The sequence below is a fragment of the Cupriavidus sp. AU9028 genome, from assembly GCF_019795295.1.
In the GTDB taxonomy this organism is placed as follows: domain Bacteria; phylum Pseudomonadota; class Gammaproteobacteria; order Burkholderiales; family Burkholderiaceae; genus Cupriavidus.
Window position 1 is genome coordinate 1 of the sequence record NZ_JAIMCG010000027.1, and the last position, 41,621, is coordinate 41,621.

The window sequence follows — 41,621 nt, forward strand, 5'->3', positions numbered from 1 at the left end:
CGTCACCGCCTGCATGCGCAAGCTGCTCACCGTGCTGAACGCCATGATGAAATCCGGGCAGCCATGGCAGGACAACACGCCCGCTTGACACGGTTGCTCTCCCGCAAGCGGGCGAGGGGAGCAAACCGGGAGGGATTCAAACGCTAAAGGTGTGCTCCCCTCTCCTGCGAGCGGGCGAGGGGAGCAAACCGGGAGGGGTGCAAACGCTGAAGGTGTGCTCCCCTCTCCCGCCCGGCGGGAGAGGGGCCGGGGGAGAGGGCAATGAACCCGAAACGCCCCTTCAGGCGAACGCCGGCTGCAGCTGCGGCAGGAACGCCGAGGGCGCCTCTTCCTGCCGTTCGAAGGTGACGAACTCGTAAGCTTCCTGATCCGCCAGCAGCGCCCGCAGCAACTGATTGTTCAGGCCGTGCCCGGACTTGTGCGCGGTATAGGCGGCGATCAGCGGATGGCCGATCACGTACAGGTCGCCGATGGCGTCGAGGATCTTGTGCCGGACGAACTCGTCGCCGTAGCGCAATTCCTCGTTGTTCAGCATGCGGTGCTCGTCCAGCACGATGGCGTTGTCCAGGCTGCCGCCGCGCGCCAGCCCCATCTCGCGCAGCGCCTCGACCTCATGGGCGAAGCCGAAGGTGCGGGCGCGGGCGATCTCGCGGACATAGCTGGTGTCGGCGAAGTCGATCTCGAAGGTCTGTCCCGTCTTGTCCACCGCCGGATGCCGGAAGTCGATGGTGAAGGCCAGCTTGAAGCCGAAATACGGCTCCAGGCGCGCCAGCTTGTCGCCGTCGCGCACTTCCACCGGCTTGCGCACGCGGATGAATTTCTTCGCCGCCGGCTGCTCCTCGATGCCCGCCGATTGCAGCAGGAACACGAAGGACGCCGAGCTGCCGTCCATGATGGGGATTTCCTCGGCGTCGACATCGACGTACAGGTTGTCGATCCCCAGGCCCGCGCAGGCCGACATCAGATGCTCGACCGTGGAGACGCGCGCGCCGTTCTTCTGCAGCACGGACGCCAGCCGCGTGTCGCCGATCGCGCCGGCGGCAGCAGGGATCTCGACCGGTTCGGGCAGGTCGACCCGGGTAAAGACAATGCCGTTGCCGGCCGGTGCCGGCCTCAACGTCAGCGTCACTTTCCGACCCGAGTGCAAGCCAATGCCGACCGTCTTGACCAGGGATTTGATGGTGCGCTGTTTGAGCATAACGGCCTCTACTAATTATTAAAATCTATCAGGCTTGAAACTTGATAAACCGTAGCTTACCACTGACCGGCTTGTTGCGCTGCACACCGTTTTGTTTCGACGTGTTAAGAACATGTCAAAGCGTTGATTTCGAGGCGTCGACAGCCGGAAACCAGCGCTCTTCGTGTCACGCGCGCAACAGATCCAGCACCGCTTCGGCGCTGCTGACCCGGAATTCCCCCGGTGCCTCGATGGCCAGCCTGGTTACCACGCCGTCCTCGAGCACCATCGCGTAGCGCTGCGAGCGGATACCCAGCCCGCGCTTGCCCAGGTCCTGTGACAGTCCGAGCGCCTGCGTCCACTCGGCACTGCCGTCGCCAAGCATGCGGATCTTGCCTTCGGTGCCCTGCTCGCGTGCCCAGGCGCCCATTACATAGGCATCGTTGACCGACACACACCAGATTTCGTCGATACCGGCGGCACGAAGTTCGTCCGCATGGCGCAAATAACCTGGAACATGCTGCGCCGAGCACGTGCGGGTGAACGCCCCTGGCAAGCCAAAGACCACGATGCGCCGGCCCTTGACAAGGTCGCTCACCTGGAACGCGTTCGGGCCAACCGGACAGCCGTCGGTTTCGGCGTCGAAGTACTCATAAAGCGTGGCATCGGGCACGCGTGCACCAACAGCGATCATGACGGGCATCCTTGCCGGACCCGCCGAGGGCGAATCCAGTCTGCATCATAGTGCTCGCCCCGAGCCCTCCCAAGTACGAGGGTTCGACAGATGGCGTCGGACATTGCCCACAAGAGCTGGACGCGAGCGGTAGTCAAAATGCGTCCGCGAGACGCCGGCTTTCGCTGGCGTCTCGCGGACGGCGGCACATCCCGGCCGGGAGGCGGGAGACCAGTCCGGGGAGGCGGCCGGTGGCACGCCTTTCCCGGCAACGGGATGCGGACGGACCGAGACGGTCCGATGCGGCAGGCGCACGAAGAGCCAGGCTGCCGGTCTGCCGGGCCGCTACGCGATGCGGCGATGCACTGGCGGATAGGGAGCGCCGGTGTGCAACCGCCTGCGGTCGCGCGCGTTGCCTGTCAGGCCGCGCTCATGCCCTTCGCGAACCGCTCGGCATCAGTCCGCCTGCTTGCGCAGGAAGGCCGGGATGTCGTAGGTATCGACGCCCTTTTCCTGCAGCGCGGCCACATGCGCCGATGCCGACTCGCGTGAGCTGCGCCATACCGCCGGCGTGTCCAGACCGCTGTAGTCCGGCGCGCTGTGCACGGCGGCGCCGTTCTGCAGACCGGCCATCATTTGCAGCGGCATGTTGTCGGTGCCGGTCTTGAGCAGCGTCATCGGCTGCTGCTTCTTGGCATTGCGGCCCAGGCCGGTGGCGACGACGGTCACGCGCAGCGCATCCCCCATCGAGTCGTCGTAGACGGTACCGAAGATCACGGTGGCATCTTCCGCGGCATAGCTGCGGATGGTGTTCATGACTTCCTTGGTCTCCGACAGCTTCAGCGAACGGCTGGCGGTGATGTTGACCAGCACGCCGCGCGCACCGGACAGATCCACGCCTTCCAGCAGCGGGCTGGCGACGGCCTGCTCGGCGGCCAGGCGGGCACGGTCGACGCCGGACACGGTGGCCGTACCCATCATCGCCTTGCCCTGCTCGCCCATCACGGTCTTCACGTCTTCGAAGTCGACGTTGACCAGACCATCGACATTGATGATCTCGGCGATGCCGGCCACCGCGTTGTGCAGCACGTCGTCGGCGCACTGGAAGCACTTGTCCATCTCGGCGTCGTCGCCCATCACCTCGAACAGCTTCTCGTTGAGCACGACGATCAGCGAATCGACGCTGTTCTCGAGCTCGCCCGAGCCCGCCTCGGCGACCTTGGCGCGGCGCGCGCCTTCGAAGTCGAACGGCTTGCTGACCACGCCCACGGTCAGGATGCCCATTTCCTTGGCAACCTGCGCCACGATCGGCGCGGCGCCGGTACCGGTGCCGCCGCCCATGCCGGCAGTGATGAAGACCATATGCGCGCCGCGCAGCGCGTCGGCGATCTGTTCGCGAGCCGATTCGGCGCAGGTGCGGCCGACTTCCGGCTTGGCACCGGCGCCCAGGCCGGTATTGCCCAGCTGCAGCACGCGTGCCGCGGTGGAGCGCTTCAGCGCCTGGGCATCGGTGTTCATGCAGATGAATTCGACGCCCTGCACCCCGCGGCTGATCATGTGCTGCACGGCGTTACCGCCCGCGCCACCCACGCCAACCACCTTGATGATGGTGCCGTCCTGCACTTCCGATTCGATCATGTCAAAGTCCATCACTGCCTCCAAGGTAAATCAGTCGCCAAACGCTGCAGCCTCCCCGCCGCAACCCTTGGTTCCTGAACAAAGAACCAACAAATAAAAAAAGAAAACTGCTCGGACAACGCGCGACGCCGTGTTTGGTGCACCGTCGCGTTGCATCTTCATCGCCGGCGATCAGAAATTGCCGACGAACCATTCCTTCATGCGGGTCCAGATCTGCTTGACGGAGCCGCTCTGCACGGCGACCTTGCGCCCGCGCATCCGTTGCACGCGGCCTTCCAGCAGCAGGCCCATCACCGTCGAGTAGCGCGGGCTCTTGACCACCTCGTGCAGGTTGCCGCGGTACTCGGGTACGCCAACCCGAACCGGTTTGAGGAAGATGTCCTCTCCCAGTTCCACCATTCCGGGCATCATTGCCGTGCCACCCGTGATGACGATGCCCGAGGACAGCAATTCCTCGTAGCCGGACTCGCGCACGACCTGATGGACCAGCGAATACAGCTCCTCGATTCGGGGCTCGATCACCGCGGCCAGGGCCTGGCGCGACAGCGTGCGCGTGCCGCGATCGCCCACGCCCGGCACCTCGATCATTTCCTCCGGATCGGCGATTGCCTGCTTGGCGATGCCGTACTGGATCTTCACGTCCTCGGCATCGGGCGTCGGCGTGCGCAGTGCCATCGCGATGTCGTTGGTGATCTGGTCGCCGGCGATGGGAATCACCGCCGTATGGCGGATCGCGCCTTCGCTGAAGATGGCGATATCGGTGGTGCCGCTGCCGATATCGACCAGCACCACGCCCAGTTCCTTCTCGTCCTCGGTCAGCACCGCCAGGCTCGACGCCAGCGGCTGCAGGATCAGGTCGTGCACTTCGAGGCCGCAGCGGCGCACGCACTTGACGATGTTCTGCGCGGCGCTGACCGCGCCGGTGACGATATGGACCTTGACCTCCAGGCGGATGCCGCTCATGCCGATGGGCTCGCGCACGTCCTCCTGCCCGTCGATGATGAATTCCTGGGTCAGGATATGCAGGATCTGCTGGTCGGTCGGAATGTTGACCGCCTTGGCGGTCTCGATCACCCGCGCGACATCGGTCTGCGTGACCTCCTTGTCCTTGATCGCCACCATGCCGCTCGAGTTGAACGAGCGGATATGGCTGCCTGCGATGCCGGTGAACACCTCCGCGATCTTGCAGTCGGCCATCAGCTCGGCTTCTTCCAGCGCCTTCTGGATGGACTGCACGGTGGCCTCGATATTGACCACGACCCCTTTCTTCAGCCCCTTGGACTCGGATTGGCCCATCCCGATCACTTCGTAGCTGCCGTCGGGGCGCAATTCCGCAACCACCGCCGCCACCTTCGAGGTGCCGATGTCCAGACCAACCAACAGGTCCTTGTATTCCTTGCTCATCGGGTTTTCTCCGCGTTCTCTCTTTTCAGTCGCGTCGGATTGTTGTTGGATGCCGCACCGCGGGTTGCGGCCCTTGCTACGCTCTTCTCTGCGCCCTTCTGCGCCGCCTTCTCCGCGGCCTTGGCCGCTGCCGCCGCTTCCGCTTCCGTGAGGAAGCGCACGTTGGCCGCGCGGATGGCGAACCCGTTCGGATAGCGCAGATCGGCGAACTCAATCTGCTTGCCCCACCGTTCGGTCACCTGCGGCCAGGCGATCACGAAGCGCTTGACGCGCTCGTCCATCGCGACACGGTCCTGCTCGGTCTGCTCCCGTCCAAGCTCGACCTCCATGCCGTTCGACAGTCTTGCGCGCCAGGCATAGCGCCCGGATAGCGCCACCGCGAGCGGCTCGGCCTTCAGGGGCCGGAACCACTCGCGCATGGTCTGCAGTTTCTCGACGACCTCGCCCTGGCTGCCGGGCGGTCCGTCCAGCGCCAGCAGCTGCGCGTCCTCTTCCGCCTCCGCGGTATTGGCCACGAACAGCTCGCCATACGTATTGATTAGGCGCCCGGTGTCGCTCGGGCCCCAGGTGCCCAGCGGCTCGTGCTCCTCGACGTGGACCAGCAACCCGCTGGGCCATTCCCGCCGCACGCTCGCCTTGCGCACCCACGGCACCGATTCGAACGCCTCGCGCGCCGCGTCCAGGTCCAGCGTGAAGAAGTTGCCGGACAGCTTGGACAGGGCATTGGCACGCAAGGACGGCGCATTGACGTGCCGCAGCGGCAGGTCGTACATCGGCGCCACCTGGACATGCGTGATGGCGAACACCGGCCGCTGCGCCAGCCACATCAGGCCGGTGCCGAGCGCGATCAGCACCACCACGGCGTACAGCGTGGTAGCGATCAGGTTCAGCAGGCGAGCGTTATGCCACATGTCGTTCGGGTTGTTGTGCAGGCGGCCGGACAGCTTGTCCGGCCGCGGTCTTGTCCAGTTGCTTGATGGGTTGCTGGGTGGCCTTGCGGCGGCCGGCCTTGCTACTCGGGCTTCCAGTGTTCGTTAGGACGCAGATCGAGGGATGCCGTGGCGATAAGCTGCATCACGAAGTCCTCATAACTGATGCCCGCGGCACGGGCCGACATCGGCACCAGCGAATGGCCAGTCATACCAGGCGAGGTATTCATTTCGAGCAGATAGGGTTGGCCATCGGCGGTGAGCATCACGTCCGCCCGTCCCCAGCCCCGGCAGCCCAGCACGCGGAACGCCTCCACCGCGAGCCGGCGCACCTGCTGCTCGATCTCGTCGGTCAGGCCGGCCGGACACAGGTACTGGGTGACGTCGGTGAAGTACTTGTTCTGGTAGTCGTAGTTCGCATCCGGCGCGACGATGCGGATCACCGGCAGCGCGGTTGCCCCTTCGCCCTCCCCGACGACGGGGCACGTCAGTTCCGCGCCATCGATGAACGCTTCGGCCAGGACATCGGTATCGAGTACCGCCGCCTTTTCATAGGCGGCGCGCATCTGCGCGACCTCGGTCACCTTGGTCAGCCCGATCGAGGAGCCTTCGCGCGCCGGCTTGACGATCAGCGGCAGGCCGAGCTCGCCAGCGATGCGGGCGAAGTCGGCGTCCGTGCTCGACGCGGTCAGCATCGCGAACGGCGGCGTCGACAAGCCGTGCGTGGACCACAGCCGCTTGGTGGCCTGCTTGTCCATCGCCAGCGCGGATGCCAGCACGCCGCTGCCGGTGTAGGGAATGCCCAGTTGCTCCAGCAGGCCCTGCATGGTGCCGTCCTCGCCGAAGCGGCCGTGCAGCGCGATGAAGACGCGATCAAAGCCCGCCGCGGCCAGTTCGGTCACGCCCTGGCGGCCCGGGTCGAACGCGTGGGCGTCCACGCCGCGGGACCGCAGCGCGGCCAGCACGCCCTGGCCGGACAGTAGCGAGATCTCCCGTTCGGCGGAGCGGCCGCCCATCAGCACGCCTACCTTGCCAAGCGAGCGGGGATCGATATTCGGTTGTGCGACGAAACTCATGCGTGGTCTCCGGAAGAGGCCGATGCTTGCAGCGAGGCTTGCGTAGGGGTCTGCGCGGCGCCGGGGGCGATGCCCACGGCGGCGGAAGCGGGGCTGGCGGCGCGCTCCAGCGCCGCCGCGGCGGACGGCGTGGCAGCCGGCTCGCCGGCACCGCGGCCCGACTGCATGCCGGCCTGGTTCTGCACCAGTTGCCCCGGCACGGCGCCAATGGTGCCGGCGCCCATGGTGATCACCACATCGCCGGGCCGGGCGGCGTCCAGGATGGCCTGCGGCATCTCCTCGATGCGCTCGACGAAGACCGGCTCTACCTTGCCCGCCACCCGCAGGGCACGCGTCAGCGCGCGGCCGTCGGCGGCGACGATGGGCGTCTCGCCAGCGGCGTAGACCTCGGCCAGCAGCAGCGCATCGACGCTGCCCAGCACCTTGACGAAGTCCTCGAAGCAGTCCCGGGTACGGGTGTAGCGGTGCGGCTGGAACGCCAGCACCAGCCGACGCCCCGGGAAGGCGCCGCGTGCGGCCGCCAGGGTCGCCGTCATCTCCACCGGGTGGTGGCCATAGTCGTCGACCAGCGTGAAGGTGCCCGCGCCGTCGGCGGTCGCCACCTCGCCGTAGCGCTGGAAGCGCCGGCCCACGCCGTGGAATTCGCGCAGCGCCTTGACGATGGCGGCGTCGGGCACTTCCAGCTCGGTAGCGATGGCGATGGCCGCCAGCGCGTTCTGCACGTTGTGCAGCCCGGGCAGGTTCAGCACCACGTCCAGCGGCGGCTCGGCGCTGCCATTGAGCTGGCGCAGCACGGTGAAGTGCATCTGGCCGTCGATCGCGCGCGCGTTCACCGCGCGCACCTGGGCGTCCTCGGCGAAGCCGTAGCGCACCACCGGCTTGGAAACGAACGGCAGGATCTCGCGCACGTTCGGGTCATCCACGCACAACACGGCGATGCCGTAGAACGGCAGGCGCTGGGTGAACTCGACGAAGGCCTGCTTCAGACGGGCGAAATCGTGCCCGTAGGTGTCCATGTGGTCCGCGTCGATGTTGGTGATCACCTCGATCACCGGATACAGGTTCAGGAACGACGCATCGGACTCGTCCGCCTCGGCGACGATGAAGTCGCCCGTGCCCAGCCGCGCATTGGCGCCGGCCGAGTTCAGCCGGCCGCCGATCACGAAGGTCGGATCGAGGCCGCCTTCCGCCAGCACCGACGCCACCAGGCTGGTGGTAGTGGTCTTTCCATGCGTGCCGGCGATGGCCACGCCCTGCTTCAGCCGCATCAGCTCGGCCAGCATCACCGCGCGCGGCACCACCGGAATGCGCTTCGCACGGGCGGCCAGCACCTCGGGGTTGTCGTTGCTCACCGCGGTGGACACCACCACCGCGTTGGCGCCGGTGACATTCGCCGCGTCGTGGCCGTGCATCACCGTCGCCCCCAGCGAGGCGAGGCGGCGCGTGGCGGCGTTGCTGCCCATGTCGGAACCGGACACCCGGTAGCCGAGATTGAGCAGCACCTCGGCGATGCCGCTCATGCCGGCCCCGCCGATGCCGACGAAGTGAATGTTCTTGACGATATGCTTCATGAATTCGTTGTCTCTGGCGCCTGCCTCAGTCCTTCGCCTCAGTCCTTCGCCATCTCGCCGCAGATCTGCGCCACGCGGCGCGTCGCATCCGGCTTGGCCAGTTCACGGGCCCGCCGCGCCATGTCCTTCAAGCTCTCCCGCGACAGGCCGGCCAGCGTGCGGGCCAGGCCCTCGGCAGTCAGTTCGCGCTGCTGCACCAGCAGCGCCGCGCCGGGTTCGGCGAGGAAACGCGCATTGGTGGTCTGGTGGTCGTCGACCGCATGTGGAAACGGCACGAACAGCGCCGCGACGCCGGCCGCCGCCACTTCCGACACCGTCATCGCGCCGGCGCGGCAGATCACCAGATCGGCCTCCCCATACGCGCCCGCCATGTCGTCGATAAAAGGCACCGCCTCGGCTTCGACCCCGGCGGCGGCGTAGTTGGCGCGCAGCGCATCGATCTGCTTGACCCCGGCCTGGTGGCGCACCAGCGGCCGCTCGCCCGGCGGCAGCAAGGCCAGCGCCTTGGGCACGACCTCGTTCAGCGCCTGGGCGCCAAGGCTGCCGCCGACCACCAGCACGCGCAGCGCGCCGGTGCGGCTGTCGTAGCGCGCGCCCGGCTCGGGCAACGCCGCCAGTTCCTCGCGCACCGGGTTGCCGGTCCATTCCGCACCGGGCAGCGCCTGCGGGAAGGCGCACAACACGCGGTCGGCGACCCTGGCCAGCACCTTGTTGGCCAGGCCGGCGATCGAATTCTGTTCGTGCAGCACCAGCGGCCGGCCCAGCAGCGACGCCATCATGCCGGCCGGGAAGGTGATATAGCCGCCCATGCCCAGCACCACGTCCGGGCGCACCCGGCGCAGCGCGCCGATGCTCTGCGCGAAGGCGCGCAGCAGGTTCAGCGGCAGCAGCAGCTTGGTCACCAGGCCCTTGCCGCGCAGGCCACCGAACTGGATGGTCTCCATCGGGATGCCGTGCTTCGGCACCAGCGTCGCTTCCATGCCGGTGCGATTACCCAGCCAGACCACGCGCCAGCCCTGTTCGCGCAGCGCGTTGGCCACGGCGAGGCCCGGGAACACGTGGCCGCCGGTGCCGCCTGCCATGACCATCAGGGTCCGTTGCGGATGCGCAGCGGTCATACCTTCCCTCCGCGCATCAGAACTCGATTCTCATAATCGACCCGCAGCAGCAACGCTAGCGCCACGCAATTCATCAGGATGCCCGAGCCGCCGTAACTGACCATCGGCAGCGTCAGCCCCTTGGTCGGCAGCAGGCCCAGGTTCACGCCCATGTTGATGAACGCCTGCCAGCCGATCCAGATGCCGATGCCCTTGGCAACCAGGCCAGCAAAGGTACGGTCCAGCTGCAGCGCGGTGCGGCCGATCTCGAAGGCGCGGCGCACGAGCCAGTAGAACAGCACGATGGCGGTCAGCACGCCGATGAAACCCAGCTCCTCGCCGATCACGGCGAGGATGAAATCGGTGTGCGCCTCGGGCAGGTAGTGCAGCTTCTCGATACTGCCGCCCAGCCCCACGCCGGTCCATTCGCCGCGTCCGAAGGCGATCAGCGAATGTGTCAGCTGGTAGGCCTTGCCCAGCGCGTATTCCTCGCGCCACGGGTCCAGATAGGCGAAGATCCGCTCGCGCCGCCATGGCGAGACGGCGATCAGCAGCGTGAAGGTGCCGACCGCGATGGCGACCAGCGCACCGAACAGCTTGCCGTTGACGCCGCCCAGGAACAGGATGCCCATCGCAATGGCGGCAATCACCAGGAAGGCGCCCATATCCGGTTCGAGCAGCAACAGCATGCCGACCACCGCCACCGCGATGCCCATCGGCGCGAAGCCCTTGCGCAGGCTCTGCATCCATTCCTGCTTGCGCACCGTGTAGTTGGCCGCGTACAGCACCACCGCCAGCTTCATCAGCTCGGACGGCTGGAAGTTCATCACGCCCAGCGGGATCCAGCGGCGGGCGCCATTGACGCCCTTGCCGATGAACGGCACCAGCACCAGGACCAGCAGGATCAGCGCCAGCACGAACAGCTTGGGTGCATAGCGGTCCCAGAACTTGACCGGAATCTGGAACGACAGCAGCCCGATGCCCAGGCCAATGGCGAGCGCGAAGGCATGGCGCATCAGGAAATGGCTCTCGCGGTAGTTGGCGAAGCGCGGCGAATCGGGCAGGGCGATGCTGGCCGAATAGACCATCACCAGACCGAGCGACAGCAGCACGATGGCCACCCACAGCAGCGGCTGGTCGTACTCCATCATGCGCGAGCGGGTCGGCTTGACGCCGGACACGGCATCGCGCAGCCCTTCCCAGGCGTTGCCCAGCGTGGCGCCAACAAAGCCGGAGCGCTTGGACTGGCGTTCGGTGTGCATCTCGCTCATGGCATGATCCCCCGGGACAGCGCCAGTTCTTCCACCGCCGCGCGGAACACTTCGGCGCGATGGACGTAGTTGCGGAACATGTCCAGGCTGGCGCAGGCCGGCGACAGCAGCACGGCATCGCCCGGCTGCGCGTGCGCGGCCGCCTGCGTCACCGCGTCCTCCAGCGTCGCGGCATCCGCCAGCGGCACGCCGGTCTGCTCCAGCGCGGCGCGCAACTCGCCCGCGGCCTTGCCGATCAGCACCACCGCGCGGGCGTACTGCGCGACCGGCGCCTGCAGCGGCGAGAAGTCCTGCCCCTTGCCCTCGCCGCCGGCGATCAGCACCACCCGCTTGTCCAGGCCCGACAACGCGGCAACCGTGGCGCCCACGTTGGTGCCCTTGCTGTCGTCGAAATACTCGACGTCATCGATGGTGGCGATCCACTCGACACGATGCGGCTCGCCGCGGTATTCGCGCAGGCCGTGCAGCAGTGCGTTCAGCGGCAGGTCGATGGCACGGCACAGCGCCAGCGCGGCCATCGCGTTGGTGGCGTTGTGCATGCCGCGGATATGCAGCGCATCGGCGGGCATCAGCCGCTTGTGGCGCACCGGCACCGGTGCCGCGTCGCTGTCGGCGGCGGCCTTGCGGCGGCGCGGCTTCGCCTCCTCGGCGTCAGGGTCGGCCTCCGCCAGCACCAGCCACGGCATGCCGCCTTCGCGCAGGATGCCGAAGCAGCCCGGCGTGTCCGGCAGGTCCGTGCCGAAGGTCACCGGCTTGCTGCCCGCGCGCGCCATGTCCATGGTCAGGCGGTCGTCGCGATTGAGTACCTGCACCGGCGCCGCCCGGTCGTCGGCGGCCAGCGTGCCTGGTGCGGCAGGGGCGGCGCCGAAGATGCGGGCCTTGGCGGCGGCATAGCGTTGCATCGAGCCGTGCCAGTCCAGATGGTCCTGGGTAACGTTCAGCACCGTGGCGGCGTCGGGCGCCAGCGTCGAGGTGGTCTCCAGCTGGAAGCTGGACAGCTCCAGCACCCATACATCGGGCAGCGTCGCCGAGGCGATGCAGGCGGACAGCTTGTCCAGTGCCGAGGGGCTGATATTGCCGGCCACTGCCACGCTGCGCCCGGCCCGCTCGACCAGCCGGCCGGTCAGGGCGGTGGTGGTGGTCTTGCCATTGGTGCCGGTGATGGCCAGCAGCTTCGGCGCGTAACCCGATTCCGCACGCAGGTGCGCCAGCGCGCGCGCGAAGAATTCGATCTCGCCCCATACCGGGATCGCACGCTCGGCCGCGGCGGCCAGCAGCGCGGCAGTGTCGGCTTCCGCTGGCGACAGCCCAGGGCTGATCGCGACCAGCGCGATGCCGTCGAGCAGCGCCGGCGTGAACGGCGCGCCGACGAACTCGGCGCCGGTCAGCTCGGCCTGCAGGAAGGCGAGATTGGCGGGCGCCTCGCGCGTGTCGGCCACGCGCACGGCGCAGCCGAACCGGCCGCACCAGCGCGCCATCGCCAGCCCCGATTCACCGAGGCCCAGCACCAGCACATGAGGGGTCTGCAACTCGCCAAACACGTCGTTTCCTGCCTTGACTACCTTTCGTTGAAAAAACCAATCCTGCGAGAACCGTTGTCCGCCGCGCTCAGCGCAGCTTCAGCGTCGACAGGCCGATCAGCACCAGCATCAGCGTGATGACCCAGAAGCGCACCGTCACCTGGGTTTCCTTCCAGCCGCCAAGCTCGAAGTGGTGATGCAGCGGCGCCATCCGGAACAGCCGCCTGCCCTCGCCGTAGCGGCGCTTGGTGAATTTGAACCAGGTGACCTGCAGCATCACCGAAACCGTCTCGGCGACGAACACGCCGCCCATCACGAACAGCACGATTTCCTGGCGCACGATCACCGCGATGGTGCCCAGTGCGCCGCCCAGCGCCAGCGCGCCGACGTCGCCCATGAACACCTGCGCCGGATGCGCGTTGAACCACAGGAACGCCAGTCCCGCCCCGGCCATCGCCGAGCAGAAGATCAGCAGCTCGCCCGCGCCCGGGATATGGGGAAACAGCAGGTACTTGCTGTAGACCGCGCTGCCCATCACGTAGGCGAACACGCCCAGCGCGCTGCCGACCAGCACCACCGGCATGATCACCAGCCCGTCCAGCCCGTCGGTCAGGTTGACGGCATTGCTGGAGCCGACGATGACGAAGTAGGTCAGCACGATGAAGCCGGCCACGCCCAGCGGATAGCTGACTTCCTTGAAGAAGGGCACCAGCAGGTTGGACTTGTACGGCATGTCCAGCGACAGGCCGCCCTCGACCCAGTTGACGAACAGCTCCCAGACCTTGACGTTGCTCGCTTCCGAGATCGAGAAGGCCAGATAGACGGCGGCAACGATGCCGATCAGCGTCTGCCAGAAGTACTTCTCGCCGCTGGACATGCCGCGCGGGTCGCGATAGACCACCTTGCGGTAGTCGTCGACCCAGCCGATCGCGCCATAGCCGAAGGTCACCACCATCACCACCCAGATGAAGCGGTTGCTCCAGTCGCACCAGAGCACCGTCGACACGAAGATCGACAGCAGCACCAGCACGCCGCCCATGGTCGGCGTGCCGGCCTTGACCAGGTGCGTCTGCGGACCGACCGTGCGCACGGCCTGGCCGATCTTCAGCTCGGTGAGCTTGCGGATCACCCAGGGGCCGAAGGCGAGGCCGATCACCAGCGCCGTGAGGTTGGCCATCACGGCACGGAAGGTCAGGTAGTTGAAGACCCGCAAAAAGCTGTAGTCGTCCTGCAGCCACTGGGCCAGAGCCAATAACATCTTGTCTAGATTTCCTTGTTGCTGCCGTGCATGGCGCTACCGTTGCGGGCAGCCGGCCACGGCCGTTTCCTCATCATCGTTGCGGCAATGACTGCTCAACTGGAGCGGTTCGCCGCGTCGGCCGGGGCCAGCAGCACATCCACCATCCGCTCCATCCTCATGAAACGCGATCCCTTCACCAGGATCGCGCTCGCTTGCGCCAACTCGCGACCCGCGCTGTCGCCGCCATGGATGGCGGCAAGCGCGCCGGCCAGATCCTGCGCCGAGGCGAAATGCCGGCCGCCCTGCCCGAAGGCATCGACGGCATCGCCCGTCGCCTCGCCGGTCGCCCACAGCGTCTCGATGCCGCGCTCGCGCGCATAGGCGCCGATCTCGCGGTGGAAGGCCGGTCCCTGATCGCCCACCTCGCCCATGTCGCCCAGCACCAGCACGCGCGGCGCGGCAAAGCCGGCCAGCACATCGATCGCCGCGCGCACCGAATCCGGGTTCGCGTTGTAGGTGTCGTCGATCACCACCGGTGCGCGCAGCGGCTCGCCCTCGGCCGTCGCGATCCGCTTGACCTGCAGCCGGCCCTTGACCGGCTCGAAGGCGGCGAGGCCCCGCTGGATCGCCTCGACCTCGACGCCGGCCGCCAGCGCGCAGGCAGTCGCCGCCAGCGCATTGCGCACGTTGTGCTGTCCCAGCAGGCCAAGCCGGACCTCGAACTGTCCCTGCGGCGCCTGCACCTGAAGACATTGCACGCCGTCCTGCAGGCGGATATCGGCGCGGATGTCGGCAAGTTCAGTGTTGTTTGCGCTGCCGTCGGCAAGACCGAAGGTCAGCACGCGCCGCGCGCCTGCCGCTTCCCGCCAGATCGCCGCATGCGCGCCGCCGCTGGCGCCATCCACCGGGAACACCGCGGTGCCGCCCTCGGGCAGCGCGCGCAGGATGTCGGCATGCTCGCGCGCCACCGCCTCGACGCTGACCATGAACTCCTGGTGCTCACGCTGCGCGTTGGTGATCACCGCCACCGTGGGCTGGGCGATGGCCGCCAGCAGCGCGGTTTCGCCGGGGTGGTTCATCCCCAGTTCGAGCACGGCCAGCCGGTGCGAGGCGCGCAGGCGCAGCACGGTCAGCGGCAGGCCGATGTCATTGTTCAGGTTGCCGCCGGTGGCCAGCCGGCCTTCCTCGCCGGCGGCCGCGGCGAAGATCGCCGCGATCATTTCCTTGACAGTGGTCTTGCCGTTGCTGCCCGTCACCGCCACGGTCGGGATGGCGAACTGCGCGCGCCAGCCGGCGGCAAGCTGCCCCAGCCCCACGCGGGTATCGGGCACGACCAGCGCCGGCAGCCCCTGGGCGGCCTCGCCCGGTTCGCGCTCCACCATCACCGCCGCCGCGCCGCGCGCAGCCACATCGGCGAGGAAATCGTGCGCGTCGAACCGCTCGCCACGCAGCGCGACGAACAGGTCGCCGGGCTGCACGGTACGGCTGTCGGTATGGACGCGGGTGAACGCGCGGGCGGCGTCGCCGGACACGCGCGCGCCGGCGATCCAGCCCGCGGCCTGCTGCAGATCGGTCATCGTCTGATTCGGTACGGGCCGCGTCACGCCGATACTCCTCGTGTACCGAGCGTCAGGCGGACATGCTCGCGGTCGGAGAACGGCCGCTTGCGGCCCTGGATTTCCTGGGTGGCCTCGTGGCCCTTGCCGGCCACCAGCACCACATCGGCGGCCGCCGCATGGCGCACCGCATAGAGAATGGCGGCGGCACGGTCCTCGACGCGGCGTGCCGCGCCCGGATCGGCCATGCCGTCGGCAATCATGTCGAGGATCGCGTGCGGGTCCTCGCTGCGCGGGTTGTCGCTGGTCAGCACCACGTCGTCAGCCAGCCGCTGCGCCACCTCGCCCATCAACGGACGCTTGCCCGGGTCGCGATCGCCGCCGCAGCCGAACACGCACCACAGCCGTCCGCCGCGCGCCTGGGCCACCGGCCGCAGCGCCTGCAGGGTCTTTTCCAGTGCGTCCGGCGTATGCGCGTAGTCGACCACCGCCAGCGGGCCGTCGTGGCCGCCGAACAGCTCCATGCGGCCATCCACCGGGCGCAGGTTGCGCAGCCCCGTCAGCGCCGTGCTGGCGGCGATGCCATTGGCCAGCGCCGCGCCCAGTACGGCCAGCAGGTTGCTGACGTTGAAGTCGCCGATCAGCGGGGTCTGGATCTCCTCGGCAAGCGCGACGCCGCCGACGCTGCCATCGAGCCGGAAGCGGGTGCCGGCCGGCGTGGCGGCGATCGCGCTCGCGCGCAACCAGTCGCTGCCCGCTCGCGTGGCCCCGGCGGGACCGCCGATGCCGTATTCGATCACCTGCGGCGCGGCCAGCGTGCCGGCCAGCAGCCGTTGGCCCATCGCGTCATCGCGGTTGATCACCACCGTCCGCAAGCCCGGCCAGCGGAACAGCAACGCCTTGGCCGCTTCGTACTCGGCCATGGTGCCGTGATAGTCCAGATGGTCCTGGGTCAGGTTGGTCAGCACCGCGACGGCAAACCCGGTACCCGCCACGCGGCCCTGTTCCAGGCCGTGGGAGGACACTTCCATGGCAATGGCGCGGGCGCCCGCCGCGTGCAGATCGGCAAGGCTGCCCTGCAGCTGCACGGCATCCGGCGTGGTAAAGCCGGTGTGTACCAGCGCGCCCGGAAAGCCGGTACCCAGGGTCCCGATCGCCGCGCACGGCATGCCGGCGTCCTGCAGCAGCCGGGCCAGCCACTGGCTGCAGGAGGTCTTGCCATTGGTGCCGGTGATGCCGGTCACCGCCAGCCCGCGTGCGTCGTTGCCATACCAGGCCGCCGCGATCGGGCCGGCATGGCGGTGCAATTCGCGCACGGCCAGATGCGGCACGCCCTCGGCGTGCGGCCAGGCAAAGCCGTCACCCTCGAACACGATGGCGGACGCGCCGCGCGCGATCGCTTCGGCGATATAGGGACGGCCGTCGCTGGACAGGCGCGGGTTGCCCAGTACATAGGCGAAGAAGACGTCGCCGGGCTGCAGGCGCCGGGTATCGCCGGTCAGCCTGGCGCCCGGGGCGGCATGCGCGCGCAGGAAGGCAATCGTGTCGGCCACCGGGTCGCCGGCGCCCGTTGCCTGCGTAACGATACGATCGCTCATCGATGGCTCCCCGTGCGCCGGCCATCCGCGCGGTTACCACGCGCGGGCTCGTCATCGGCGGAGTCGCCCATTCCCTCCAGCGGCGTCTGCGGCAGCGCTTCAGGCACGCTCTCGGTCACCACCAGCTGGCGGATCGGCGAATCGGGCTGCACGTTCAGCGCGCGCAGCGTGCCGCCGGTGATCGCGGCGAAGGCCGGGCCGGCGACGGCGCCACCGTAGTGGCTGCCGGCGGTCGGCTCGTCGACGCTGACGGCAACGATCACGCGCGGGTTCGACATCGGTGCGAGGCCGATGAACGACGCGCGATACTTGCTGCGGTCGTAGCCGCGGCCCACGTGCTTGTACGCCGTGCCGGTCTTGCCGCCGACGCGGTAGCCCATCACCTGTGCCTGGGTTGCCGTGCCGCCCGGATTGGTCACCATCTCCAGCATGCCGCGGACCTCGCGGGCGACCTTGGGCGAGATCACGCGCTCGCCGGTCGCCGGTCCTTCCTGGCGGAACATCGTGATCGGAATCACCTCGCCGTCATGGGCGAACATCGTGTACGCCTGCGCCATCTGCACCAGCGACACCGAAAGGCCATAGCCATACGACATGGTGGCCTGCTCGATCGGCCGCCAGCTCTTGTACGGCCGCACGCGCCCCGCCACCGCGCCAGGGAAGCCGATCTTCGGCGCCTGGCCCAGGCCGATGCTGGTGAACATGTCCCACATTTCCTGCGGCTTCATCAGCATCGCGATCTTGATCGTGCCGATGTTGCTCGACTTCTGGATCACGCCGCCCACCGTCAGCGGGCCGTAGTTGTGGGTGTCGCTGATGGTCGCCCCTTCGAACTGGAAGCGGCCCGTGGTCTGGACCACCGTCTCCGGCTTGACCCGGTTCAGCTGCAACGCAAGCGCCACCGTGATCGGCTTCATCATCGAGCCCGGCTCGAAGGTGTCGGTCAGCACGCGGTTGCGCAGCTGCTCGCCGGAGAGCCGCTTGCGGTCGTTCGGGTTGTAGGTCGGCCAGTTGGCCAGGGCCAGCACTTCGCCGGTCTGCGCGTCCAGCACCACCGCGCTCGCGGCCTTGGCCTTGTGCCGCTCCACTGCCGCCTTGACCTCGTTGAAGGCCAGGTACTGGATGCGGGCATCGATGGACAGGTGCAGGTCCTCGCCATCGCGCGGGCTCTTGAGCACGCCGATGTCCTCGACCACGCGGCCGAGGCGATCCTTGATCACCTGCCGTGCGCCGGGCTTGCCGGCCAGCACGCTCTCGCGCGCCAGCTCCATGCCTTCCTGGCCGCGGTCCTCGACGTTGGTGAAGCCGACGATATGGGCCATCGCCTCCCCTTCCGGGTAGAAGCGCTTGTACTCGCCGCTCTGATGCACGCCATCGATCTTCAGCGCCTTGATCTTCTCGGCGGCCTCGGGCAGTACCTGGCGCTTCAGATAGACGAAGCTCTTGTCCTCCGACAGCTTCTTGCGCAGATCCTTCTCGGACATCTCCAGCAGGCGCGCCAACTGGCGCAGCTTCCCCGCGTCCAGCTGCGACGGCACGTCCTCCGGCACCGCCCAGATCGCCTTGACCGGCAGGCTGGTGGCCAGCACCAGGCCATTGCGGTCGAGAATCTTGCCGCGCGTGGCGGGCAGCTCCAGCGTCCGCTGGAAGCGCTTCTTGCCTTCGGCTTCGTAGAACTGGTTGCCGGGGCCCTGGATCCACAAGGCGCGCGCCGCCAGCGCGAGGAAGGCGGCGAACATCAGGAAGACGACCAGCTTGGAGCGCCACATCGGCAGGCGCAGGCCAAGCACCGGGCTGGCGGAGAACTGGCCCGAGCGCGGACGGGCATTGTCGGGCCGCTTGGCGCGCGGCCGCTGCAGCGTGGGACGTGCCATCGTCACGAGCGGCCCTCCCCGTTGCCGGCGTCGCCGGCCCTGCCCGCCACGCCCTGCACCTGCGGCGCGGCCGGCGGCAGCACGATGCCCGGCAGGTATTGCGTCCGCCCCGGTACCACCGGGGTCATCTTCAGCTGCGCGCGCGCCGCATCGGCAATGCGCGCGCTCTTGCTCAGCGCGCTCTGCTGGTATTGCAGGCGCGACCACTCCGTCTCCAGCTGGCGCTCCTCGGCCTGTTCGCGCTCCAGCGCGACGAACAGCGTGCGCGCCTCGTGCTGGGCGCCGACCAGCGACAGCGCGCACAGGATCAGTGCCGCGAGCAGGAAGAAGGTCAGGCGGTTCATGTGCGCGGCCCGCCCGTCTTTTCGGCGCCGGCGGGCGCGAGTTTCTCGGCCACGCGCATCACGGCCGAGCGAGCGCGCGGGTTGTCCGCGACCTCCTGCGGGCCGGGACGATAGCGGCCGAGCAGCTTCAGCGTCGGCTGCGGCAGATCGGCGGCGCGAATGGGGGCGCGCCGCAGGGCCGGATCGGCATCCTGCTGCGGACGGGCATGCGCCTGCATGAACCGCTTGACGATGCGGTCCTCGAGCGAATGAAAGCTGATCACCACCAGCCGGCCCCCTGCCTCAAGCAAATCGTAGGCTGCGCTCAACCCTCTTTCGAGGTCCGCAAGCTCTTGATTGATGAAAATCCGTAGAGCCTGAAAGGTGCGGGTCGCAGGGTCCTGACCCTTCTCGCGTGTCTTGACGGCTTTCGCCACGAGCGCGGCAAGGTCGGCAGTAGTGGCGACGGGTCCGCCATCGCGGGGTTCGCTCCGGCGAGCAACAATCGCCTTTGCAATCTGTACAGCAAACCGTTCTTCCCCATAGTCTCGTATCACCCTCGCGATGTCCTGCTCGTCGGCCTGCGCCAGCCACTGCGCGGCGGTCATGCCGCGCGTGGTGTCCATGCGCATATCGAGCGGGCCCTCGAACCGGAACGAAAAGCCCCTCGCTGCGTCGTCGATCTGGGGCGAGCTGATCCCCAGGTCGAGCAGCACGCCCGCGACCTTCGCCTCGCCCAGCCGTTCGGCCATCGCGGCGAAGCTCGCGTGCTCAATAGAGAAGCGGGCATCCTTGATGGTGCCCGCTTCTGCGATTGCTGCCGGATCCTTGTCGAAGGCAACCAGTGCCCCTTCCGGCCCTAGCCGGGCCAGTACGGCCCGGCTGTGCCCTCCCCTGCCGAACGTCCCGTCGACGTAGAGACCGCCCGGCCGCCACACGAGCGCATCCACCGCCTCGTCCAGCAGCACGGTGCGATGACGCAATGGCGCGGACGCCGGCGTAGCAGTCGGTTCCATCGATGATCAGAAGGAGAAGTTCTTCAACGCGTCCGGCATGCCCTGCGCCATCGCCTGCTGTTCCTTGGCGGTGTACGTGGCGGCGTCCCAGACCTCGAAATGGCTGCCCATGCCGAGCAGCATGACCTCCTTGTCCAGCATGGCGGCGCTGCGCAGCTCCGGCGCGATCAGCACGCGGCCGGCGCTATCCATTTCGACGTCCGCCGCATTGCCGAGGAAGATGCGCTTCCACCAGTGCGCATCCATCGGCAGCGCAGCGATCCGTTCGCGGAAGGTTTCCCATTCGGGCCTGGGAAAGAGCAACAGGCATCCATCCGGGTGCTTGGTCAGCGTCACCCGGCCCTCGGCCTGTTGTTGCAGCGCTTCGCGATGCCGGGACGGAATCGACATCCGGCCCTTGGCATCCAGCGACAGCGCCGATGCTCCCTGAAACAAGTTCGCTCCCGTCCCGCGCCCACCTTGCGGGGGCTGTCATGGTCTGGCTCGTCGGCTTCGGCTGTTGCACATCTTCCCACAGCGGAAGTTCGATTTCACACAAAAAAACACTTCCTCACACTATTTCCCACTTTAGAGGAACCATATTGCCGGGTCAAGGCTCGCCAGCGGGGGAAAAAGGCGATTTTCGGAATCAGAACAAAGACTTAGCGCGCGGCGCGCAGGCACCACGACGGTGAATTCCTAATGGAGTGAAGGACTTAGGGAGGTAAACCGAGAAACCACCTGAGAACAACGGGGGAAGAACGGCGCGGAGTCGTCGGCAGGAAGGCCGCCGGCCGCCCCAGCATACAACGGCGGGCGCCGCGTTGCCACTGCGCCAGCCAAGACGAGAAGGGGACGCCACAGGAACCGGAAAGGGGCCGCTGGAGCAGGGAGCGACAGAGCCGTCGCGACGCGTCAGATCCGGTATGCGGTCGTCGTCATTACCCGCGCCGCCGCCCGCATCGCCGCCTGGACCGGCCGAGGCAGCTCGATGCCGCCTGCGTCGCGCGCGCTGGCGCCATGGCGCATCTCGTCGTCGCGCATCTGTTCGACCACGGCGCGCGAGCGCAGGTCCTGCGCTGGCAAGCGCTGCAGGTGGCTATCCAGATGCTGCTCGACCTGGCGCTCGGTTTCGGAGACGAAGCCGAGGCTGATGCGATCGCCAGCGCGCCCGGCGATCCAGCCGATCGCGAAGGCGCCGGCATACCACAGCGGATTGAGCAGGCTGGGGCGGTCGCTCAGTTCGCGCAGCCGCTGCGAACACCAGCCGAGGTGGTCCTCCTCCTCGCGCGCGGCGTCGTCCATCTGCGCACGCACTGCGGGGCTGCGGGCGGTCAGCTTCTGCGCCTGGTACAGCGCCTGCGCACAGACCTCGCCCACATGGTTCACGCGCATCAGGCCAGCCACGTGGCGGCGTTGCCCCGCGTCCAGGCCCGTGTCGTCCTGCCCTACCGCGTCGGCCGGGCTGGCACGCCGGGCCCGGGTAGTGCCGGTAATCGCGCGGAGCGCAACATCGAATTCGCGAATCAGTTTGTCCATTGGGAAAAATCAATTCAGTTGGGGCCGGACAAAAATAAACCGGGTGAATATCCGACAAGTAAAACGGTGCATGCGAACCGGGTAATTACCGAGACATTCCCGCCGCGCGTGATTCCTTCTGCTCTCCCGGCCCCGGGATAACCCGTATTGTACCTCCACCCCCGCCGACGCCGGCGCATGGCCTGGATGCCAAGCGCAGCGCGGCCTGCAGCGCCTTGCTCCAAAACCCTGAGTTGTTAAAAGCAGACATTAGAACAACCGTCCAATTGTGCAGATCGGGTGGTTTGTTACAGTACCTGCGACTTCCCAGGAAGTTGGCGCGCGAGTCATGGAAGAGGTAAGGAGGCTGCCTCGCTCGCCACCAAATAAATCAATACAGGAGATAAACGAGCATGAAGAAGTCGCTTCTTGCATTGGCCGCGCTCGGCGCGCTCGCCGGCACCGCTCACGCACAGTCCAGCATCACCCTGTATGGCGTGGTGGACGTCAATATCGAGTACGTCAACAACGTCTCTCCGAGCCTGCCGACCCAGCCGGGCTTTCCCGGCCCGGGCGAGAACAAGTTCGGCGTGACCTCCGGCGGCCTGTCCGGCTCCCGTTGGGGCTTGCGCGGCACGGAAGACCTCGGCGGCGGGTTGAAAGCCTTGTTCGTGCTCGAAAACGGCTTCGGCGTCGATGACGGTCGGCAGCAGCAAGGCGGCCGCCTCTTCGGTCGTCAGGCATATGTGGGTCTGGAAAGCAGCAGCATCGGCCGCTTCACCTTCGGCCGCCAGTACACCACGATGTTCGATGCGTTCGCCAACTTCTCGCCGACCGGCTATGCCACGCAGTACGAGCCGATCGTCGCGCAACTGGGCCTGAACTTCCGCTCCGACAACACCGCCAAGTACACCGCCAAGTTCGGCGGCGTCACGGCGATCGCGCACTGGTCGTTCGGCAACGGCGTCGCCGGCGGCGGCGAAGTGCCCGGCCAGTTCCGCCGCGATACCGGCTACGGCGCGGCCCTGGCCTATGCCGCCGGTCCGTTCGGCGCCACCATTGCGTATGACCAGTACAACCCGACACTGACCGCCGGGGGCGACACCGGCACCTTCCGCAAGGTCGGTGCCGCTGCCAGCTACGCCTTCGGTCCTGCCAAGGTGATGGGCGGCTACCGCTGGGGCCAGAACAAGAACGCGGCCGATTCGACCATCCTGCGCGACGACTACTACTGGGCCGGCCTGAACTACCAGGCCACCGGGGCGCTGGGCCTGACGCTGGCCTACTACTACGCCGACGTCAAGAACCTGGCTGGCACCAATGTCAGCAACCCGTGGCAGGTCAGCTTCGTGGCCGACTACAACCTGTCCAAGCGCACGGACATCTACCTGACCACCGCCTACACCAAGCATGCGGGCCTGAACTTCGATACCTCGGCGATCAGCTTTGCCAATGGCTACTACCTGGGCGCCGGCGAGAATTCGATGCTGGGCGTCGCGGTCGGTATCCGCCATCGCTTCTGACCCGGAACGGGTCGGCCATGCTGGCCGGCAAGGGACCGCCACCCGTGGCGCCCCCTGTCGGCCATCTGAAGCGCCTTCGGGCGCTTTTTCTTTTTGCCGCCGGCGTTGGGGCTTTACCTCATCGGCACATCGGCGGCACGCCACTAGAATGGCGCGACCAACAAGACGATCGCTGGCAACGATGCCAGCGGCAGCCAGGCGCAAGCGCCAAGGAGACCACACGATGTCGTTTCACCGGAACACCCCGCGCGGACAGGGTCGCCGCCGCATCCTCGCCGCGGGTCTTGCCTGCGCCGGCCTGCTGGCCGGCATCGGCTCGCTGCACGCTGCCGATGCCTACCCCTCCAAGCCGATCCGCATGGTGGTGCCGTTCGCACCGGGCGGCACCACCGACATCCTGGCGCGCGCCGTGGCCGCGGAACTGTCGAAGATGCAGGGCTGGAACGTGGTGGTCGACAACCGCCCCGGCGCCGGCGGCAATATTGGCGCCGACATGGTCGCCAAGGCCGACCCGGACGGCTACACGCTGCTGATGGGCACGGTGGGCACCCATGGCATCAACCAGTCCCTGTACGCCAAGATGCCGTTCGACCCGATCCGCGACTTCGCGCCGATCACGCTGGTCGCGGCAGTGCCCAACGTGCTGGTGGTCAACCCGGCCTTCGCCCAGGAAAACCGCATCGAGAACGTCAACGACCTGATCCGCTACGCAAAGGCCAATCCGGGCAAGCTGAACATGGCATCGAGCGGCAACGGCACCTCGATCCATCTGGCCGGGGAACTGTTCAAGACCCAGACCAAGACCTTCATGGTCCATATGCCGTACAAGGGCAGCGGTCCGGCGCTGGCGGACCTGGTGGCCGGCACCACGCAGGTGATGTTCGACAACCTGCCGTCGTCGATGGCGCTGATCAAGGGCGGCAAGCTCAAGGCGCTGGCCGTGACCAGCGCCCGTCCCACGCCCGCCCTGCCCGGCATTCCGACCATCGCCGAAGCGGCCAAGCTGCCCAGCTATGAAGCCAGTTCCTGGTTCGGGCTGCTCGCACCCGCCGGCACGCCGCCGGACATCATCAAGCGGATCCAGCAGGAAGTCGCCAAGTCGCTGGGCACCCCGGCGATGCGCGAAAAGCTGCAGGCGCAGGGCGCGGAGCCGTCGGGCAATACCCCCGAGCAGTTCGCCGCGCTGATTCGCTCCGAAACGACCAAATGGGCCAAGGTGGTCAGGGATTCCGGCGCCAAGGTGGACTGAGCGCTGGACCAGGCGCTGACCGGCCATCCCTGGCCAGGATCTGGCCGGCCGCGCCCCGCAAGGCGCGGCCGGCACGCCACCCCACATATACTTCCGGCATGGACCTTGCTGCCCGCTCCTTCTAGCCATGCCGAACTCCGCCTCCAACGCCGCCGTGACGCCCCCGCCCGTCGACCTCGAAACGCGGGCGGAGGACGTCGGACATGAAGCGCTGCGCCTGTGGCTGCGGCTGCTGACCTGCACCAACCTGGTCGAAGCCGATATCCGCTCCAGGCTGCGCGAACAGTTCGCCTGCACGCTACCCCGTTTCGACCTGATGGCCCAGCTGGAGCGCCATCCGGAAGGACTGAAGATGGGTGAACTGTCGCGGCGGATGATGGTCAGCGGAGGAAACGTCACTGGCATTACCGACCAGTTGCAGCAGGAGGGACTGGTCACGCGCGAGCCGCTTGCGAACGACCGCCGTGCCTACCTGATCCGGCTGACGCCCGCCGGGCGCACGGCCTTCACCGAGATGGCGCGGGCGCACGAGCAGTGGATCGAACAGCTGTTCGAGGGCCTCGGCGAACCGGATCGCCACGCGCTGTTCCGTCTGCTGGGGCGGTTGAAGTCCACCTTGTTGAGCGAATGAAAACCGATCTGCATTGCAAGTCCCCGCTGCACCCGACGCCGCCGCCGACTTCCGGCGCGACGCCCGGGCGGCGGGCCGGCGTGTCCGCCTGCCTGCTGGCGGCACTGCTCGGCACCGTTCTGGCCACTGGCTGTGCCACCCAGCCGTCGCCGCCGCGGGTGACGCCGATCAACGCCACCATCCAGCTCGGCAGGATCGCGGAGAAGCGCTTCCTGTCGCGTGTGGATGTGCAGCAGGCACCGGGGGGCTATTCCGGCGTGGGCATTGGCGCTGGCGGAGGCAGCTGGGGAGGCGGAGGCGGCGTGGGGGTCGGCTTTGCGGTCGACCTGAACCAGTTGCTGAACCGGCGCCCGCCCGTGCAGGTCGATCTCTACGAATACCGCGTCAACACGCTCGATGGCGCCACCGTCACGGTCAATGCGCCGGCGATTGCCGGGCTGGAAACCGGCAGCTGCGTGCGCGTGATCCACAGCGGCCAGCGCGAGCCGGGGATCGAGCCGTCCAACGAATGTTGAGCGGGGCGCGAGGCTGAGGCCGCTGGCATGGCAAGCGCACCTGCTGCCCTCTCCCCGGCCCTCTCCCGCTAGCGGGAGAGGGCGAACACCGCCGGTTTGCTCCCCTCACCCGCTTGCGGGAGAGGGGCCGGGGGAGAGGGAAATCTTCCCCAAGGTACCTGCCAGCCCTCAGGCCGCCTTGCGCGAGTCCCGCAGCTCGCGCCGCAGGATCTTGCCCACATTGGTCTTGGGCAGTTCGTTGCGGAATTCCACATAGCGCGGCCGCTTGTAGCCGGTCAGCCGCTCCTTGCAGAACGCGATCACATCCTGCTCGGTCAGGCTCGGGTCCTTGCGCACCACGAACAGCTTGACGACCTCGCCCGAGTGCTCGTCGGGCACGCCGACCGCGGCCACCTCCAGCACGCCCGGACATTCCGCCACGACGCCTTCCACCTCGTTCGGATAGACGTTGAAGCCGGACACCAGGATCATGTCCTTCTTGCGGTCGACGATGCGGGTATAGCCGCGCTCGTCCATGATGCCGATATCGCCGGTCTTGAAGAAGCCGTCCGGGGTCATGACCTTGGCGGTCTCGTCCGGCCGGTTCCAGTAGCCGGCCATCACCTGCGGGCCGCGGATGCAGATTTCGCCGGGCTGTCCCAGCGGCAGGTCGCGGCCATCGTCATCGCGGATGGCAATTTCGGTCGAGGGCAGCGGCAGCCCGATGGTGCCGGAGAAGGCGTCGGAGTCGGTCGGATTGCAGGTCGCCGACGGCGAGGTTTCGGACAGGCCGTAGCCCTCGATGATCGGGCAGCCGGTCTTGTCCAGCCACTTGCGGGCCACCGCCTCCTGCACCGCCATGCCGCCGCCGTTGGCCACGCGCAGCCCGGAGAAATCGACCTTGTCGATATCCGGGTGGTTGATCAGCGCGTTGTACAGCGTATTGACCGCGGGGAACATATGGAACTTGACCTTCTGCAGTTCCTTGATGAACCCCGGGATGTCGCGTGGATTGGGAATCAGCACGCTCAGGCCGCCGTTGCGCATGCCCAGCAGCGCGCAAACCGTCAGCGCGAAGATGTGGTACAGCGGCAGCGCCGTGATGGTGACGACCTGCTCGATCGGCTCGCCCTTGTTCAGCGCCGGCTGCATCCATTCTTCCGACTGCAGCACGTTGGCGACCACGTTCCTGTGCAGCAGCACCGCGCCCTTTGATACACCCGTGGTGCCGCCGGTGTATTGCAGGAAGGCGATGTCGTCGGGGCCGGTCTCGATCGGCTTGCGCTGCAGCCGCGCCCCCTCGGCCAGCACGGTGGGGAAACGCACGCAGTTGGGCAACTCCCAGGCCGGCACCATCTTCTTGACGTTGCGCACGACGAAGTTGACCACCGCCCCCTTCACTGTGCCGAGCATGTCCCCCATGCTGGCGACCACCACATGGCGCACCGGCGTCGCCGCAATGACCTGCTGCAGCGTGGCGGCGAAGTTCTCCAGGATGAAGATCGCCTCCGCGCCGCTGTCCTTGAGCTGGTGCTCCAGTTCGCGCGGGGTGTACAGCGGGTTGACGTTGACGACCACCAGGCCCGCGCGCAGCACGCCCGCCAGCACCACCGGGTACTGCAGCACGTTCGGCATCATGATGGCGACGCGGGCACCGGGCTTCAGGCCGCGGCCTTGCAGCCATGCCGCGACATCCCCGGACAGCTTGTCCAGCTCGCGGTAGGTGATTGCCTTGTCCATGCAGATGAACGCGCGCCGGTCCGCATACTGTCGGAATGACTGCTCCAGCAGTTCTGCGAGCGACCGGTACTGGCTGGCGTCGATGTCGGCCGGCACGCCGGGCGGATAATGCTTCAGCCACTGCTTGTCCATACCCCGTCTCCTGGTTTTTGTATGGTCGTTCGATTTCTGGGATGCTAAACGGGCACCCGGGATTAGACAACCTCGTTAGACGAAGTCCTCTGGCCGCGCAACGTCCGGCGTGCGGGGGGCATGGCCGGCTCCCGCCGCCCTCTCCCCCGGCCCCTCTCCCGCAAGCGGGCGAGGGGAGCGGACCACAGCCTTTCTCTCGCTGGCGAGGGGAGCAAGACCACCGGTTCTCGTCATGACGCGGGTTTTCCCCCTCGCCCCTTCAAGGGGAGAGGGCCGGGGAGAGGGGTTGGTCTTTCAGCTGCGCGGCCAGACCGGCGCCGCATCCGCCCTTGCCGAGCCCGCCGCGCAAGTCAGCAGCCCGATCCGCGCTTCCCGCCGCCGGCGCCAAGGCCTGCAGCGTCCGCGCCCTCTGCGCCGGGCGCAAGTCCCCAATCCCCTCCACCGCAGCATAAAACGACGGCCAATCCCCACCGCAGCGCTGGAACAGCGCCAGGAACGCCGGCACCCACTGCTGATAGGCGGCGACGGCGGCCAGATGCGCATTGGTCAGCGGCTGCTGGAACCAGCGGTCATAGCCGCTATAGCCACCCCACGAGTCCTTCAGCGCGGCATAGCGCTCTTGCAGCGCGGAGAAGATGCGCGCCTTGCCCGCCCGCTTGGCGGCCTCGTCCTGGTCGCTGCGATACAGCGCGTCCAGCTCGGCCCGGGTCTCGAGCAGCAGCGCGCGGAAGGCGCGCCGCCGCTCGTCGTACTGGCGGTAACTGGCGCGTGCGTCTTCCGACGCCTGCTCGGCCAGCCAGCGCTGCACCCCGGCGATTTCGACCGCGGTGGCGAAGGACTCGTTGAAGGTAGTGTCGTTGCGCACGTAGACGACCTGATGCGCCAGTTCGTGGAAGATCAGGCGCGCGAGCTCCCCCTCGGGCAGATGGACGAAGGTATTGAGCAGCGGATCGTCGAAAAAGCCCAGCGTCGAGTACGCCGGCACGCCGGCAATATAGGTCTCCAGGCCCTGCTCGCGCAGCTGCGCCGCATAGCGGCGCGCATCGTCCTGCGCGTAGTAGCCCCGGTAGTTGATGCATCCCACCACCAGGAAGCACCACTGGTGCAGGTCCAGCGACAGTTCCGGGGTTGCGAACACGCTCCACACCACATAGGGGCGGTGCACGTCGGCATACCGGCGATAGCTGCCGTTGTCGGGCAGCGCCAGTTCGCGCGAGGCGAAGTCGCGGATGCGCCCGGCCAGCGCCAGCCGCTGGGCGAGCCGGCTGTCGTTGGACTGGCGCGCGTTGGCGATCGCCTCGTCCAGCGGCGTCGAGCGCGCCATCAAACCCAGATGGCCGTGGATCGACTGGGCGTAGTAGCCGACGGTTTCGCAGCCGGCCAGCGCGAGGGCGAGCACGCCTGCCGTGGCCATGCGCACGGCTGCGCGAATGGCGAGGCGGCGGCGCACCGTGGTCATGCCGCCGCTTGCGCTCCAGTCGGCTGCGCCTGTCCGGCCGCCTCGATCTGCACCAGGCAGTCGTAGAAGACCGGGGCGCGGCCCATGTCGGTCAACCGCTGGCTGGTCAGTTCGTTGGCATTCTTGCCGTCGGAGGCCAGCTTCTTCCACCAGATCGACAGCCCCACCACCAGCCCCTGGCGGGCGCGGTCGGTCACGCGCGCGCGCGCCAGCATGCTGCCGCGGTCGTTGAAGGCCCGCACCATCGCACCGTCGACAATGCCGCGCGCGACCGCGTCCGCCGGATGGATATCCAGATGCGGCTCGCCCTCGGTGGCGCGCAGGCTTTCGACGTTGACGAAGCTGCTGTTCAGGAAGTTGCGCGCCGGCGGCGAGATCATCGCCAGCGGGTAGCGCGCCGCCAGCTCCGGGGCACTGGCCGGTGACTCGTACGGCGGCACGAAGTCCGGCAGCGGATCCAGTCCGTCACGTGCCATCGCCGGGGACAGCAACTGGCACTTGCCGGACGCCGTCGGAAATCCCCCCTCGGCGAACGGCGCGTCGGGCAGCGACAGCTTCTGCCAGCCCTGCTCCTTCAGCGTCTCCCAGCGGATGCCGGCTGCACGGGGATCGTTGGCGAGGATGGCCTGCGCCGCGATGGTGTCGTCGCTGTCGGCAAAGCACGAATCGGCAAATCCCATGCGCTGCGCCAGCCGCCGGAAGATCTCCGTATTGGGCAGCGCCTCGCCCTGCGGCGCGATGGCGGCATTGTTGGCGAGGAAATAGGTGTGGCCGTAAGCCTTGTGGACGTCGATGTGCTCCAGCTGCGTGGTGGCGGGCAGCAGGATGTCGGCATAGTCGGCGGTATCGGTCTGGAACTGCTCCAGCACGACAGTGAAGAGATCCTCGCGGGCGAAGCCCTGCGCCACCCGGGCCGACTGCGGCGCGACCGCGACCGGATTGCTGTTGTAGACCACCACCGCCTCGACCGGCGGCGAGCCCGCCGGCAACCCCTCGCCCAGCAGCACATCGCCGATGGTGCTCATGTTGATGGTGCGCGGCAGCGCGGGCCAGCCCGGCAGCAGGTCCGGCCGTTGCAGCGCGGCATTGTCGATCGGGAAGAAACCGGAGGTCGACAGTTGCAGGCCGCCCGACCGATGGCGCCAGGCGCCGACCAGCGACGGCAGGCAGGCCACCGCGCGTACCGCCTGTCCGCCGCCATGCGCGCGCTGCATGCCGTAGTTGAGCCGGATCGCCACCGGCTGCCGCTCGCGCACGGCGAGGCGGCCGTAGGTGCCGGCCAGCCATTCGATATCGTCCACCGCAATGCCGCACAGTGCCGCCGCCCGCTCGGGCGGGTAGGCGCTGGCGCGCTCGCGCAGCGCGTCGAACCCTTCGGTGTGGCGGGCGATGTAGTCGTGGTCGAGCAGGCCGTCGCGGATCAGCACGTGGATCATCGCCAGCGCCAGCGCGCCATCGGTGCCGGGCATCGGCGCGATATGGCGATGGCATTTCTCGGCCGTCAGCGAGCGGTACGGGTCGATCGCCACCAGCGTCGCGCCGCGCCGCTTGGCCTCCTGCACCCGCATCCAGAAGTGCAGGTTGGAGGCGATCGGGTTGCCGCCCCAGATCAGGATCAGCCTGGCATCGTCGACATGTTCGATATCCATGCCCACGCTCGCGCCATAGGTGTAGCGCAGCGCGGTCGCGCCGGCGCTGGCGCAGATGGTGCGATCCAGCAGCGAGGCGCCGAGCTTGTGGAAGAAGCGGGCAGCCATGCTCTCGCCCTGCACCAGTCCCATGGTGCCGGCATAGCTGTAGGGCAGGATCGCCTGCGGATCGCGCGCGGCGATCTCGGTCAGGCGCTCGGCCACCGTGTCCAGCGCCTCATCCCAGCCGATCGGTGCAAAGCGGCCCTCGCCCTTGCGCCCGACGCGCTTCATCGGCGTCAGCAGCCGGTTGGGGTGATAGGTGCGCTCGGTATAGCGGGCGACCTTGGTACAAAGCACGCCCTGCGTGGTCGGATGATCGGGATCGCCCGCCACCTTGATCGCGCGGCCGTCCTCGACGGTGACCAGCAGCGCGCAGGTGTCGGGACAATCGTGCGGACAGGCAGCGCGAACGGTGTGGGTGGCCATGGGGATCTCCGGGGCAGGCATGCAGGCCCCGATTGTATAAGATCGGCCCCCGTTTTCGGGGGGCGGCCCACCGCTCAGACCAGGTCGTTCAGATGGCAGGCCGACAGCCGGTTGGGGGCGATCTCCTTCAGCGGCGGCGCCTCGACCTGGCAGCGCGGCATCGCGTACGGGCAGCGCGGATGGAAGTGGCAGCCGGAGGGCGGATGCAGGGGCGAGGGAATCTCCCCCTGGATCGCCACATAGGTCTTCTTGCCCACTTCCAGCTTCGGCGCCTCGGCCAGCAGCGCCTGGGTGTATGGATGGTTCGGCGCGGCGAAGACTTCCTCGGTGGGCGCCGACTCCACCACGCGCCCCAGGTACATGATGACCACCCGGTCGCTGATGTGCTTGACCACGCCCAGGTCGTGGCTGATGAACAGATAGGTCAGGTTCAGCTCTTCGCGCAGCCGCATGAAGAGGTTGAGTACTTGCGCCTGGATCGACACGTCCAGCGCCGCGACCGACTCGTCGCACACCAGGAATTCCGGGCGCACCGCCAGCGCGCGCGCAATGCCGATGCGCGCGCGCTGCCCGCCGGAGAACTGATGCGGAAAGCGCCGCAGCACGGTTGGGTCCATGCCCACCCGCACCAGCATGTCCTCGACATAAGCCTTCTGCCCCGCCGCCGGCACGATGCCATGGACCACCGGCGCCTCGCCGACGATGTCCATCACGCGCATGCGCGGGTTCAGCGAGGCGTACGGGTCCTGGAAGATCATCTGGATCGCCAGCTGCTTCTCCCGCCGTTTCTCGGGCGGCAGCCGGTCCAGATCGACGCCCTTCCAGAAGCGCTCGCCTTCGGTCAGCGTATGCAGGCCGACCGCCATGCGGCCCAGGGTCGATTTGCCGCACCCGGACTCGCCGACCAGCCCGACCACTTCGCCGGGTGCGATCGCCAGATCGACGTGGTCGACCGCATGCACGACTTCCTCGCGGGCATGGGCGCCGAACAGGTTGGCCACGCGCGCCGCGACATCCAGCGACTTGACGAAGCGCTTGGAGACGCGGCGCAGTTCCAGCAGCGGCACCGTGGAGGTGGCTGCGCGCTGGGCCGATGCCGGCATGGCCGGCCCTGCGGGCTGCGTCTGCCCCGCCGCAGTCGGGCCGGCGACGCGATCGATGGTGCGGGCTGCCGTCATGCCGCCTCCTGCTGTTCGACGATGGGATGGAAGCACCGCAGCCGCCGCCCGTCGGCCACCGTCGCCAGCGGCGGATCGGTGCGGCAGATATCGGTCGCACGGGGGCAGCGCTCGCGGAACGCGCAGCCGCCGGGCAGGTTCAGCAGCGACGGCGTCATGCCGGGAATCTGCCGCAGCGGCGCGCCGCGCGGATTGCGCGACGGCGCCGAGCCGATCAGCCCGTGGGTGTATGGATGCTCCGGGCGCTCCAGCACCTGGCGCACGTCGCCCGCCTCGACGATGCGGCCCGCGTACATCACGCAAACGCTGTCGGCCAGCCCGGCGACCACGGACAGGTCGTGCGTGATCCAGATCAGCGCCGTGCCGGACTCGCGGCACAGCTTCTGCATCTCGTAGAGGATCTGCCCCTGGATGGTCACGTCCAGCGCGGTGGTCGGCTCGTCGGCGATGATCAGGTCCGGCTTGTTCAGCAGCGCAATGGCAATCGCCACGCGCTGACGCATGCCGCCGGAAAACTGGTGCGGGTACGCCTGCAGCCGCTCGTCCGGCGAGGGGATGCCCACGCGCGCCAGCGCATTGCGGGCGCGCTCGCGGGCACTGGCCTTGTCCACCTTCTCGTGCGCCAGCACCGCCTCGATCATCTGCGTGTCGATGCGCAGCACCGGGTTCAGCGTCATCATCGGATCCTGGAAGATCATCGCGATCCGGTTGCCGCGCACGTCGCGCATCTGCGAGGGCGTCAGCCGCCGCAGGTCGCGCGTGACGCCGTCGCGGCTGGTCAGCTCGATGCGGCCGCCCACCACCTGCCCGGGCGGATCGATCAGGCCCATGATGGAATAGCCGGTCATCGACTTGCCCGAGCCGGACTCGCCGACCAGTCCCATGATCTCGCCGCGTCCCAGCGAGAACGACACGCCGTCGACCGCCTTCGCCACCCCACCGCGGGTGAAGAAGTGGGTCTGCAGGTCCTCGACCAGCAGGGTTGGCTTGCTGCTCATGCGTTGCTCCGGTGATGTCTGCGCGCTATTGCGTCTGCAGGCGCGGATTCAGGACGTCGCGCAACTGGTCGGCCACCAGGTTCATCGCGACGATGGTGATCACCAGCGCAATGCCGGGAAAGAAGCTGATCCAGTACTTGCCCGACAGCATGTACTGCTGGCCGTTGGAGATCAGCGAGCCGAGCGAAGGCTCGGTGATCGGCACGCCCAGCCCGAGGAAGGACAACGTGGCTTCCAGCGTGATGGCCGAGGCGACCTGCAGCGCGGCGATCACGATCAGCGGGGGCAGGCAGTTCGGCAACAGGTGCCGGAACATGATGCGCCGCGCCGGCAGGCCCAGGCAGGTCGCCGCCTCGATATACTCCTTGCGCCGCTCGACCAGCGCCGCGCTGCGCGTGGTGCGGGCGTAATAGGCCCACTGCACCGCCACCAGCGCGATGACGATATTGCCGATGCCCGGGCGCAGGAAGGCCAGCAGGATCAGCGCCAGCAGGATCGGCGGGAACGACAGCTGCAGATCGGCCACGCGCATGATCAGCGCCTCCACGCGACCGCCGACGAAGCCGGCGATCAGGCCCAGCGTCGCGCCAAGGACCAGCGCGATCACCGTGCTGACCACGCCGACGCCGATGCTGATGCGCAGCCCGTACATCACCGCCGACAGGATGTCGCGGCCCTGCTCGTCCGAGCCGAGCAGGAAGGTCATGCCGCTGCCGGCGACCTCGCCGGGCGCCAGCCGCGCGTCGAGCACGTCCAGCGTGGCCAGGTCGTAGGGGTCCTGCGGCGCGAGCCACGGCGCGAAGATCGCGATCAGCACGATCACGGTCAGCACCGCCAGCCCGGCGACGGCGATCTTGCTGGCAAAGAACTGCGCGGCGAAGCGGCGCAGCGGCGTCTGCTCGCGGACCTTGGCGGCGGCATCGGCCTTCGGGGCGGAAGTGGCGAGAGTCATGGTTCAGCCCTTGTTGTCGGCGATGCGCACGCGAGGGTCCAGCATGCTGTAGACGATGTCCACGACCAGGTTGATCAGGATGAACAGCGTCACGATCACCATCAGGTAAGCGACGATCACCGGCCGGTCCAGCAGCTGGATCGAATCGATGATCAGCTTGCCCATGCCGGGCCACGCGAAGATCGACTCGGTGACGATGGCAAAGGCGATGATCGAGCCGAATTGCAGCGCGATCACCGTGACGATCGGGATCAGGATGTTCTTCAGCACATGCACGCCGACAATGCGGGTGTTGGACAGCCCCTTGGCGCGCGCGAACTTGACGTAGTCCTGCAGCATCGCCTCCTGCGTGCCGGCGCGGGTGAGCCGGATCACCATGGCGATATTGAGCAGTGACAGCGTCACCGCCGGCAGCACCAGGTGCCGGATGCCGTCCCAGGTCAGGAAGCTCAGCGGAATGCCCAGCACCGGCACGGTCTCGCCGCGCCCGTTCGACGGCAGCCAGCCCAGCTGCACCGCGAACACCATGATCAGCATCAGGCCGACCCAGAAGGTCGGCAGCGAGAAACCGAGGATCGACACCGTCATGATGGTCTTGCCAGCGACGCCATTGGGCCGCAGGCCGGCCCACAGGCCAAGCGGAATGCCCAGCACGATGGCCAGCAGGATGGCGGACACCGCCAGCTCCATGGTCGCCGGCATGCGCTCGAAGATCAGCTTCAGTGCCGGCGTGCCGTGAGCGAACGAGATGCCCAGGTTGCCATGCAGCGCATTGACCAGGAAGATCCAGTACTGCTCCCAGAGCGGCTTGTCCAGTCCAAGCGCGGCAATGGTGCGCTTGATGTCTTCCTGATCCGCCTGCGGGTTGATCAGGATGTCGACGGGGTTGCCGATGGCGAAGACGCCGAGGAAAACCAGCAGCGACATGACGAAGAGCACCACCACGCTCTGCATCAGCCGCCGGATGATGAAAACCAGCATATCGGGAGACGCTTGTGTTGGCCGCGCGCACGCTGTCGCGGCGCGCGGACCGGTTCGTCAGGGGCGCAACTGTATCATCGCCGGATGTCGCCGCGCAGGCGCCGGGCGCCCCGCGCGCGACATCGCGCCGATGGGCGCCCGCCCTGTCACGGTCGGTCGGTGGCCGCGCTTATTGCGGCCGGAAGCTGTGCGCGTAGGTCCGTTCGTCGGTCCGCGGCACGTAGGTGATGCCCTTCTGCGTGGCCCAGGTGGTCACCTGCTGGTGAATCGGAATGATGCCTCCGTCGTTGATGGCGATCGCCGTGGCCTCCTGCAGCAGCCGGGAGCGCTGCGCGTCGTCCACCGTCGACAGCGCCTTCTCCAGCACCGCATCCATCTTCGGGTTGCAGTATTCGCCCCAGTTGGTGGTGCCGAAGCCCTTCTTGGCGTCCTCGCAGGCCAGCAGCGCGCGCAGCGGCGAGCTGACCTCGCCGGTTTGCGCGCCCCAGCCGAGCAGGCCGAAGGAGAACTCGTGCTTGATGCCCTTGGCCGAGTAGGTGGCCATCGGCATGCCTTCCACACGGGTGGCGATGCCGACCCGCGTCAGGTTCTGCGCGATGGTCTGCGCGATCTTCTCGTCGTTGACGTAGCGATTGTTCGGCGTGTGCAGCGTCACGCCGAAGCCGTTGGGGTAGCCCGCCTCGGCCAGCAGCTTCTTGGCGCCCTCCGGGTTGTACGCCACCGTCTTCAGGTTCGGGTTGTGGCCGAACAGCGTTTGCGGCACCAGGTTGTTGGTGGGCTCGGACAGGCCCTCCATCAACCGGTCCTTGATGCCCTGCCGGTTGATCGCCATGCTGATCGCATTGCGCACCCGCGCATCCTTGAGCGGGTTCTTGTCCATCGGCTGGCCCTCGCGCGTCGTCACGTACGGCGACTTGTCGCGCTTGGCATCGAAGTACAGATAGATGACGCGGTGCGAGATCTTGGAGAAGAACTCGAGCTTGGGGTTCTTGCGCACCTGGGGCAGATCCGGCGTCGGCACGTTCTCGATCGCCTGCACGTCCCCGGATAGCAGCGCGGCCAGGCGCGTCGCCGGGTTCGGGATGAAGCGCAGCGTGACCTTGTCCCAGGCCGGTTTCGGTCCCCAGTAGTCGGCATTGCGGGTCAGCTCGACCCGGTCGTCGCGCGCGTAGCTGACGAACTTGAACGGCCCGGTGCCGACCATGCCCTTGCCCTGCGCGAAGTCTTCGGAAGCCAGGCCCTGCGTCGCCTTCTTCTGCACGATGAAGATCGACGTGAGGTCGTTGAGCATCAGCGGATAGGGCTGGGCGGTCGTCAGCTGGATGGTATTGGCATCGACCGCCTTCTTGGCGACGATCGCCTTGGTGTAGACGTCGAACTTGCCCGGGCTGTTCTGGATCGTGGCCGGACGCTCCAGCGACCACAGGATGTCCTCGGCGGTCAGCGGCGAGCCGTCGTGGAACTTGACCCCGGTGCGGATCTTGAACTCCCAGGTGGTGTCGTTGACCAGCTTCCACGACTCGGCCAGCCCCGGCATGATGCGGCTGTCCGCATCCATCTTCACCAGGCTGTCGAAGATGTGCTCCGACACGTTGATGTTGGAGAACAGGTTATAGAAGTGCGGATCCATCGAGGTGGGCGGCGAACTCATGGCCAGCCGGAAATCGGCTGCGAACGCCTGCCCGGCGGCACCGAATCCCAGCGCCGCCGCCAACAACATCGAACCGACTACCTTGCTGTGGTCACGAATGGCCATCGAGCGAATCTCCCATGAAGGTGGGTCAATCGAGGTGGGTCAATCAAGGTGGGCCAACTATAGTCAGCGGTGTGCAGCACCCGCAATGTGCATCGCCGCAATTTGGTGCAAGTTCGCGGCGTTCCGGACCCCGACGCCGCGGCGCGGTTCAGAATGCATGAACTGTTCCAGTAAGGCCGCGCGAGCGGCAATGCGGGGAAACCCAAGGTCGCCGCTTTTGCGATGTCGCGCACGCCCGCCGCGTGCCGGCTTTGGCGCATTCGGGGTCGCCGTCGTATGATCCCGTTTATCGCCACATTGCCTCTTTTGTCGAATAGCGACGCAAGGCCAAGCCGTATGACCCAGACCCCGACCCTGATTCCCGACATCCTGCAGGCGCACGACGAGATCCGCGCGATCCGGCGTGACATCCATGCCCACCCCGAGCTGCGATTCGAAGAGCAGCGCACCGCGGACCTGGTCGCGCAGAAGCTGACGGACTGGGGCATCGAGGTGCATCGCGGGCTGGGCAAGACCGGGCTGGTCGGTGTGCTGCGCAATGGCGACGGCAAGCGCTCCATCGGTCTGCGCGCCGACATGGACGCGCTGCCGCTGCAGGAGGCGAACACCTTCGGGCACCGCTCCACCCACGACGGGAAGATGCATGCCTGCGGACACGATGGCCATACCGCGATGCTGCTCGGGGCAGCCCGGTATCTGGCGAAGCATCGCAACTTCGACGGCACCGTGCATCTGATCTTCCAGCCCGCGGAAGAGGGTGGCGGCGGCGCGCGCGAGATGATCCGCGATGGCCTGTTCGAGCGCTTCCCCTGCGATGCCGTCTTCGGCATGCACAACTGGCCCGGCATGCCGGCCGGCAGCTTCGGCACCTGCGCCGGTCCGCTGATGGCGTCCAGCAACGAATTTCGCATCGTCATCCGCGGCAAGGGCGCCCATGCGGCAATGCCGCATAACGGCAACGACCCGGTCTTCACGGCAGCCCAGGTCGTCTCGGCGCTGCAGGGCATCATCACCCGCAACAAGCGGCCGATCGACGCGGCCGTGATTTCGGTCACGCAATTCCACGCCGGTGACGCGACCAATATCGTGCCCAACGAGGCCTGGATCGGCGGCACGGTTCGCACCTTCACCCTGCCGGTGCTCGACCTGATCGAGCAGCGCATGGAAGCGGTGGCCCGCTCGGTTGCGGCGGCCTTCGATTGCACGATCGAGTTCCACTTCCAGCGCAACTACCCGCCCACGGTCAACACCCCGGCGGAAACCGCCTTCGCCGTCGGCGTGGCGGCCGAACTGGTCGGGGGCGCCAACGTCGACGGCAATGTCGAGCCCACCATGGGCGCGGAAGATTTCTCGTTCATGCTGCTGGAGCGGCCCGGCTGCTACCTGTTCATCGGCAACGGGGAAGGCGCGCACCGGGAGGCAGGCCACGGCATCGGGCCTTGCATGCTGCATAACCCGAGCTACGACTTCAACGACGAGATCCTGCCGGTCGGCTCCACCTTCTTCGTGAAGCTGGTGGAGACCTGGCTGGCGCGCACCGCATGAGCAACCCGGCAGACGCCATCGCCGCGCCGATTCCGGCGCTGGACCCGGCCACCTCCAGCGCCTTCGCCACCGTGGCGCTGGAGAACATCCTGCGGCCCTACCCCTATCGGGTCAACCACATGATGATGGCCGCGGGCGACCTCGCGGAGCCGCGCGAACAGCATCCTGTCTATTTCGGCAGCTACGACTGGCACTCCAGCGTGCATATGCACTGGCTGCTGGTCCGGCTGCTGGCCTGCCGCCCGAGCATGGCCGAAGCCGGGGCAATCCGCGCCACCCTCGACATCCAGTGGCAACCGCAGGCCATCGCGCAGGAACTGGCCTATTTCCAGCGCCCCGGCGCGGGCACCTTCGAGCGCCCCTATGGCTGGGCCTGGATCCTGCGGCTGCAGGCCGAGCTGCACGGCCTGGGCCAGTCCGACGAGCAGGCGCGCCGCTGGGAACAGGCGTGCGCGCCGCTGGCAGACCACCTGGCGCAGAAGCTGATCGACTACCTCGATATTGCCGACTTCCCGATTCGCACCGGCACCCACCAGAACAGCGCCTTCGCGCTGGTGCTGGCCGAAGGCTATGCCCGGACGACGGGTCATATCGCGCTGCGCCGGGCAATCGCCCGGCGCGCGCATCGCTGGTTCGGGCACGACCAGCGTTATCCGGCCCGGTATGAACCGGGCGGCGACGAGTTTCTCTCCGGCGGCCTGATCGAGGCGGTGCTGATGCGCCGCGTGCTCGATGACTGCGCCTTTGCCGAATGGTGGGAAATGTTCGTGCCAGCGCCGGCCGACCTGGCCACCTGGCTGACGCCGGTCATCGTCGGCGACCGCTCCGACCCCAAGCTGGTGCACCTGGACGGCCTGAACCTGTCCCGTGCATGGTGCTGGCGCATGCTGGGCCCCTCGCTGCCCGATCCCCTGCGCAGCAAGGCTGCCGGGGCATGGGCGGACCATCTGAGCGCGTCGCTGGATCAAGCGGCCGGCGGCGACTACGTCGGCACGCATTGGCTGGCGTCGTTCGCGGCGCTGGCGTTGACGGACCCGGTCTAGGCGAGCGCCCCTACCATGGCCCCGCCGCTGGATTGCGCGATATGGGTCAGGAACATGACCGCTGCATGGTCCCGCGGCAGGCCGTCGGCTCCGCTGGTCAACTCGGGCAACACCTTGGCCAGGGCCAGCCGGAAGATGGCATGTTGTGCGTGGAACACCAGCATGCCTTGATGGAGCTTCCGGAAGTTGGGCGACCGGCAAACGGTCAGCATGAATTCCCGATTGCCGACCAGCGCCGTGACTGCATGAACGTACCCGCTCGGATGCGACCCGTAAAACGGGGCCCAATGCGAGAACACGTGTTCACCCAACCGCGGCGAGCGCTCCGTCAAGCGTTCCCGAGCGGCCGCCACGGCAAGCAGGCTGGGCGCGTCGAATACCAGCCTGGCCGTATGTCGCGCCAGTAGCAGGAAAACGTAGTCGATCCTCGCCAGTGCGTCGGGATTCTGCAGAATCAGCTGCCGGGTGGAAGCGTTGACGAACAGGCGCGCGATCTCCCTGCCGGTGCACTTGGACGGGTTCCGCGCCAGATCGACAAACGCCAATCGCGCGACCTCCTGCATGGCCCGCGAGACCCGGCTCAGCGCCGCCAGATCGGCCAGGGACAAGGATGCCGCGACCGCTTGAGTCGAGTACGGGTCGCCGTCCGGCGCCAGCTGACCGCGGACCAGCAATGCGCACGGAGCCAGCGGTGCGGAGGGTGCTGCGGGGGCAGCCGAAGCCAGTGCAATGGTCGGCGTCGAGATTCCATCCCCGGCCGTCTTCGCACTGGAGGTGGGACAGGGCCGGTCGTTCTGCGTTCGTCGAAACAGGAACCCGACCACGCGCTTGAGCAGTAGCCAAAGGGGGTCGAACAACTGGCGGATCCGGCCTCGCAGCCCCTCGCCTGGCGTTGCCTTGCCCCCTGGCCCGCAAGCGTCCCCCGTAGTGCGACTCCCCGCTGCCGGTTCCCGCCGCAGCGCGGTCCCGCCCGCTCGCACAGCAGGACTGCTCGCCACCATCGTTGCGCTCCCGGGGCCTCAAAAAAAAGAGAAAAGGGTAGCGCCACGGGCAGGCCCCCGATATCGGCTAGCGTAATTACCTGTGCAATTGAAGCAGACGGTCGTGCCGCGCCGTGGCCGGAGCCAGCCGCGGCTAATCCAGCAGGATGTCGCCGTACCAGGCCTCCACCTGACTGCGTGTGTTGTCCGTATCCGTCATCAGCCCGATCGCCAGCAGCTTGCCCGGCTCCTTGCCGAACGCCTTGCGATAGTCTTCGCGCAGATCGCGCTCATGGCAGCGCCAGCGGTTGGCGTGGCGGGTGCCGGAATCAACCACGATCATGCGCACCCGGTCGGTGTGCGGGTTGGGAATGACGGTCCCCTCCGGACGCTTCCGCCCCCAGATATACATCAGCGTGGCGTAGGGCATTTCCCGGCCGCTGATCAGACGCGCCATCTCGTCCATCAGCTGGTCCTTCAGCGGCAGCGCGCTCTTGTCGCCGTCAAAGGCGGCGAAAATCCGCAACGGCGCATCCTCGCTGGACCCGCGAGCGTTGTCCGCCTCGGCCACGATGTTGGCTGTCTTCCAGCTCCAGCGCAGCTTGCCAGGCGAGCGGCCCTCGCCCGGGTTCCCCAGCGGAACGAAGAGGCCCGAGGCGGAGCTGTTGGCGCGGGCGCGCAGCACCCGCCGCTCGTCGACGCTGTCCAGCATGTAGTCGGTAGGGGTCTTGCTCGGATTGACCAGCCACCGCTGCCAGCCCTCGGGCAGTGACTGCGTTTGATCCGCCACCGAAAAGGGTGGCAGCACCGGTGTGGCGGCGCCCGGCCCGCCGACAGTTGCGGCCTTTGCGGGGCGGCGGATTGCCGCACAATCCGCTACGGCATCGGACAATGCCAGTGCCGCGGCCTGTGACGGCGCGGACGACCGCGTGGGTCGACCGGCCGACTCCCCTCCTGTGGATTGCACTGCCGTGCAACCCGCCAATGCCAGCACGGCAGCCCCGCTCAACGCGGCGCTCCACGCCATGGCAACTCGCCTGGCGACCCTCATTCCGTTCCCTTCCCCGTTACCCGTTACCAGTTACCCAACCCCGTCGGCGTAGCGTCGGCTACTGCCAGAAATTCTGACCCACACCGCCATCGCGACGGCGAGCGAAACCATAGCAGAGGGCCGCCGTGGGTGTAATTGGGAGTTGAGAGGGGAGATGGCGGCTGTTGTATGGACGCCGCGCAGATGCGGCGCCCAGCGCGTCCTGGCTGGCGCCACAAAGCAAAACGCCCCAGACCGGATGGATCTGGGGCGTTTCTCAATAAGAGCCTGGCGATGACCTACTTTCACACGGGTAGTCCGCACTATCATCGGCGCGAAGTCGTTTCACGGTC

Annotated in this window: 33 protein-coding genes and 1 pseudogene; 6 read left to right on the forward strand and 28 right to left on the reverse strand. The window is 67.5% G+C overall.

Annotated elements, in window-relative coordinates; all coding sequences use genetic code 11:
• Nucleotides 1–280: 280 nt before the first annotated feature.
• The 18 genes and pseudogenes from lpxC to coq7 all read right to left on the reverse strand — a co-directional run bounded on the left by lpxC (nt 281) and on the right by coq7 (nt 21,481).
• A complete protein-coding gene (gene lpxC, locus K6V06_RS20125) occupies nt 281–1,198 on the reverse strand; it encodes a UDP-3-O-acyl-N-acetylglucosamine deacetylase (protein ID WP_222245913.1) in 918 nt (305 codons plus the stop codon).
• Between the two features lie 166 nt (nt 1,199–1,364).
• Entirely contained in the window at nt 1,365–1,871 is a 507-nt protein-coding gene (locus K6V06_RS20130; RefSeq protein ID WP_222245914.1) for a peroxiredoxin, read from the reverse strand.
• 435 nt (nt 1,872–2,306) lie between these two features.
• Entirely contained in the window at nt 2,307–3,500 is a 1,194-nt protein-coding gene (gene ftsZ / locus K6V06_RS20135) for a cell division protein FtsZ (protein ID WP_222245915.1), read from the reverse strand.
• A 159-nt stretch (nt 3,501–3,659) separates the two neighbouring features.
• Nucleotides 3,660–4,892: a cell division protein FtsA gene (gene ftsA / locus K6V06_RS20140; RefSeq protein WP_222245916.1), complete on the reverse strand. Its 1,233-nt coding sequence runs from the start codon at nt 4,890–4,892 to the stop codon at nt 3,660–3,662.
• The gene (locus tag K6V06_RS20145; RefSeq protein WP_222245917.1) at nt 4,889–5,803 is read right to left on the reverse strand and encodes a cell division protein FtsQ/DivIB; all 915 of its coding nucleotides are present in this window, start codon (nt 5,801–5,803) and stop codon (nt 4,889–4,891) included. Before K6V06_RS20145 ends, ftsA begins: the two co-directional genes overlap by 4 nt.
• Nucleotides 5,804–5,904: 101 nt before the next feature.
• Nucleotides 5,905–6,897: a D-alanine--D-alanine ligase gene (locus tag K6V06_RS20150; protein WP_222245918.1), complete on the reverse strand. Its 993-nt coding sequence runs from the start codon at nt 6,895–6,897 to the stop codon at nt 5,905–5,907.
• Between the two features lie 170 nt (nt 6,898–7,067).
• Nucleotides 7,068–8,468, reverse strand: a pseudogene (gene murC / locus K6V06_RS20155) (UDP-N-acetylmuramate--L-alanine ligase); the annotation flags it as partial.
• A 38-nt stretch (nt 8,469–8,506) separates the two neighbouring features.
• Entirely contained in the window at nt 8,507–9,586 is a 1,080-nt protein-coding gene (murG, locus tag K6V06_RS20160; RefSeq protein WP_222245919.1) for an undecaprenyldiphospho-muramoylpentapeptide beta-N-acetylglucosaminyltransferase, read from the reverse strand.
• Nucleotides 9,583–10,836 carry a putative lipid II flippase FtsW gene (gene ftsW / locus K6V06_RS20165; RefSeq protein WP_222245920.1) on the reverse strand — a complete coding sequence of 418 codons (1,254 nt, stop codon included), beginning with the start codon at nt 10,834–10,836 and terminating at the stop codon, nt 9,583–9,585. The genes murG and ftsW overlap by 4 nt, the downstream gene beginning before the upstream one ends.
• Nucleotides 10,833–12,377 carry a UDP-N-acetylmuramoyl-L-alanine--D-glutamate ligase gene (gene murD / locus K6V06_RS20170; protein ID WP_222245921.1) on the reverse strand — a complete coding sequence of 515 codons (1,545 nt, stop codon included), beginning with the start codon at nt 12,375–12,377 and terminating at the stop codon, nt 10,833–10,835. The genes ftsW and murD overlap by 4 nt, the downstream gene beginning before the upstream one ends.
• Nucleotides 12,378–12,444: 67 nt before the next feature.
• Nucleotides 12,445–13,614: a phospho-N-acetylmuramoyl-pentapeptide-transferase gene (mraY, locus tag K6V06_RS20175; protein ID WP_222245922.1), complete on the reverse strand. Its 1,170-nt coding sequence runs from the start codon at nt 13,612–13,614 to the stop codon at nt 12,445–12,447.
• A 95-nt stretch (nt 13,615–13,709) separates the two neighbouring features.
• Nucleotides 13,710–15,173, reverse strand: a complete 1,464-nt coding sequence (gene murF / locus K6V06_RS20180) for a UDP-N-acetylmuramoyl-tripeptide--D-alanyl-D-alanine ligase (RefSeq protein WP_222245923.1) — start codon at nt 15,171–15,173, stop codon at nt 13,710–13,712.
• Nucleotides 15,174–15,196: 23 nt separating this feature from the next.
• Nucleotides 15,197–16,750 (reverse strand): UDP-N-acetylmuramoyl-L-alanyl-D-glutamate--2,6-diaminopimelate ligase, encoded by a 1,554-nt coding sequence (locus K6V06_RS20185; RefSeq protein WP_222245924.1) that lies wholly within the window; start codon nt 16,748–16,750, stop codon nt 15,197–15,199.
• The gene (locus K6V06_RS20190) at nt 16,747–18,624 is read right to left on the reverse strand and encodes a penicillin-binding protein 2 (protein ID WP_255581996.1); all 1,878 of its coding nucleotides are present in this window, start codon (nt 18,622–18,624) and stop codon (nt 16,747–16,749) included. The genes K6V06_RS20185 and K6V06_RS20190 overlap by 4 nt, the downstream gene beginning before the upstream one ends.
• 2 nt (nt 18,625–18,626) lie before the next feature.
• Nucleotides 18,627–18,968, reverse strand: a complete 342-nt coding sequence (ftsL, locus tag K6V06_RS20195) for a cell division protein FtsL (protein WP_222245925.1) — start codon at nt 18,966–18,968, stop codon at nt 18,627–18,629.
• A complete protein-coding gene (gene rsmH / locus K6V06_RS20200; RefSeq protein WP_222245926.1) occupies nt 18,965–19,963 on the reverse strand; it encodes a 16S rRNA (cytosine(1402)-N(4))-methyltransferase RsmH in 999 nt (332 codons plus the stop codon). The genes ftsL and rsmH overlap by 4 nt, the downstream gene beginning before the upstream one ends.
• 6 nt (nt 19,964–19,969) lie before the next feature.
• On the reverse strand, nt 19,970–20,398 hold the full coding sequence (gene mraZ, locus K6V06_RS20205) for a division/cell wall cluster transcriptional repressor MraZ (RefSeq protein ID WP_222245927.1): 429 nt from the start codon (nt 20,396–20,398) through the stop codon (nt 19,970–19,972).
• A 459-nt stretch (nt 20,399–20,857) separates the two neighbouring features.
• Entirely contained in the window at nt 20,858–21,481 is a 624-nt protein-coding gene (gene coq7 / locus K6V06_RS20210) for a 2-polyprenyl-3-methyl-6-methoxy-1,4-benzoquinone monooxygenase (protein ID WP_222245928.1), read from the reverse strand.
• A 392-nt stretch (nt 21,482–21,873) separates the two neighbouring features.
• Here coq7 and K6V06_RS20215 point away from each other — a divergent pair, with 392 nt between their 5' ends.
• The 4 genes from K6V06_RS20215 to K6V06_RS20230 all read left to right on the forward strand — a co-directional run bounded on the left by K6V06_RS20215 (nt 21,874) and on the right by K6V06_RS20230 (nt 25,378).
• Nucleotides 21,874–22,983: a porin gene (locus K6V06_RS20215; protein ID WP_222245929.1), complete on the forward strand. Its 1,110-nt coding sequence runs from the start codon at nt 21,874–21,876 to the stop codon at nt 22,981–22,983.
• A gap of 223 nt (nt 22,984–23,206) precedes the next feature.
• Nucleotides 23,207–24,232 (forward strand): tripartite tricarboxylate transporter substrate binding protein, encoded by a 1,026-nt coding sequence (locus K6V06_RS20220; protein ID WP_222245930.1) that lies wholly within the window; start codon nt 23,207–23,209, stop codon nt 24,230–24,232.
• Between the two features lie 127 nt (nt 24,233–24,359).
• A complete protein-coding gene (locus tag K6V06_RS20225) occupies nt 24,360–24,863 on the forward strand; it encodes a MarR family winged helix-turn-helix transcriptional regulator (RefSeq protein ID WP_222245931.1) in 504 nt (167 codons plus the stop codon).
• Complete coding sequence (locus tag K6V06_RS20230; RefSeq protein ID WP_255581994.1) at nt 24,860–25,378, forward strand: hypothetical protein; 519 nt, start codon at nt 24,860–24,862, stop codon at nt 25,376–25,378. Before K6V06_RS20225 ends, K6V06_RS20230 begins: the two co-directional genes overlap by 4 nt.
• A 168-nt stretch (nt 25,379–25,546) precedes the next feature.
• Here the strand turns inward: K6V06_RS20230 and K6V06_RS20235 are convergent, their stop codons facing one another.
• From K6V06_RS20235 to K6V06_RS20270, 8 genes are all read right to left on the reverse strand, one after another.
• Nucleotides 25,547–27,229: a long-chain fatty acid--CoA ligase gene (locus tag K6V06_RS20235; RefSeq protein ID WP_222245932.1), complete on the reverse strand. Its 1,683-nt coding sequence runs from the start codon at nt 27,227–27,229 to the stop codon at nt 25,547–25,549.
• 259 nt (nt 27,230–27,488) lie between these two features.
• Nucleotides 27,489–28,688 (reverse strand): aminopeptidase, encoded by a 1,200-nt coding sequence (locus K6V06_RS20240; protein WP_222245933.1) that lies wholly within the window; start codon nt 28,686–28,688, stop codon nt 27,489–27,491.
• Nucleotides 28,685–30,805 carry a molybdopterin-dependent oxidoreductase gene (locus K6V06_RS20245; RefSeq protein ID WP_222245934.1) on the reverse strand — a complete coding sequence of 707 codons (2,121 nt, stop codon included), beginning with the start codon at nt 30,803–30,805 and terminating at the stop codon, nt 28,685–28,687. Before K6V06_RS20245 ends, K6V06_RS20240 begins: the two co-directional genes overlap by 4 nt.
• A gap of 74 nt (nt 30,806–30,879) precedes the next feature.
• Nucleotides 30,880–31,908: an ABC transporter ATP-binding protein gene (locus K6V06_RS20250; protein WP_222245944.1), complete on the reverse strand. Its 1,029-nt coding sequence runs from the start codon at nt 31,906–31,908 to the stop codon at nt 30,880–30,882.
• Between the two features lie 71 nt (nt 31,909–31,979).
• A complete protein-coding gene (locus K6V06_RS20255; RefSeq protein WP_222245935.1) occupies nt 31,980–32,981 on the reverse strand; it encodes an ABC transporter ATP-binding protein in 1,002 nt (333 codons plus the stop codon).
• Between the two features lie 25 nt (nt 32,982–33,006).
• On the reverse strand, nt 33,007–33,933 hold the full coding sequence (locus K6V06_RS20260) for an ABC transporter permease (protein WP_222245936.1): 927 nt from the start codon (nt 33,931–33,933) through the stop codon (nt 33,007–33,009).
• A 3-nt stretch (nt 33,934–33,936) separates the two neighbouring features.
• Complete coding sequence (locus K6V06_RS20265; protein ID WP_222245937.1) at nt 33,937–34,914, reverse strand: ABC transporter permease; 978 nt, start codon at nt 34,912–34,914, stop codon at nt 33,937–33,939.
• Nucleotides 34,915–35,083: 169 nt separating this feature from the next.
• Nucleotides 35,084–36,670, reverse strand: a complete 1,587-nt coding sequence (locus K6V06_RS20270; protein WP_222245938.1) for an ABC transporter substrate-binding protein — start codon at nt 36,668–36,670, stop codon at nt 35,084–35,086.
• A gap of 336 nt (nt 36,671–37,006) precedes the next feature.
• On the opposite strand from K6V06_RS20270, the gene K6V06_RS20275 reads away from it, so the two are divergent.
• A complete protein-coding gene (locus K6V06_RS20275; protein ID WP_222245939.1) occupies nt 37,007–38,215 on the forward strand; it encodes a M20 aminoacylase family protein in 1,209 nt (402 codons plus the stop codon).
• Nucleotides 38,212–39,258, forward strand: coding sequence for a DUF2891 domain-containing protein (locus K6V06_RS20280; RefSeq protein ID WP_222245940.1), 1,047 nt, complete (start codon nt 38,212–38,214; stop codon nt 39,256–39,258). Before K6V06_RS20275 ends, K6V06_RS20280 begins: the two co-directional genes overlap by 4 nt.
• Here K6V06_RS20280 and K6V06_RS20285 read toward each other — a convergent pair.
• Nucleotides 39,255–40,115 carry a hypothetical protein gene (locus K6V06_RS20285; RefSeq protein ID WP_222245941.1) on the reverse strand — a complete coding sequence of 287 codons (861 nt, stop codon included), beginning with the start codon at nt 40,113–40,115 and terminating at the stop codon, nt 39,255–39,257. The genes K6V06_RS20280 and K6V06_RS20285 overlap by 4 nt on opposite strands.
• Before the next feature lie 277 nt (nt 40,116–40,392).
• Nucleotides 40,393–41,265 carry a DUF3047 domain-containing protein gene (locus K6V06_RS20290; protein WP_222245942.1) on the reverse strand — a complete coding sequence of 291 codons (873 nt, stop codon included), beginning with the start codon at nt 41,263–41,265 and terminating at the stop codon, nt 40,393–40,395.
• Between the last annotated feature and the right edge of the window lie 356 nt (nt 41,266–41,621).

Coding starts and splice junctions, on each gene's coding strand:
- ftsA (WP_222245916.1), bottom strand. CDS start 4,892: ATGAGCAAGGAATACAAGGACCTGTTGGTTGGTCTGGACATCGGCACC.
- K6V06_RS20215 (WP_222245929.1), top strand. CDS start 21,874: ATGAAGAAGTCGCTTCTTGCATTGGCCGCGCTCGGCGCGCTCGCCGGC.
- K6V06_RS20275 (WP_222245939.1), top strand. CDS start 37,007: ATGACCCAGACCCCGACCCTGATTCCCGACATCCTGCAGGCGCACGAC.
- lpxC (WP_222245913.1), bottom strand. CDS start 1,198: ATGCTCAAACAGCGCACCATCAAATCCCTGGTCAAGACGGTCGGCATT.
- K6V06_RS20130 (WP_222245914.1), bottom strand. CDS start 1,871: ATGATCGCTGTTGGTGCACGCGTGCCCGATGCCACGCTTTATGAGTAC.
- K6V06_RS20145 (WP_222245917.1), bottom strand. CDS start 5,803: ATGTGGCATAACGCTCGCCTGCTGAACCTGATCGCTACCACGCTGTAC.
- K6V06_RS20270 (WP_222245938.1), bottom strand. CDS start 36,670: ATGGCCATTCGTGACCACAGCAAGGTAGTCGGTTCGATGTTGTTGGCG.
- K6V06_RS20225 (WP_222245931.1), top strand. CDS start 24,360: ATGCCGAACTCCGCCTCCAACGCCGCCGTGACGCCCCCGCCCGTCGAC.
- K6V06_RS20150 (WP_222245918.1), bottom strand. CDS start 6,897: ATGAGTTTCGTCGCACAACCGAATATCGATCCCCGCTCGCTTGGCAAG.
- K6V06_RS20220 (WP_222245930.1), top strand. CDS start 23,207: ATGTCGTTTCACCGGAACACCCCGCGCGGACAGGGTCGCCGCCGCATC.
- K6V06_RS20185 (WP_222245924.1), bottom strand. CDS start 16,750: ATGAGCGATCGTATCGTTACGCAGGCAACGGGCGCCGGCGACCCGGTG.
- ftsW (WP_222245920.1), bottom strand. CDS start 10,836: ATGAGCGAGATGCACACCGAACGCCAGTCCAAGCGCTCCGGCTTTGTT.
- mraY (WP_222245922.1), bottom strand. CDS start 13,614: ATGTTATTGGCTCTGGCCCAGTGGCTGCAGGACGACTACAGCTTTTTG.
- rsmH (WP_222245926.1), bottom strand. CDS start 19,963: ATGGAACCGACTGCTACGCCGGCGTCCGCGCCATTGCGTCATCGCACC.
- murG (WP_222245919.1), bottom strand. CDS start 9,586: ATGACCGCTGCGCATCCGCAACGGACCCTGATGGTCATGGCAGGCGGC.
- K6V06_RS20290 (WP_222245942.1), bottom strand. CDS start 41,265: ATGGCGTGGAGCGCCGCGTTGAGCGGGGCTGCCGTGCTGGCATTGGCG.
- K6V06_RS20190 (WP_255581996.1), bottom strand. CDS start 18,624: ATGGCACGTCCCACGCTGCAGCGGCCGCGCGCCAAGCGGCCCGACAAT.
- K6V06_RS20230 (WP_255581994.1), top strand. CDS start 24,860: ATGAAAACCGATCTGCATTGCAAGTCCCCGCTGCACCCGACGCCGCCG.
- murF (WP_222245923.1), bottom strand. CDS start 15,173: ATGACCGATCTGCAGCAGGCCGCGGGCTGGATCGCCGGCGCGCGCGTG.
- K6V06_RS20280 (WP_222245940.1), top strand. CDS start 38,212: ATGAGCAACCCGGCAGACGCCATCGCCGCGCCGATTCCGGCGCTGGAC.
- K6V06_RS20250 (WP_222245944.1), bottom strand. CDS start 31,908: ATGCCGGCATCGGCCCAGCGCGCAGCCACCTCCACGGTGCCGCTGCTG.
- ftsZ (WP_222245915.1), bottom strand. CDS start 3,500: ATGGACTTTGACATGATCGAATCGGAAGTGCAGGACGGCACCATCATC.
- K6V06_RS20235 (WP_222245932.1), bottom strand. CDS start 27,229: ATGGACAAGCAGTGGCTGAAGCATTATCCGCCCGGCGTGCCGGCCGAC.
- ftsL (WP_222245925.1), bottom strand. CDS start 18,968: ATGAACCGCCTGACCTTCTTCCTGCTCGCGGCACTGATCCTGTGCGCG.
- coq7 (WP_222245928.1), bottom strand. CDS start 21,481: ATGGACAAACTGATTCGCGAATTCGATGTTGCGCTCCGCGCGATTACC.
- K6V06_RS20265 (WP_222245937.1), bottom strand. CDS start 34,914: ATGCTGGTTTTCATCATCCGGCGGCTGATGCAGAGCGTGGTGGTGCTC.
- K6V06_RS20260 (WP_222245936.1), bottom strand. CDS start 33,933: ATGACTCTCGCCACTTCCGCCCCGAAGGCCGATGCCGCCGCCAAGGTC.
- K6V06_RS20245 (WP_222245934.1), bottom strand. CDS start 30,805: ATGGCCACCCACACCGTTCGCGCTGCCTGTCCGCACGATTGTCCCGAC.
- K6V06_RS20240 (WP_222245933.1), bottom strand. CDS start 28,688: ATGACCACGGTGCGCCGCCGCCTCGCCATTCGCGCAGCCGTGCGCATG.
- K6V06_RS20255 (WP_222245935.1), bottom strand. CDS start 32,981: ATGAGCAGCAAGCCAACCCTGCTGGTCGAGGACCTGCAGACCCACTTC.